Origin of the sequence: Nonomuraea solani (assembly GCF_900108335.1) — a bacterium.
In the GTDB taxonomy this organism is placed as follows: Bacteria; Actinomycetota; Actinomycetes; order Streptosporangiales; family Streptosporangiaceae; genus Nonomuraea; species Nonomuraea solani.
In genome coordinates, this window is the sequence record NZ_FNVT01000021.1 from 57,672 (window position 1) to 114,620 (window position 56,949).

At 71.2% G+C, this 56,949-nt stretch carries 49 protein-coding genes (2 of these 49 running past the window's edge); 32 read left to right on the forward strand and 17 right to left on the reverse strand.

What is annotated here, in order from left to right; translation table 11 throughout:
* The 5 genes from C4V41_RS47700 to C4V41_RS47720 form a co-directional block, all read left to right on the forward strand.
* Positions 1-930, forward strand: partial view of a hypothetical protein gene (locus C4V41_RS47700; RefSeq protein ID WP_103962687.1) — the 3' portion only. 486 nt of this gene lie to the left of the window's left edge; the window shows 930 of its 1,416 coding nt (coding positions 487-1,416); its start codon lies beyond the left edge, outside the window; its stop codon occupies positions 928-930.
* Positions 921-1,562 (forward strand): hypothetical protein, encoded by a 642-nt coding sequence (locus C4V41_RS47705; RefSeq protein WP_103962688.1) that lies wholly within the window; start codon positions 921-923, stop codon positions 1,560-1,562. Before C4V41_RS47700 ends, C4V41_RS47705 begins: the two co-directional genes overlap by 10 nt.
* 145 nt (positions 1,563-1,707) lie before the next feature.
* A complete protein-coding gene (locus tag C4V41_RS47710) occupies positions 1,708-3,264 on the forward strand; it encodes a pectate lyase family protein (protein WP_235030843.1) in 1,557 nt (518 codons plus the stop codon).
* Positions 3,265-3,335: 71 nt separating this feature from the next.
* Positions 3,336-3,953 (forward strand): DsbA family protein, encoded by a 618-nt coding sequence (locus tag C4V41_RS47715; RefSeq protein ID WP_200824742.1) that lies wholly within the window; start codon positions 3,336-3,338, stop codon positions 3,951-3,953.
* Complete coding sequence (locus tag C4V41_RS47720; RefSeq protein WP_103962689.1) at positions 3,950-5,242, forward strand: ArsB/NhaD family transporter; 1,293 nt, start codon at positions 3,950-3,952, stop codon at positions 5,240-5,242. Before C4V41_RS47715 ends, C4V41_RS47720 begins: the two co-directional genes overlap by 4 nt.
* On the opposite strand, the gene C4V41_RS47725 is transcribed toward C4V41_RS47720, so the two are convergent.
* On the reverse strand, positions 5,235-5,549 hold the full coding sequence (locus C4V41_RS47725; protein ID WP_103962690.1) for a DUF1348 family protein: 315 nt from the start codon (positions 5,547-5,549) through the stop codon (positions 5,235-5,237). The genes C4V41_RS47720 and C4V41_RS47725 overlap by 8 nt on opposite strands.
* Positions 5,550-5,623: 74 nt before the next feature.
* Here C4V41_RS47725 and C4V41_RS47730 point away from each other — a divergent pair, with 74 nt between their 5' ends.
* Positions 5,624-6,166 (forward strand): TetR/AcrR family transcriptional regulator, encoded by a 543-nt coding sequence (locus C4V41_RS47730; RefSeq protein WP_103962691.1) that lies wholly within the window; start codon positions 5,624-5,626, stop codon positions 6,164-6,166.
* Here the strand turns inward: C4V41_RS47730 and C4V41_RS47735 are convergent.
* From C4V41_RS47735 to C4V41_RS47745, 3 genes are read right to left on the reverse strand one after another with little or no spacing between them, the layout of a single operon-like run.
* A complete protein-coding gene (locus C4V41_RS47735) occupies positions 6,144-8,414 on the reverse strand; it encodes a xanthine dehydrogenase family protein molybdopterin-binding subunit (RefSeq protein ID WP_103962692.1) in 2,271 nt (756 codons plus the stop codon). The two genes, C4V41_RS47730 and C4V41_RS47735, sit on opposite strands and share 23 nt — an antisense overlap.
* Positions 8,411-9,394 (reverse strand): FAD binding domain-containing protein, encoded by a 984-nt coding sequence (locus C4V41_RS47740; protein ID WP_103962693.1) that lies wholly within the window; start codon positions 9,392-9,394, stop codon positions 8,411-8,413. The genes C4V41_RS47735 and C4V41_RS47740 overlap by 4 nt, the downstream gene beginning before the upstream one ends.
* Positions 9,391-9,867, reverse strand: a complete 477-nt coding sequence (locus C4V41_RS47745; RefSeq protein ID WP_200824753.1) for a (2Fe-2S)-binding protein — start codon at positions 9,865-9,867, stop codon at positions 9,391-9,393. Before C4V41_RS47745 ends, C4V41_RS47740 begins: the two co-directional genes overlap by 4 nt.
* Before the next feature lie 121 nt (positions 9,868-9,988).
* Between C4V41_RS47745 and C4V41_RS47750 the strand changes: the two genes are divergently transcribed.
* Both C4V41_RS47750 and C4V41_RS47755 read left to right on the forward strand, forming a co-directional pair.
* Positions 9,989-10,651, forward strand: coding sequence for a TetR/AcrR family transcriptional regulator (locus tag C4V41_RS47750; RefSeq protein WP_103962695.1), 663 nt, complete (start codon positions 9,989-9,991; stop codon positions 10,649-10,651).
* 122 nt (positions 10,652-10,773) lie between these two features.
* Positions 10,774-12,384, forward strand: a complete 1,611-nt coding sequence (locus C4V41_RS47755) for a cellulase family glycosylhydrolase (protein ID WP_103962696.1) — start codon at positions 10,774-10,776, stop codon at positions 12,382-12,384.
* Here C4V41_RS47755 and C4V41_RS47760 read toward each other — a convergent pair.
* The 6 genes from C4V41_RS47760 to C4V41_RS47785 form a co-directional block, all read right to left on the reverse strand.
* Positions 12,363-14,438 (reverse strand): sensor histidine kinase, encoded by a 2,076-nt coding sequence (locus C4V41_RS47760; protein WP_103962697.1) that lies wholly within the window; start codon positions 14,436-14,438, stop codon positions 12,363-12,365. The genes C4V41_RS47755 and C4V41_RS47760 overlap by 22 nt on opposite strands.
* 152 nt (positions 14,439-14,590) lie before the next feature.
* The gene (locus tag C4V41_RS47765; protein WP_103962698.1) at positions 14,591-18,502 is read right to left on the reverse strand and encodes an Ig-like domain-containing protein; all 3,912 of its coding nucleotides are present in this window, start codon (positions 18,500-18,502) and stop codon (positions 14,591-14,593) included.
* Between the two features lie 98 nt (positions 18,503-18,600).
* Positions 18,601-20,430, reverse strand: coding sequence for a glycoside hydrolase family 127 protein (locus C4V41_RS47770; RefSeq protein WP_103962699.1), 1,830 nt, complete (start codon positions 20,428-20,430; stop codon positions 18,601-18,603).
* A complete protein-coding gene (locus tag C4V41_RS47775; protein ID WP_103962700.1) occupies positions 20,423-21,187 on the reverse strand; it encodes a carbohydrate ABC transporter permease in 765 nt (254 codons plus the stop codon). The genes C4V41_RS47770 and C4V41_RS47775 overlap by 8 nt, the downstream gene beginning before the upstream one ends.
* Positions 21,184-21,978, reverse strand: a complete 795-nt coding sequence (locus C4V41_RS47780) for a carbohydrate ABC transporter permease (protein WP_235030844.1) — start codon at positions 21,976-21,978, stop codon at positions 21,184-21,186. The genes C4V41_RS47775 and C4V41_RS47780 overlap by 4 nt, the downstream gene beginning before the upstream one ends.
* Positions 21,979-22,157: 179 nt before the next feature.
* On the reverse strand, positions 22,158-23,429 hold the full coding sequence (locus C4V41_RS47785) for an ABC transporter substrate-binding protein (RefSeq protein WP_103962702.1): 1,272 nt from the start codon (positions 23,427-23,429) through the stop codon (positions 22,158-22,160).
* A 111-nt stretch (positions 23,430-23,540) separates the two neighbouring features.
* Here C4V41_RS47785 and C4V41_RS47790 point away from each other — a divergent pair, with 111 nt between their 5' ends.
* The 13 genes from C4V41_RS47790 to C4V41_RS47850 all read left to right on the forward strand — a co-directional run bounded on the left by C4V41_RS47790 (position 23,541) and on the right by C4V41_RS47850 (position 34,657).
* Positions 23,541-24,554, forward strand: a complete 1,014-nt coding sequence (locus C4V41_RS47790) for a LacI family DNA-binding transcriptional regulator (RefSeq protein WP_103962703.1) — start codon at positions 23,541-23,543, stop codon at positions 24,552-24,554.
* Between the two features lie 195 nt (positions 24,555-24,749).
* Positions 24,750-25,763: a LacI family DNA-binding transcriptional regulator gene (locus C4V41_RS47795; protein WP_103962704.1), complete on the forward strand. Its 1,014-nt coding sequence runs from the start codon at positions 24,750-24,752 to the stop codon at positions 25,761-25,763.
* A gap of 11 nt (positions 25,764-25,774) precedes the next feature.
* Complete coding sequence (locus tag C4V41_RS47800; protein ID WP_200824743.1) at positions 25,775-27,379, forward strand: FAD-dependent oxidoreductase; 1,605 nt, start codon at positions 25,775-25,777, stop codon at positions 27,377-27,379.
* Positions 27,380-27,403: 24 nt separating this feature from the next.
* Positions 27,404-28,642, forward strand: a complete 1,239-nt coding sequence (locus C4V41_RS47805; RefSeq protein WP_103962706.1) for an ABC transporter substrate-binding protein — start codon at positions 27,404-27,406, stop codon at positions 28,640-28,642.
* Positions 28,642-29,541, forward strand: a complete 900-nt coding sequence (locus C4V41_RS47810) for a carbohydrate ABC transporter permease (RefSeq protein WP_103962707.1) — start codon at positions 28,642-28,644, stop codon at positions 29,539-29,541. Before C4V41_RS47805 ends, C4V41_RS47810 begins: the two co-directional genes overlap by 1 nt.
* Entirely contained in the window at positions 29,531-30,355 is an 825-nt protein-coding gene (locus tag C4V41_RS47815; RefSeq protein ID WP_103962708.1) for a carbohydrate ABC transporter permease, read from the forward strand. The genes C4V41_RS47810 and C4V41_RS47815 overlap by 11 nt, the downstream gene beginning before the upstream one ends.
* Before the next feature lie 12 nt (positions 30,356-30,367).
* Positions 30,368-30,637, forward strand: coding sequence for a sulfurtransferase TusA family protein (locus C4V41_RS47820; protein ID WP_103962709.1), 270 nt, complete (start codon positions 30,368-30,370; stop codon positions 30,635-30,637).
* A 90-nt stretch (positions 30,638-30,727) separates the two neighbouring features.
* Positions 30,728-31,735 carry a LacI family DNA-binding transcriptional regulator gene (locus C4V41_RS47825; RefSeq protein WP_103962710.1) on the forward strand — a complete coding sequence of 336 codons (1,008 nt, stop codon included), beginning with the start codon at positions 30,728-30,730 and terminating at the stop codon, positions 31,733-31,735.
* A gap of 298 nt (positions 31,736-32,033) precedes the next feature.
* Positions 32,034-32,831 (forward strand): alpha/beta fold hydrolase, encoded by a 798-nt coding sequence (locus C4V41_RS47830; protein ID WP_103962711.1) that lies wholly within the window; start codon positions 32,034-32,036, stop codon positions 32,829-32,831.
* A complete protein-coding gene (locus tag C4V41_RS47835; protein WP_103962712.1) occupies positions 32,828-33,274 on the forward strand; it encodes a YdeI/OmpD-associated family protein in 447 nt (148 codons plus the stop codon). Before C4V41_RS47830 ends, C4V41_RS47835 begins: the two co-directional genes overlap by 4 nt.
* A gap of 446 nt (positions 33,275-33,720) precedes the next feature.
* Positions 33,721-34,053, forward strand: a complete 333-nt coding sequence (locus C4V41_RS47840) for a DUF3140 domain-containing protein (RefSeq protein ID WP_103962713.1) — start codon at positions 33,721-33,723, stop codon at positions 34,051-34,053.
* A gap of 3 nt (positions 34,054-34,056) precedes the next feature.
* Positions 34,057-34,407, forward strand: coding sequence for a nuclear transport factor 2 family protein (locus tag C4V41_RS47845; protein WP_103962714.1), 351 nt, complete (start codon positions 34,057-34,059; stop codon positions 34,405-34,407).
* Between the two features lie 37 nt (positions 34,408-34,444).
* On the forward strand, positions 34,445-34,657 hold the full coding sequence (locus C4V41_RS47850; protein ID WP_103962715.1) for a hypothetical protein: 213 nt from the start codon (positions 34,445-34,447) through the stop codon (positions 34,655-34,657).
* Here C4V41_RS47850 and C4V41_RS47855 read toward each other — a convergent pair.
* The gene (locus tag C4V41_RS47855) at positions 34,646-35,251 is read right to left on the reverse strand and encodes a TetR/AcrR family transcriptional regulator (RefSeq protein WP_103962716.1); all 606 of its coding nucleotides are present in this window, start codon (positions 35,249-35,251) and stop codon (positions 34,646-34,648) included. The two genes, C4V41_RS47850 and C4V41_RS47855, sit on opposite strands and share 12 nt — an antisense overlap.
* A 189-nt stretch (positions 35,252-35,440) precedes the next feature.
* Here C4V41_RS47855 and C4V41_RS47860 point away from each other — a divergent pair, with 189 nt between their 5' ends.
* Complete coding sequence (locus C4V41_RS47860) at positions 35,441-36,379, forward strand: beta-ketoacyl-ACP synthase III (RefSeq protein ID WP_103962717.1); 939 nt, start codon at positions 35,441-35,443, stop codon at positions 36,377-36,379.
* Between the two features lie 7 nt (positions 36,380-36,386).
* On the opposite strand, the gene C4V41_RS47865 is transcribed toward C4V41_RS47860, so the two are convergent.
* Entirely contained in the window at positions 36,387-36,980 is a 594-nt protein-coding gene (locus tag C4V41_RS47865) for a TetR/AcrR family transcriptional regulator (protein WP_200824744.1), read from the reverse strand.
* Between the two features lie 65 nt (positions 36,981-37,045).
* Here C4V41_RS47865 and C4V41_RS47870 point away from each other — a divergent pair, with 65 nt between their 5' ends.
* The 3 genes from C4V41_RS47870 (at position 37,046) to C4V41_RS47880 (ending at position 41,819) form a co-directional block, all read left to right on the forward strand.
* Positions 37,046-38,140 carry an FAD-dependent oxidoreductase gene (locus C4V41_RS47870; protein ID WP_103962719.1) on the forward strand — a complete coding sequence of 365 codons (1,095 nt, stop codon included), beginning with the start codon at positions 37,046-37,048 and terminating at the stop codon, positions 38,138-38,140.
* 45 nt (positions 38,141-38,185) lie between these two features.
* On the forward strand, positions 38,186-38,923 hold the full coding sequence (locus C4V41_RS47875; RefSeq protein ID WP_103962720.1) for a hypothetical protein: 738 nt from the start codon (positions 38,186-38,188) through the stop codon (positions 38,921-38,923).
* 64 nt (positions 38,924-38,987) lie between these two features.
* Positions 38,988-41,819, forward strand: a complete 2,832-nt coding sequence (locus C4V41_RS47880) for a BTAD domain-containing putative transcriptional regulator (RefSeq protein WP_103962721.1) — start codon at positions 38,988-38,990, stop codon at positions 41,817-41,819.
* Here the strand turns inward: C4V41_RS47880 and C4V41_RS47885 are convergent.
* The gene (locus C4V41_RS47885) at positions 41,796-42,680 is read right to left on the reverse strand and encodes a phosphotransferase enzyme family protein (protein WP_103962722.1); all 885 of its coding nucleotides are present in this window, start codon (positions 42,678-42,680) and stop codon (positions 41,796-41,798) included. The two genes, C4V41_RS47880 and C4V41_RS47885, sit on opposite strands and share 24 nt — an antisense overlap.
* A gap of 201 nt (positions 42,681-42,881) precedes the next feature.
* Between C4V41_RS47885 and C4V41_RS47890 the strand changes: the two genes are divergently transcribed.
* Complete coding sequence (locus C4V41_RS47890) at positions 42,882-43,784, forward strand: fatty acid desaturase family protein (RefSeq protein WP_103962723.1); 903 nt, start codon at positions 42,882-42,884, stop codon at positions 43,782-43,784.
* An 18-nt stretch (positions 43,785-43,802) separates the two neighbouring features.
* On the opposite strand, the gene C4V41_RS47895 is transcribed toward C4V41_RS47890, so the two are convergent.
* The gene (locus C4V41_RS47895; RefSeq protein ID WP_103962724.1) at positions 43,803-44,033 is read right to left on the reverse strand and encodes a hypothetical protein; all 231 of its coding nucleotides are present in this window, start codon (positions 44,031-44,033) and stop codon (positions 43,803-43,805) included.
* A gap of 69 nt (positions 44,034-44,102) precedes the next feature.
* On the opposite strand from C4V41_RS47895, the gene C4V41_RS47900 reads away from it, so the two are divergent.
* The 4 genes from C4V41_RS47900 (at position 44,103) to C4V41_RS47915 (ending at position 47,992) form a co-directional block, all read left to right on the forward strand.
* A complete protein-coding gene (locus tag C4V41_RS47900) occupies positions 44,103-45,227 on the forward strand; it encodes a sensor histidine kinase (protein WP_235030845.1) in 1,125 nt (374 codons plus the stop codon).
* Positions 45,224-45,892: a response regulator gene (locus tag C4V41_RS47905; protein WP_103962725.1), complete on the forward strand. Its 669-nt coding sequence runs from the start codon at positions 45,224-45,226 to the stop codon at positions 45,890-45,892. Before C4V41_RS47900 ends, C4V41_RS47905 begins: the two co-directional genes overlap by 4 nt.
* Before the next feature lie 98 nt (positions 45,893-45,990).
* Entirely contained in the window at positions 45,991-47,241 is a 1,251-nt protein-coding gene (locus tag C4V41_RS47910; RefSeq protein ID WP_103962726.1) for a cytochrome ubiquinol oxidase subunit I, read from the forward strand.
* A 10-nt stretch (positions 47,242-47,251) separates the two neighbouring features.
* Positions 47,252-47,992, forward strand: coding sequence for a cytochrome d ubiquinol oxidase subunit II (locus C4V41_RS47915; protein ID WP_103962727.1), 741 nt, complete (start codon positions 47,252-47,254; stop codon positions 47,990-47,992).
* Positions 47,993-48,003: 11 nt separating this feature from the next.
* On the opposite strand, the gene C4V41_RS47920 is transcribed toward C4V41_RS47915, so the two are convergent.
* Positions 48,004-48,786, reverse strand: a complete 783-nt coding sequence (locus tag C4V41_RS47920) for an alpha/beta fold hydrolase (protein ID WP_103962728.1) — start codon at positions 48,784-48,786, stop codon at positions 48,004-48,006.
* 64 nt (positions 48,787-48,850) lie between these two features.
* Here C4V41_RS47920 and C4V41_RS47925 point away from each other — a divergent pair, with 64 nt between their 5' ends.
* On the forward strand, positions 48,851-49,441 hold the full coding sequence (locus C4V41_RS47925) for a TetR/AcrR family transcriptional regulator (protein WP_103962729.1): 591 nt from the start codon (positions 48,851-48,853) through the stop codon (positions 49,439-49,441).
* Here C4V41_RS47925 and C4V41_RS47930 read toward each other — a convergent pair.
* Entirely contained in the window at positions 49,428-51,089 is a 1,662-nt protein-coding gene (locus C4V41_RS47930) for an alpha-amylase family protein (protein WP_103962730.1), read from the reverse strand. The two genes, C4V41_RS47925 and C4V41_RS47930, sit on opposite strands and share 14 nt — an antisense overlap.
* A 53-nt stretch (positions 51,090-51,142) precedes the next feature.
* Positions 51,143-52,174: an alpha/beta hydrolase gene (locus C4V41_RS47935; RefSeq protein ID WP_103962731.1), complete on the reverse strand. Its 1,032-nt coding sequence runs from the start codon at positions 52,172-52,174 to the stop codon at positions 51,143-51,145.
* A 219-nt stretch (positions 52,175-52,393) separates the two neighbouring features.
* On the opposite strand from C4V41_RS47935, the gene C4V41_RS47940 reads away from it, so the two are divergent.
* Positions 52,394-56,949, forward strand: the 5' portion of a protein-coding gene (locus C4V41_RS47940; RefSeq protein WP_103962732.1) for a type I polyketide synthase. Its footprint extends 916 nt past the window's final position; only the first 4,556 of its 5,472 coding nucleotides appear in the window; the start codon lies at positions 52,394-52,396; its stop codon lies off the right edge, out of view.

Below are 56,949 nucleotides of genomic sequence, written 5' to 3' on the forward strand. Positions count from 1 at the left end.
GCCGTGCTCGGCTACCTGATCTTCATGAACAACCAGTACGGCCGGTTCGCCTGGCTGCTGCCGGTCGTGCAGGACCACCACGCCGACTGGCCCGACCGCCCGTCCGCCGTCCACCTGCTGTACGTCCTCGCGCTCGCGACCTGCTGCGCCGCCCTCGCGCTCCTGCGCCACCGGCCTCGCCTGGCGCCCGCCGTGGCCGCGCTGGCTGCCCTGTCCGTCGCGGTGCCCACGGGGGCCATCGCGGCGGCGGAACCGCCGATCCGTCAGCAGACGTCGGGCCTGCTGACCTTGGCGAGCGTGGACCAGAGGGTGCGCGAGCGCTACTTCGGCCCGGACGCCCACACCTGCGCCGCCAGGAACGGCATCACTTACTGCGCCTACAAGGGCTACGAGTCCTGGATCCCCCTGTGGGACGAGGCCATCCGCCCGGCCGTACGGGCCCTGCCCGGGAAACTGCGGGTGCCCCACGTCGAGCAGACGTCCTCGACCTGGTTCTACGGCCGCGACCTGGACAAGACCATGATCCGGCCGCCGATGACGTGGGGCCACCGCGACCAGCGCGTCATCCTGGCCCATGACGTGGCGTTCTGGGCCACCGCCATACGCCCCCGGCCCGGCACGCGGGGATGCGACGCGCGGGGGCAGGCCCGCACGGTCGTGGCCCTCTGGATCATCGGCCAGGTCTCACCGCCAGAACCGCCACGGCTTTTCACGATCGACGACCGCCACGGCCGCAGGCACGCGCTCGACTGGGGACCGGCCGAGATCGGCTACGCCGAACGCCTGCTCGCCACCCCCGGCGCCCGCGAAAGAGTGCACGCCAACTGGGACACGCTCATGAAGCCCGGCACCACCATCGACCAGGCCCTGCCCCTGCTCGGCCTGGACCGCGCGTACGACACCCGCCCGGGAGGCACCCCATGCGTCTGACGCGGTGGCGCGCCGCCGTCCTGCTGGTCCGCCCGCTGGTCAGGGCCATCGACTGGGCCCCGCTCGCGGTGGTCACGGTGTTCGTCGCGGGCATTCTGGCGCTGGTGCGACCGGGCGAGGTGCTCGCCGGGGCCGACGCGTTGATCCTGATGCGGGTCGCGGGCACCCTGCTCGGCTCGGCCGCCGCCTTCGCGCTGGTCGACGCCATGGCCGCGGACCTCGGCCCGACGGCCGTCCCCCGCTGGGTACGCCAGGCGCTCCGCGCCCTGCTGGCCACCACCGTCGCGGTCGCCGTCTGGCTGGCGGCCTTCGGCCACACCCTGTCCCGGCTCCCGGACGACGCCCTGTTCCCGGTCGGCGACCTGCTGACCGAGATGCTCGTCTGCCTGGGCATCGCTCTGGCCGCCGCGTCCACCGCCGTCCGGCACGCCTCCGGCAGGCAGGCCGCCATGGCCGCCGTCGTGGTCCAGCTCGTGCTGGTGCTGGCCACGGTCCTGCTGCCCGACCAGTTCAGGCTCTGGCCGCCGACGTGCGGGTTCGGGTATTGGGACGAGGCGCACGGATACTGGCTGGCGATGGCGCCGCTGCCGTACCTGTGGGTGGCCTTCGTCCTGCGGGACCTGCGACGCTGAGCGGCAATCGCTTGCAGTAGATGCGCTCACATGCAACAAAACTGCACATCCTACGCATTGACGCGCCTAACAATCGGTTGCATAAAGGTGTGAAAGCTCACCCGGTCGCCATCACCACCGGAGGCTCACAGTGCGTAGAACCCGCTTGTCTTTCGCCGCTCTCGCGGCGGCCGCGCTGCTCGTCGCGGCGGCGCTGATGGGGATGCCGAGCGCGTCGGCGGCGACGCTGTTCGGCGACGACTTCGAGGACGGTGACGCGGCCGGCTGGTCGCGGTCGGGCGGGAGCTGGTCGGTGGTGACCGATGGCTCGCGGGCCTACCGGCAGTCGGGCACCAGCGCCGACGCGCGGGCGCTGGCCGGCGCCGGCTGGACGGACCAGGCGGTCCAGGCGCGGGTGAAGCCGATCGCGTTCAACGGCTCGGGCCGGCACGTCGCGGTGCTGGCCAGGGCGCAGAGCACCAGCAGCTACTACTTCCTCGGGCTGGGCAGCGGCGGCTCGGTCGTCCTGGGCAAGCGCACCGGCGGCGCACCGGTGACCCTGGCCGGCGCCTCGGTGGCCCCCGGCACCTGGCACTCCGTCCGGCTGGAGGCGTTCGGCACCACGCTGCGCGGCTTCGTGGACAACGTGCAGGTCGTCACGGCGACGGACGGCAGCCTGGCCTCCGGCCGGGCGGGGCTGGCGGGCTACTACGCCAGCGCCACGTTCGACGACGTGCTGGTCACCGACGTCGGCGGCCCGAGCCAGCCGCCGACCAGCCCCACGCCACCGCCCACCGGCACCTGCGTCTCGCCGGGCGGCCCGGCCGGGTTCGCCTCGGTCAACGCCCTCGGCCAGAACGGCACCACGGGCGGCGCGGGCGGCCCGGCGGTCGAGGTGGACACGGCGAGCGAGCTGATCTCCGCGATCGGACAGAGCGGCCCGCTGACGGTCTGCGTGCGCGGGCTGATCACGGTCCCGGCCGGCATGTACGACGTCGCCTCCGACAAGACGATCGTCGGCATCGGCTCGGGCTCCGGCATCAGCGGCGGCGGGCTCAACATCGGCCTGCCGGTGTCCGACGTGACGTCACCACCGGCCAACGCCGTGCACAACGTCATCGTCCGCAACCTGCTGTTCAGGAACGCCAGCGACGACTCGATCAACGTGCAGATGTTCAGCCACCACGTCTGGATCGACCACAACGACCTGGCCGCGGGCTACGACGGGCTGATCGACGTCAAACGCGGCTCCTCGTACGTCACCGTCTCCTGGAACCACACCCACGACCACACCAAGAACATGCTGCTCGGCCACGACGACGGCAACGGCGCGCAGGACGCCGGGCGGCTCAAGGTCACCTACCACCACAACTGGTTCGACCGCACGCCGCAGCGCAACCCGCGCGTGCGCTTCGGTGAGCCGGTGCACGTGTTCAACAACTACTACGTCTACAACACCGACATCGGCGTGGCCTGCCAGGCGAACGCGGGCTGCGTGGTCGAGGGCAACTACTTCGAGCGGGTCGAGGAGCCGGTGAGCAACTCCTACGCCGGGCCCTCGGGCCGGTGCGTGGCCAGGAACAACGTGTTCGCCGACGAGTCCGGCGCGCCCGTCTGCTCGGGAACCGTGCAGGAGCCGAGCACGTACTACGGCTACACCGTGGCGGACCCGAACTCGATACGAGCGGCGGTCATGGCCGGATCGGGCGTCGGAAAGATCTGACAGAGCCGACCACCGGGCCGCCGCCTGCCTTCGCACCCCAGGCGGCGGCCCTTCCTGGCAGGCTGAGCCGCATGAGCGACATCGCGGACTTCTGGTTCGATCCGTCCTGCCCGTACACGTGGCTGACGTCGAGGTGGCTGCTGGAGGTGCGGCAGGTGCGCCCGATCGAGGTGCGCTGGCACGTGATGAGCCTGTCGGTGCTCAACGAGGGACGTGACGACGATCCGGAAGGCGACCCCGAGGGCTATCTGTGGATCCCGGTCCGGGTGTGCGCGGCCGTCCAGGAGCGGTACGGGCAGGAGGCGCTCGGCCGGCTCTACACCGCGATGTGGACCACCGGCGACGGAGACTGGATCGGCGACCTGCGTACGGCGCTGGCGACGGCGGACCTGCCGGTCGAGCTGGCCGAGGCCGGGCTGTCGGGCGACCACGACGACGCGGTACGCGCCTCGCACGCCGAGGGCATGGCCCTGATCGGCGGCGACCACGTGGGCACCCCGATCGTGGCCGTCACACGCGGAGACGAGCGCGTGGTGTTCTTCGGGCCGGTCGTCTCCCGCGTGCCCACCGGCGAGCAGGCCGGCCTCCTGTGGGACGGGACGCTGCTCGTCGCGGGCACGCCCGGCTTCCACGAGCTGAAGGGCGGGCCGCACCGGGAGCCCGAGCTCGACGGGCCGCATCTGCCGTGACGGTCACGGCGTGGCTGGCGGTGGCCGCGTTCCTGACGGCGTACACGCTGATCGCCACCGAGCGGGTGCACCGGGTGGCGGCGGCGCTCGGCGGCGCGGGGATCATGCTGCTGGTCCACGCCACCGACGCCGGCGCGGCCTTCTTCGACCAGCACGCCGGGATCGACTGGAACGTCATCTTCCTGCTGCTCGGCATGATGGTCATCGTCGGGGTGCTAAAGCAGACGGGGGTCTTCGAATACCTGGCCATCTGGGCGGCCAAGCGGGCCAGGGGGCGGCCGTTCCGGCTGATGGCGCTGCTCATCCTGATCACGGCGTCCGCCTCGTCGCTGCTGGACAACGTGACCACCGTGCTGCTGATCGCGCCGGTGACGTTCCTGGTGTGCGAGCGGCTGGCGCTGCCGGTGGTGCCGTACCTGATCGCCGAGGCCATGGCCTCCAACGTCGGCGGCACCGCCACCCTGATCGGCGACCCGCCGAACATCATCATCGCCGGCCGGGGCGGGCTGACCTTCAACGACTTCCTCGTTCATCTGGCGCCGCTGATCGTCGTGCTGGTGGCGGTGTTCGTGGCGCTGTGCCGGTGGTTGTTCAGGAAATCGTTCACCTACGACCCTGAGCGGGCGGCCGAGATCATGGCGCTGAACGAGCGGGAGGCCCTCGCCGACCTGCGTCTCCTGTGGCAGTCGCTGGCCGTGCTGGCGCTGGTCCTGGTGGCGTTCGTGCTGCATCCCGTGCTGGGCTACGCGCCGTCGGTGGTCGCGCTGCTGGGCGCCGGGGTGCTGGTCGCGGCCACCAAGGTGACGACCGAGGACGCGATCGGCGAGGTCGAGTGGCCCACGCTGGTGTTCTTCGCCGGGCTGTTCGTCATGGTCGGGGCGCTGGTGGAGACCGGCGTCATCGGGCAGGTCTCCCGGGCCGTGGCCGACGCCACGGAGGGGCGGCTCGGGCTGACCACGATGGTGCTGCTGTGGGGCTCGACCGGACTGTCCGCCGTGATCGACAACATCCCGTACGTCGCCACCATGAGCCCCATCGTCGCCGACCTCGTCCAGGCCCACGGCGGCGGCGAGTCCGCGCGAGTGCTCTGGTGGGCCCTGGCGATCGGGGCCGACCTGGGCGGGAACGCCACGGCGGTGGGGGCGGCGGCCAACGTCGTGGTCATCGGCATCGCCGCCCGCCACGGCACCCCGATCAGCTTCTGGCAGTTCACCCGGTACGGGTTCGTCGTCACGTTCGTGACCGTGGCGCTGGCGACGCCGTACCTGTGGCTGCGCTATCTCACCTGAGCGGCAGCACGTCCACGCCGCGCTCCTCCGCGCTCCTGGGGCCGAAGACGCGGCGCTCGGACTCCGTGATGGCCACGTCGTTGATGCTCGCCTCCCTGCGCCGCGTCAGGCCGGACGCGTCGAACTCCCACTGCTCGTCGCCGTAGCCACGCCACCACCGGCCGGTGGCGTCGTTGCGCCAGACCGAGTCCTCCGTGTACGCGAGCGCGACCCGGTCGGGGTCACACGTGTTCCAGGCGTCCTCGGCGGCCTGCACCTTGACGCGGGCGCTCTCCTCGGTGAACGGCGGAACGGGCGGGCGGGACATGGGGCCTCCTTCAGAGAACGGTCGTTCTCCGCGATAGCCTAGAGAACGATGGTTCTCCCGACAAGCGAGGCAGCATGGAACACGCCGAACTCCTGGACACGGCCGGGCGGCTCTTCTACCGGCGCGGCGTGCGGGCGGTGGGCATGGACGACGTCAGGGCCGCGTCCGGCGTGTCGCTCAAGCGGCTCTACCAGTGCTTCCCGTCGAAGGAGGCCCTCGTCGTCGCCTACCTGGAGCGGCGCGACGAGCGCTGGATGTCCTCGCTGACCGGCCACGTCACGACCGCCGGAGGCGACCCCGTCGAGGCCGTGTTCGCCTGGCTGGAGCGGTGGTTCGGCGAGGACGACTTCCGTGGCTGCGGGTTCCTCAACGCCTACGGCGAGCTCGGCGCGAGCTCGGAGGCCGTGAGCGAGGTGGTCCGGCGGCACAAGGACCGGCTGCGCGCCTTCCTGCGCGGGCTCACCGCCGGCGCGCGGGACCCCGATCTGCTGGCCGAGCAGTTGCTCGTGCTGATCGACGGCGCCACGGTCACCGCGATGCTCAACCCGCCGGGCACCGAGGCGGCGCGGGCGGCCAGGGAGACCGCCCGCGTGCTCACAGCAGCTTGTCGAGCGTGATCGGCAGATCGACGACGCGCTTGCCGGTGGCGTGCCGCACGGCGTTGGCCACGGCGGCGGCGACCCCGGTGATCCCGACCTCGCCCACCCCGAGCAGGCCCAGCGGCATGGTCGGGTCGGGGTCGTCCAGGTAGCGCACGTCGATGCGCGGGATGTCGGCGTGCACGGGCACGTGATACTCGGCCAGGCTCGGGTTCATGATCCGGCCGGTCCGGGGGTCGACCAGCGTCTCCTCCTGCAGCGCCATGCCGATGCCCATGACGATGCCGCCACGGAGCTGGCTGTTCGCCGTCTTCTGGTTGATCACGGTGCCGACGTCGAAGACGCCGACCCAGCGTGAGACGCGTACCTCGCCGGTCTCGGGATCCACCCGCACCTCGCAGAACTGCGCCCCGGACGCCGCCTTCACGAACCGCCTGTTGTCGCGCAGCGTCCTGGCCACGAAGCCCAGCGCGCCGGACTTGTGCGACGCCTCCAGGTGGTCACGCCCGGCCCCGGCCAGGATCTCCGCGTACGTCTGCCCGGCCGCGCCGTGGAACAGCCCGCCATCACGGGCCTCCAGCTCCTCCAGCCGGCGGCCGCGCAGCGGCGAGGAGGGTGCGCGCCGCGCCAGGGCGAGCAGGGCCTTCTTCAGCTTCTCCGAGGCGGCCAGCACCCCCGCCGCCGCGCTCGCGGTCTGCGCCGAGCCGCCCGCGCCGGGCCCCGGCGGCAGCTCGGAGTCGCCGTACTCGACGCGCACGGCCTCCATCGGCACGCCCATCGCGTCGGCGGTGATCTGGGCCTGCGCGGTGGCCGTGCCCATGCCCATCTCGTGCATGCCGGAGCGCACCACGACCGTGCCGTCCGCGTTCAGCCGCAGGGTGACGCTGGCGGGCATCCGCCAGGCCGGATGGTAGGCCGTGGCCACGCCCATGCCGACCAGCCACCGCCCGTCCCGCATCGCCCCGGCCCTGGGGTCGCGCTCGCGCCAGCCGAAGTGCTGGGCCCCCAGCTCGTACGCCTCCCGCAACATCCGGTGCGTGAACCGCCTGCCGTGCAGCGGGTCGCGCTCGGGCTCGTTGCGCATGCGCAGCTCGATCGGGTCCATGCCGAGCGTCCAGGCCAGCTCGTCCACGGCCGACTCCAGGGCGAAGGTGCCGATGGACTCGCCGGGGGCCCGCATCGCGGTGTTGGCCAGCAGGTCGAGCTGGACCAGGTTCTGGCTCAGGTGCACGTTCTGGGCCGCGTACAGATGGCGGGAGCCCGAGGTGATCTGCTCGGGCATGCCGCCCACCCGCGACGTCCTGGACACGCTCGTGTGGATGAGCGCGGTCAGGTCGCCCTCGGCGGTCGCGCCCAGCGCGACCCGCTGCGTGCTCGGAGTGCGCCCGCCGACCGTGTGGTAGACGCCCTCACGGGTGAGCGCCAGCTTCACGGCCCGGCCGGTGGCCCGCGCGGCCAGCACGGCGAGCAGGGTGCCCGCCCAGACCGAGCCCTTGCCGCCGAACCCGCCGCCGACGAACGGCGACAGCACCCGGATGTTGCGCTCGGGCACCCCGAACCGCAGCGCGAGGTGTTTGCGCATCCACGGGATGTTCTGCGCGCCCTCGTGCAGGGTCAGGTTGTCGCCGTCCCAGACGGCGGTCGTCGCGTGCGGCTCCAGGGCGTTGTGGTGGTAGGGAGGCGTGCTGAACCGCAGGTCGACCGAGACCGGCGCGGCGGCCAGCGCGGCCTTCGCGTCGCCCTTGTCGGCCGAGGTCGGCAGGACCGGGTTGTTCCGCTGCCGGACCGCGTTCGGCTCCTCGGCCGCGAAGTCCGTCACGGCGGGCAGCTCCTCGTACGTGAGCCGCACCAGCGACGCCGCGTATCGTGCGGCCTCCGGCGTCTCGGCGACCACCACCGCCATCGGCTGGCCGCTCCAGTGCACCTCGTCGGTGGCCAGGTAGTTGACCGACGTCCCCGAGGCCATGGTGCTGAGGTCGAGCATGCTGAACTTGGGCGCCGGCTTCATGGGCGGGGTGTTCTCGTGGGTGAGCACCTCGATCACGCCCCGCACCGCGCGCGCCTCGACCGCGTCGATGGCCGTGACCCGCCCTCGGGCGATCGTGGCGTGCACGAGCGCGGCGTAGGCCAGGCCCGGGTAGCGGTGCTCGGCCGCGAAACGGGCCTCGCCGGTGGTCTTGGCCAGGCCGTCGAGCCGGTCTACGGGGCGGCCGACGTATTTGCCGCCGGTCGTGGTCTCGGTCGTCTCGGCGTATTTGGTGGTCATGCCGCCTCCAGCTCCCGCAGTACGGCCACGATGGTCGCGCGCGCCAGGTTGGCCTTGAACGCGTTGGCCGGGCGTACGGTGGCGGGGGCCAGCTCGGCCTCGGCCGCGCGGCGGAACTCGGCCTCGGTCGCGGGGGCGCCGAGCAGGGCGCGCTCCGCCTCCCAGGCCCGCCAGGGCTTCGAGGCCACGCCGCCGAGCGCCAGGCGCACCTCCGTCACGGTGCCGTCCCGCACCTCCAGCGCCGCCGCGACGGAGACCAGGGCGAACGCGTACGACGCCCGGTCGCGCACCTTGCGGTAGCGGGAGCGGGCCGCGACCGGAAGGGCCGGCAGCTCGACCGCCGTGATCAGCTCGTCGGGGGTGAGCGCGGTCTCGACCTCCGGGGTGTCGCCGGGCAGCAGGTGGAAGTCCGCCAGCGGGATCCGCCGGGTGCCGCGCACGCTCCTGGCCTCGACGACGGCGTCCAGGGCGGCCAGCGCCACGCACATGTCGGAAGGGTGGGTGGCGATGCAGCTCTCGCTCACGCCCAGGATCGCCGAGCCCCGGTTGAACCCGCCGAGCGCGTCGCAGCCGGCGCCGGGCTCGCGCTTGTTGCAGGCCGCCGCCGCGTCGTAGAAGTAGGGGCAGCGCGTACGCTGCAGCAGGTTGCCGCCCACCGTGGCCATGTTGCGTAGCTGGGCCGACGCGCCGGCGAGCAGCGCCTGCGACAGCAGCGGATAGCGGGCCAGCACGCGCCGGTCGGCGGCCAGCGCGCTGTTGCGCACGAGCGCGCCGATCCGCAGCCCGCCGTCGGGCAGCTCGTCCACCGTGTCGAGCGGCAGCGAGCTGACGTCCACGACGGTGTCGGGGCGCTCGATGCCCTCGCGCATCAGGTCGACGAGGTTGGTGCCGCCGCCGAGGAACTTGGCGCCCGGCTCGGTGGCGACCGCCTGAACGGCGGCGGCCACGTCGGCGGGCTTCACGTACGCGAACGGTCTCATCCGGATTCCTTCCCGGCGACGTCCATGATGGCGTCGACGATCCCGTTGTAGGCGCCGCAGCGGCACAGGTTGCCGCTCATGCGCTCCCTGACCTCGGCCTCGCTCAGCTCACCCGCGCCAGGCTCCGTGACGGCGCTCGGCATGCCGGCGGTGTGCTCGGCCAGCATCCCGATCGCCGAGCAGATCTGGCCCGAGGTGCAGTAGCCGCACTGGAAGCCGTCGTGGCGGACGAACGCCTCCTGCAGGGGATGGGCCACCCCCTCGATCGTGGTGATCTCCCTGCCGTCGTACTGGACGGCCAGTGCCAGGCAGGCGTTGATCCGCACGCCGTCGGCGAGGACCGTGCACGCGCCACAGGCGCCCTGGTCACAGCCCTTCTTGGGGCCGGTCAGCCCGAGTCGCTCGCGCAGCGCGTCGAGCAGGCTGACCCACGGCTCGACGTCGAGGGACTCGACGGCGCCGTTCACTTTCATCCGTATCTCGGTCACTCGATTCCTCCCGAAGGAACCCGGTTAGTCCGGACGCTAACAGAACACCGTTCACCTAACAAGTGAACGTTGTTCTTTTAAATCGCGCCAGTATGCTGGCATCGACATGACGCGGTCGGCATTCCTCCGGGCCAGGCGCCCTGAGCACAAGCAACAACGGCGCGAGGCGATCCTCGCCGCGGCGCGGGAACTCGCAGGTGCCTCCGGCGTGCGCAACGTCAGCCTGGGGGCGGTCGCTGAGGCCGTCGGCCTGGCGAAGTCCAACATCGTCCGCTACTTCGGCACCCGCGAGGAGATCTACCTCGACCTGGCCGCCGAGGAGTGGCGGCAGTGGGGCGAGGAGTGCGCCGGGCGGCTGCGCGCCGCCACGGGCCGCGACGACGCGGTCATGGCGCTGGCCGAGACGCTCGGCGCCCGGCGGCTCTTCCTCGACCTGCTCGGCCACACCGCCACGAGCCTGGAGCACAACGTGTCGGTCCCGGCGGCGCGGACGTTCAAGCGCGCCATTCACGCCGTGATCGACGACCTGGGCCCGCTGGTGGCCCGTCCCACCGGCCTGACGGACCTGGAGGGCAAAGAACTCGTCACCGCCGCCGCCGGCCTGGCGGGCATGCTCTACCCGGCCGCCAACCCGCCCCCGACCATCGTCGAGCTGTACGCCCAGGACCCCGATCTGGCCGCCGCCTGCCCGCAGCTCGTGCCCACGCTCACCCGCGCGCTGAAGGCGTTCGCCGCCGGCCTCCCCACGCTCAGAGAGCCGGCCGAGTGAAACTTTCACCCCGGTCCTGGCGTTCCTGACCCCACCGGCTCCCCTTCCTGTACATCGGGGCGGTTTCCACCGAGCATGTGGCCGTGAACCTAACCGGTTAACAGCAGAGAAGGGCACCCCCCATGACCAGACGACTCGGGCTCGCGGCGGCGGCGCTCCTGTCGCTCCTCGCCTCGATGCTGATCGCCCCGGCTCCCGCGCACGCCGCGGTCGGGCTCCGGGTCAGCGGCACCAGGATCGTGGAGGCCAACGGGAACGCGTTCGTCATGCGCGGCGCCAGCCACGCGCACACCTGGTTCACCAGTCAGACGAGCTCCTTCGCCAACATCAAGGCGCTGCGCGCCAACACGGTCCGCGTGGTGCTGAGCGGCGGCCGGTGGACTCCCAACAGCGCGTCCGACGTGGCCAACGTCGTCTCGCTCTGTCGGCAGAACCGGTTAATATGCGTGCTCGAAAACCACGACACCACGGGTTACGGCGAGCAGAGCGGGGCGTACACGCTCGACCAGGCGGTCACCTACTGGAGCGGCGTCAGGAGCGCGCTCACCGGCACAGAAGACTTCATCGTCATCAACATCGGCAACGAGCCCTACGGCAACAACAACGTCTCGGCCTGGACCAGCGCGACCACGAGCGCGATCGGCCGGATGCGCGGCCTGGGCTTCCAGCATCTGCTGATGGTGGACGCGCCCAACTGGGGCCAGGACTGGCAGTTCACCATGCGGGACAACGCGCAGGCGGTGTTCAACTCCGACGCGCAGCGCAACACGGTCTTCTCGGTCCACATGTACGGCGTCTTCGACACGGCCGCCGAGATCACCGCGTACCTGAACGCCTTCCAGACCGCCGGCCTGCCGCTGGTGATCGGCGAGTTCGGGCACAACCACTCCGACGGCAACCCCGACGAGGACACCATCATGGCCCAGGCCCAGCAGCGCGGCCTCGGCTACATCGGCTGGTCGTGGAGCGGCAACAGCGGCGGCGTCGAATACCTCGACATGGTCACCAACTTCAACCCGGCCGCCCTGACCTCGTGGGGCCAGCGGATCTTCAACGGCGCCAACGGCATCGGGCAGACCTCGCGCGAGGCCACGTTCTTCGGCGGCGGCGGCACCGACACCACCGCGCCGACGACGCCCGGCACGCCGTCGTCGTCCGGCGTGACCTCTACGGGAGCCACGCTGGCCTGGTCGGCCTCCACCGACGCGGGCGGCTCCGGGCTGGCGGGCTACAACGTCTATCGCGAGCAGGGCAGCACCGACCCGCTGCTCGGCCAGAGCGCGACCAACTCCATCACGCTGACCGGGCTGAGCCCCTCGACCCAATACCAGGTCTACGTGCGGGCCAGGGACGGCGCGAACAACCTGTCCGGCAACTCCGCCACCACGACGTTCACCACCACCTCGGGCGGCGGGACCGGCGGCGGCTGCACGGCCACCGGGACCGTGCAGGGCCAGTGGAGCGGCGGATACGTCGTGCAGCCGGTCACGGTCACCAACAGCGGTTCCGCCGCGATCACCGGCTGGACGGTCACGTTCACGCTGCCCGCGGGCCACAGCGTCACCGGCTCGTGGAACGCCGCGCTGACCACCAGCGGGCAGACCGTCACCGCCAGGAACGCCGGCCACAACGGCAACCTGGGCGCCGGCGGCTCGACCACCTTCGGCTTCCAGGTCGCCCGGCCCGGCGGCAACACGGCCACGGTGAGCTCCTACACCTGCGCGGCCTCCTGAGACGCGGTCGGCGCCGTCAGGAGCGGAAGCATGACCTCGACCCGGGTGCCCGCGCCCGGGTCGCCGGTCACGACGCAGATCCCGCCCAGCTCGGCGGCCCGCTCGCGCATCGAGCCGAGGCCCACGCCCGCGCGGTGCGCCTCGGGCAGGCCCCGGCCGTCGTCGGAGACCAGCACGCGCAGCATCGCCTGCTCCCGCTGGAGCACGATGGAGGCCCTGGACGCCTGGGCGTGCCGGCCGATGTTGGTGAGGGCCTCCTGGACGATCCGGTAGACCGCCACCTCGACGGCCGCCGGCAGGTCCGACAGCCCACCCTCGACGGCCACCTCGACCTCGGTGTCCGGTGACGAGCGGGCGGCCAGGTCCCGCACCGCGCGGGCCAGGCCGAGGTCGTCGAGGGCGGGCGGGCGCAGGCCGTACACGAGTTCGCGGATGTCGTTCGTGACCGCGCCCATGCCCGCGTGCAGCTCGCGCAGCAGTTCGTCGGCCGCGTCGGGGGAGTTCTTCAGGGTCAGGCGGGCCATGTTGATGGTCATCGCCATGGCCGAGAGGGTCTGGCCGAGGCCGTCGTGCAGGTCGCGGCGCAGGCGGCGGCGCTCCTCCTCCCTGGTCGTCAGGATGCGCTCTCTCGAACGCTGCAGGTCCGCCGCCATCCGCACCGCGTGCGCCACGTCCGCCGCGTACGGCGTCAGCGTGGCCAGCACCCGCTCGTTGTGCGCGGCGGGAAAGCGGCGCTGGCCCGGCGGCCCGACGAGCAGCCGCCCGACCCGCGCCCCGTGCCAGACCAGCGGCACCTCGCGGGGTTCGTCGCCCACCCGGCCACTTTCGACGTAGCGGGGCTCGCCGTCGCTCACCTCCACGGCCACGCCCTCGACCGCCAGGCCGTCGCGCAGCACGTTCACCACCGAGGTCAGCGCCTTGGCCGGGTCGCCGCGTCGGACGGCCTGAGTCAGGCGCTCGGCGAGCACGCCGGGGTCGCCGACGGCGCCGTACAGGAGCCGGTCCACGGCCCGCTGGAGCGCCCGCCGCAGCGGCTGGAAGAAGCCGCCCGCGAACAGCGCGGCGGCGACCCCGGCCACCTGGTCGTAGCCGGAGACCAGCAGGCTCGACAGCGTGCCCGCGCCGAAGTAGACGGCGCTGACCACGACCACCACGCCGACGGCCACGAAGGCGCGGCTGATGACCGTGTCGATCCCGTAGAGCCGGTACCGCATGACGGAGAACGCGATCGCGAACGGGATGACGGCCGCCCAGATCATGGCCATCCACAGGACGCCGGGCCAGATCGCGGCGGCGACCAGGAACACGATGTATCCGGCGAACGCGAACAGCGGCCACCCGATCTGCCGCCGCCCGGCCGGGTCGGCCCGCCGCATCCGCACCGTCAGCGACACCGCCGCCAGCGCCATCGCACTGTAGATGCCGGCCCAGCTCACGACCCACAGCGCGTCCATGTACGGGCTCAGCGCCTGGACCCCCAGCGGGCTGGGGATGACGACCGGGTACGGGTAACCGAGCGGCGAAGGGACCCTGAGCAGGCTCCGCACCGCCCCCGCCGTGATCGCCGCGCAGCCCAGCCACAGCGCCGGCCGCCAGCGCTTGGAGGGCAGCCGCCCGTCGGGCGAGTACAACGGCAGCACCATCGTCAGCGCCAGCCCGCACACCGCCCACCCGAGCTGCGTCGGCACCCGCAGCCACCCGGCGACGGCGAGCTCCCCGTCGGCCGCGGCGCGGAACATCAGCGCGCCGGCGAAGTCGCTCACCCCGGCGGCCAGCCCGCCCGCGCACATGAGCCAGGCCATGTTCAGGCGCGGCCGGTAGTAGATGAGGAACGCGCCGACGGCGGGAAAGGTGATGATGACGGCGGACTGCGGGCTCACGGTCCGCTCGGGCGTCCACTCCGGCGGCAGCCCGGCCCACACCAGGATCGCGGCCAGGCCCAGGATCGGCGACGCCACGGCCATGACGACCGCGAGGATGAGCGGGCCCGTCACGCGGGGGGCGGCCGGCTCCCGCGCCACGGCGTCACCAGAGATCTCGGCGAATCCGCCCATCGTGCCAGTCCGCCTCTCGATCCCAGGCCACGCCTCCTGCTGAAGAGGATTATGACCCTTAATCGGGATAAATCCCCCAGGCGTTTCCGGCCCGTTATCGCCGGCCTCCCGCCCTGACCCCGCGTCGCCGCGGAGTCAGGACAGGATAGGCGCTACTCGACGGTGACCGTGGCCGTCGCCGCGACGGTCGTGCCCGCCACCTGACCGGTCACGGTGAACGTGCCGGGCTGGGCGTATTGAGCGGGATCGACGGCCGCCCACGTGACGGCCACCGAGCCGTCCTTCGACCCGTCGTTGTACGTCGCCACGACGGTCTTGGGCAACGACGGCGCGACCCCGGCCCGGGTCCTGACCGCCTCCTCGGCTATCGAGGTGATCGCCACCGCCGACGTCGTGCGGACGTACACGGTGGCCTGGGCGGGCTGGCGCACGCCCTCGGCCAGGCCGATGACGGTGAAGCTGGTGCCACCGGTCTTGACCTGCTCGGGCGTGACCTGCTGCCAGGTGACGGCGGCCTGGCCACGGGCGCCGTCCGCGTAGGCGGTCTCCACGGTGGCGGGCAGCTTCGGCAGCGTACCGGCCAAGGTGGGTACGTGGACCGGCCGCACCGAGTCCGGCGGCACCTCGTACACCTTGGTCTCCAGCAGTCCCACCGACGCCCCGCCGGCCTCAAGCTGGACGCGCAGCCGCGAGGTCGTGACCGTGTCGAAGGAGACGGTGTTGTAGGCGTCGATCGCCTTCGGATAGGAGGCGACGCCGGTGACGTCCTCGAAGGAGTCGCCGTCCCACTGCTGGATCTTCCACGAGGCCGGCACGCGCACGCCGCCGCCGTCGTCGAAGAAGTAGACGTCGGCCTTGTTCACCCGCACGGGCTCGGGCCATTCGAGCTGGACCCACTGCGTGCCCTGCTGCGGCCAGGTGCCCCAGCGCGGGTTGGCCCCGTCGTTGGAGCGCGGCGGGTCGATGCCGTCGTTGATCGCCGCGATCCGCTCCCATGGCGAGGTGTAGGACGCGGTGGGCGTGGCCTTGGACGCCACGTTCACCTGCGTTGCCTGGGGCGTGGCCGTGACGGTCACGGTCGCGGACGTGCTCTTCTGGCCGTCGGCCGCGTCCAGCCTCAGCCGGTACGTCCCCGGCTCGGAGAACGCGGCCACCGTGGTCGTGCCGGTCGGGTCGGTGAAGAACGCCTCACCGGGCCCGTCGACCTTGGTCCACTGTGTGGTCAGCTCGCCCTTCGGCAGGCCGTCGTCCTTGACCACGGCCTCGATCCTGACCTGCCCGGGACGGCTGAAGGTGGGGTCGACCACGGTCACCACCGACGGAGCCCGGTTGCTCACCGAGCCGCCGCCCGCGCCCGTCCAGTACGCCTGGACCTCCTTCAGCCCCGTGGCGAAGCCGGGCCGGTGGGTGACCAGGACGCGCAGCTTCTGCGCGGTGAGCGCCGGGAAGCGCACCTCGTTGAGGTTCGCCCGCGGGTAGACCGGCCTCCTGTCCAGTCGCGGCACGTCCTTCCACGTGCCGCCGTCCTGGTACTGCACCGAGTAGAAGGCGGGCTCGCTGTAGCCGGCCGCCTTGCGGTCGTTGAAGAAGTACAGCTTGAGCCGGTCGACCTTCTGGGCCGGCCCGAGGTCCACCTCCAGCCAGTCCTGCGGCTTGCCCGAGCCCTTGCTTCCCCAGTAGGGCTCGTTGATCGTGAACCCGTCCACGGCCCCGGCCGGGTCGCCGTGCGAAGCGGTGGCCGTCTTGACCAGGTTCTGGCGGTCGCCGCGCAGGTCCACGCCGGCCTTCTGGAAAAGGTCCTCGACGCGGTCGCCGGCCAGCTCGACCTGGGCCGGGGTCCTCATGGCCGGCGCCTTCTCGGCGTGCACGACCGTGCCGCCCTCGACCTTGCCGGTCCTGGGGTCCCAGACGGCGTGTTCGAGGCCGGACAGCGTGACCTTGCGCTTGCCGTCGATCAGGATCGAGTAGCCCTCGGGCACGCCCGGGTAGTGCTTCGTGCCGTCGCCCGGCTTGTCCCAGACGATGGTCAGGTCGCTGCCCCGGTAGTTGACGCCGTTGACGCTGAAGTGGTCCCAGCCGATGTCCACCGGCCACAGCTCGACCTTGCCGTCCGAGCGCGGGCGCAGGCCCATGACGTCCTCGATGACGGTCCAGTTGCTGCTGCCGAGGATCGTGTGGTGGATCCAGGAGCGGTAGTCGATGGTCTTGGTGGCGGGGTTCCAGTTGGCCCAGAACTCGTTGGCGTCGGGGTAGCGGGTGTCGCCGCCGACGTACTGTGACCAGGCGTTCCAGTAGAGGAGCTGCTTGTACTGCCCGGCCGTGATGTACGGGGAGGCGTACTGGCGCAGCGCCTTGGAGAACAGGGAGAAGTTCCGGGTCGAGTTGATCTGGGAGAAGTTGTTGGAGCCGGGGTTGCCGGCGGCCGCGGCCTCGGCCTTGTCCTTCTGGTTGGCGGTGTACGCCGGAAATATCGGATATTCCGCAGGGTCAGCCCACAACCGCAGCGCCTCCCGATATTTCGGGTCATCGGTGGGGACCAGCCCTGTCGCGTACGGGATGTAGTTGTTGGACTCCTTCCACGGGATCAGGTTGCCCGTCTGCAGGTCGCGGTGCTTGAACAGCTTGTTCTGCTCGTCCCACAGCAGGGTGAGGATGCCGTTCTTGACCTTGTCGGCCACGCCGCGCATCTCGGTGGCCTTGGCCTGGTCGCCGGCCAGCTCGTACGCCTGCGCCGCCGCCATCGCGTTGCTGTAGACGTAGGCGCCTTCGAGCCGCTCGTTCGCCCGCTCGTAGTAGTGGAACGACACCGCGTCGGCGTCGTTCCCGGTCATCGCCTCGCGCTCGTACTCGATGACCCCGTTGCCGTTGGAGTCGTACGCGGCGAGCTGGCCGTAGACGTCCTTCTCGGCGTAGCGGGCGAGGTTGCGCAGGATCGACGGCTGCCCGCCGTGGATCTGGTAGCTCTCCAGGGCCGAGGCCGAGATGTACTGCGTGTAGCTGTTCGACCAGTTCTCCGGGTCACCCGGGTTATCCGTATATTTCGAGTTACGGGAGACCTCGCCCGCCGACACCCACGGCCCGTACGAGTAGATCGGGTCCCGCAGATACTTCAGGTCCTGCACGAACATCGGCACGGTCAGCACGATCGCGTTGTTGTAGCCCAGCGCCCCCTCCACCGACGTCGGGAACTGGAAGTCGTTCCCGGGGATGTCGGCGTCGAGGAAGTTGAAGCGCATCAGCCACCAGCGGTAGTAGACCGACTTCTTGATGTTCTCGTCGGGCACGTCGATGTAGGGCAGGTTCTCGGCCCACCAGGCGTTGTAGTCCTGGAGCTGGCGCCGCACCGCCTGCTCGGGCGAGCGGCCCTTGTAACCGTCATACTCCGAGCGCGACTTCGCCAGCTCGTCGGTGACGAAGCCCATCTGCACCTTGGTCCGCACGGTCTTGCCGGGACCGACGGTCACCGCGCCCTTCAGCGTGCCCTCGGAGACCTTCAGGCCGTCGCCACTGAGCCTCGGGAAGAGCGTCGTCAGCTTGTTCTTGGTCCAGACGGTGCCGGTCAGCTCCCGGTCGCCGTCGGCCGTCTTCGTGTAGGGCGAGGTCACGGTGATGGGCACCGACCGCGACGCCGAGCCCGTGTTGGTGATCTCCAGGGTGGTCACGGCCACGTTCTCGTGGGTGATGAACTTCTTCACCCCGACCGACAGCCCGTCGCCGCCATAGTGGCCGGTCCAGTGGCTGGGCATCTGCAGCCGCTTCGACACGTCCTCGGTCAGCTCGGAGCCGAGCGAGATCTCGTACGCGCCCCGGTTGTCGATGCTCTCCCAGTACGCGACGAACCCGCCGAACCCGATCTTGCGCGGATCGTGCTCCTTCATGAACAGCGCCCGCCCGCGCGACATCATCCACGTGCCCGCCGGATCGTCACCGGGCCTGGAGAGCATGCGGTCGATCCAGTACGAGTCGCCGCCCTTCTCCTTCTTGTAGATCTCCTCCATCATCTTGCGCGGGTGATAGCGCACCGGCTCGGCCGGCACGGGATCGGCACCGGTGAACACCGGCATGCCAAGGTCGTCTTGAGCCGCAAGAGAAGGGGCCGCGCCCAACGACGCCGTGAGCGCTAACAAGGCTAAGCACACCAACGGTTTACGCACGTCAACTCCTAGATCGGTAGCCAGACCCGCATGGTGGCGGGGCCACGGTTGCCCCACCGGTGGTACGGCACCAGCCGCAGCCCGACGTCCGCGCCACCCCCGTGCGCGCCCGCCTCCCCGTACGGCCAGCCCCCGTTGGCACCGGCGCCCAGCGACGCGGCCACCTCCAGCTCCACGGCCCCGTCCACCTCGTGCTCGACCGGCGGATCGACGCGCGCCGTCAGATCGCCGAGCGGCGGCTCGTCGGCCACCGACTCCGCGCAGTAGACGAGCGGTCCCCGCTCCACCGCCGCACTCCCCCGCAGCGCGTCGATCCGCCGGTCGGGATAGGTCCACCTGGCCCGCATCGGCAGCTCCAGGCGGATCTCGTCGCCGGCCCGCCACGGGCCGTCGACGTAGGCGTACCCCGGGCCCACCGGCCGGATGACGGGCCCGTCGGGCAGCGGCGCGTCCGGGGACGACACCGGGACGTGCGCGAGCGTCGCGTCCGAGGCCCACGCGGGCACCCGCAGGCCGATGCGCCCCTCGCCGTCCTCCAGCACGCGCACGCTCACCGAGCCGGTCCACGGGTAACCGGTCTCCACCCGCACCGCCAGCCGCTCGTGGCGGATCTCCGACGGCGTGAAGTGGTGCACCAGGATCCCGTCGCCGGCGGCCGCGGCCACGTAGGCGGGCAGGGAGGCCATCGTCCTGGCGATGTTGTTCGGACAGCACGACACGTCGAACCAGGGCGAGCGCAGCCCGCCCTCGGCGGCGTGGTTGACGCCGTTCAGCGGCACCGCCGGCACGCGTACCTGTAGCGGGTTGGCGTAGAAGAACGAGCGGCCGTCCAGCGCGACGCCCGTGGCGAGCATGTTGTAGAGCGTGCGCTCGACCAGGTCGGCGTAGCGCACGTCGCCGGTGGCCAGCAGCAGCCGGTGTGACAGCATGACGGAGGCGATGCTCGCGCAGGTCTCGTTGTACGCCCGGTCCGGCGGCAGCTCGTAGTCGTCACCGTACGACTCGTCGATGTGCCGCGAGCCCATGCCCCCGGTCAGATGGGTACGCCGCGCGACCGTCCGCTCCCACTGCGACTCGACCGCCTTCAGCAGCTCCTGGTCCCCGGTCTCGACCGCCACGTCGACCACCCCGGAGGCCAGGTACAGCGCGCGCACCACATGCCCGCGGAACACCTGCGCCTGCCTGACCGGCACGTCGTCCTGGAAGTAGCCACGGCCGAACGGGATGTCACCGAGCGCCGGCAGGCCCCGCCGCTCGACGAAGCGCCGGGCCATCTCCAGGTAGCGCTCGGTGCCGGTGGCGCGGTAGAGCTCGACCAGCGCCATCTCGATCACGGGGTGCCCGCAGGTCTGCGTGCCGTCCATGAAACGGCGGCACACGTGGTCGGCGGCCCTGATCGCGACCTCGGTGAGCCGGTCCTCGCCGTGCGTGCGCAGCCGGGCGACCCCGGCCTGGATCAGGTGGCCGTAGCAGTAGAGCTCGTGCCCCCACTCGAAGTCGGTGTAGCGGCTGCCGGTCCAGCGGGTGTTGAGGTAGCCGTCGCCCTCCTGAGCCTGGGCGACGATCTCGGCCAGCGCGGGCAGCGCGGGGTGGTCGGCCCAGGCCATGGCCTCCAGCAGTTTGTAGATCTCCGAGTCGCTGAACTCCCGCCCCCTGCGCGGCCGCTCGCCGCGGAAGTTCCCGATCCAGCCTTCCTTCTCCTCCCATTCCTGGCAGTGGGCGATCGTGACCTCGCGGTTCAGCGCCATCCGATCCCCCCAGAAACCGGGAGACAGCCGTACCGCGTCGAGGCCGAGGGGAGACAGGACGCCCGATGAGGGCAGGACAGGATTAGCCACGCAGAGCTCCTGACATGAATCCGCGCACGTAGTGGCGCTGCAGAACGATGAAGAGAATGAGACAGGGAATGGCCATGACCATGACGCCGGCCTGGAGCATGCCGTAGTCGATCGCGCCGAAGGTGTGCTGCGTCATGCTGACCACGGCCACCGGCAGCGTGAACGACGCGCCGTCGTTGAGCAGGATGAGCGGGGCGAAGAAGTCGTTCCACGAGGCCAGGAAGGCGAACAGGCCGACCGTGATCAGCGCGGGCCGCACGGCGTGCAGCAGGATCCTGGAGAAGGCCCTGAACGTGCCGCAGCCGTCCACCAGCGCCGCCTCCTCCAGCTCGCGCGGCACCGCCTCGAACGCGTTGCGCATCATGAACAGCGCGAACGGGAGCTGGAACATCACGAACACCAGCGACAGCCCGACCAGGGAGTTCTGCAGGCCGAGATAGCCGAGCAGCACGTAGAGCGGGATCAGGATCGTCGCGTACGGCACCATCAGGATCGCCAGCGTGGCCAGGAACAGCACGTTCTTGCCCGGGAAGTCGAAGCGGGCGAACCCGTAGCCGCCGAGCGCCGAGACGACCAGCGTGCCACCCACGGTCATCACGGAGACCAGGACGCTGTTGGTCGCGTACGTGCCGACGCCCTCCCCGAACTGCGCCATCTCCAGGTAGTTCGACGGCTCCTCCAGCGAGGCGTAACCGCTCCACACCAGCGGGAACAGGAACAGCACCGCCAGCGCGGAGAGCGTCAGATAGCGGCTCATCGCAGCCTCCGCATCATGAGCGTGTTCAGGCCGACGAGGGCCACCAGCAGCACGACCGAGAGCGCCGCGGCGCCGCCGAGGTCGAAGCGGAAGAAGGCGTCCCGGTAGACGACCATGACCATCGAGACGGTGGAGTTGTCGGGGCCGCCGTTGGTGAAGACGAAGAACTGGTCGAAGGCCAGCAGCGAGCCCGTGACGCTGAGGATCAGCATCAGCGCCAGCGTCGGGCGCAGCAGCGGCAGCGTGATCTTGGTGAAGATCTGCCACCGGTTCGCGCCGTCGCTCCTGGCGGCCTCGTAGACCTCGGTCGGGATCGCCTGCAGGCCGGTCAGCAGGATGAGCATGTTGAACCCGGCGAAGCGCCAGAGCACCAGCGCGATCGTGGAGAACAGCGCCATGTTGGGCGTGCCGATCCACTTGACCGGTTCGCTGGTGACGCCGAGCGCCTGCAGCATGGGGTCGATCGGGCCGAAGTCGTTGTTCAGCATGCCGTAGAACAGCAGCCCGGCGGCGGCGAAGCCGACGGCGCCCGGCAGGAAGAACGCGGTCCTGAAGAAGGCGATGCCCGGCCTGCGCTCCTGCACCAGCAGGGCCAGGCCGAGCGCCACGCCCGACAGCAGGACGGTGGTGATGGCCGTGTACTTGAGCGTGAAGAAGATCGCGTCCACGAAGAGCGGGTTGTCGGCGATCTTCAGGTAGTTGGCGGGGGCGTTGAACGTGGCCTGTCCGAGCAGGGGCCAGCGGTTGAGCGACATCCAGACGACCAGCACCAGGGGCGCGATGAACAGCACGCCCACGATGACGGCGGTCGGCGCCGCGTACAGCCAGCCCTGAACCTTCCTGCTCCGCCACCTGGCGGCCGGCGCGGAATGCGCCGGTCGCCAGGATGGAGGTCGCGCCGGCGACGAAGTCGGCAGCCTCAAGAGCGACCGGCTCGCCTCACGGAGTGAGGCCATGCGCGGGGTCGAACTCATTGCTGCAGAGACTTCGTTACTTCGGTGTTGAGCTGAGCCACCTTGGCCGCGTCACCGAACACGGCCTCACGCGCCAGGCGCAGCCACGGGCCCTGCGGGTCGTTGAAGGTCTGGCCGAAGCGCAGCGCGAACGGGGTCTGGCCCTTGGCCACCAGCGAGTTGATCAGCACCACGCGGGGGTCCTCGGAAGAGTACTTGTTACTGGCCAGGTCGGTACGCGCCAGCACGTCCTTGTTCTTGGCCATGACCTCGACCTGGGCGTCGTCGGAGACCGTCCAGGACAGGAACTCCCAGGCCGCGTCGGCGTTCTTGGACGTGGCCGAGATGCCGACCGAGTCGCCGCCCACGAACGTGGACTCGCCGCCGTCGGGACCGGCGATCGGGGTGACGCCGATCTTCATCTCCGCGGGCATGAGGCCGAGCGTGGTGGAGGGCATCGGCATGACGCCGATCTCACCCTTGGGGAAGAAGCCGGTCCAGGTCGGGCCCTGCTCCTCCTTGGCCGTCGGGCCGGTGGCCTTCTTCTCGTACAGGTCGCGGTAGATCTTGAAGACGTCGGTCATGGCGGCCTGGTCGTTGAGCGAGGTCGTGCCCTCGGGGTTCATGACCTGCGCGCCGGCCGCCCACACCGACGGCCAGAAGGTGAACACGTAGCAGCCGCCGCAGTTTCCGCCGAAGAAGGTGCCGTGCACCTTGCCGTCCTTGCCGAGCTTCTCCTGGATCGTGGTGGCCTGCTCGGCGAACTCCTTCAGCGTCTTCGGCCCCTTCTCGGGGTCGAGGCCGGCCTTCTCGTACAGGTCCTTGTTCCAGAACCAGACCGACAGGTCGAGCGTGTGCGGGAGCGTGTACTGCCGGTTGTCCAGCGTGCCCAGCTTCATGTGCGAGGGGGCGAGCTTGTCCTTGTACGGCAGGGCGGCGATCCTGTCGGTGACGTCCATGAACAGGCCCTGGGAGGTGTAGTTCGGGACGAAGATGACGTCTGCCGCGAACACGTCGGGCAACTGCTTGGCGCCGGCCGCGGCGGCGATGCGGGGCTGGTAGTTGTCGGTCGGGATGACGGTGAGCTTGACCTGGTTCTTGTGACTGCTGTTGTAGGCCTTCACCAGACGTTCGCTCTGCGCCTGGGTGGCCGCGCGGGTCCACATGGTGATCGTCACGGGAGTGTCCGCCGCCTGCGTCGCGCCGCCACCACCGCCGCCGCTGCCGCAGGCCGCTGCTGTGAGCGCTAACACACCGAGAAGGGAGATCCCGGCCAGCCTTCGTCTCATGATGTGCTCCTGGACTTAAAGGTTTTCGGAAACGTAGAAGAAACATGAGCCCATGTCAATGGGTGCTAGGGTGCTAAGCAGTTCACAATTCACCGAAAAGGGTTTCGAAGTATGGCGAGTAAGCGGGCGACCATCAACGATGTGGCCTCGCTGGCGGGGGTTTCGATCGCCACGGCGTCCAAGGCTCTGAACGGGCGCCAGGATGTGCGGGCCGCGACGCGTGAGCGGGTGCTCGCCGCCGCGGCGGAGCTCTCCTTCCAGCCGAACGCCCTGGCCAGGGGGCTGCTGTCCGGGCAGACGCGCACGGTGGGGCTGCTGACGTCCGACAGCGTCGGGCGGTTCGGCATCCCGGTGCTGCTGGGCGCGGAGGACGCGTTCGGGGCCGGGGAGATGGCCGTGCTGCTCTGTGACGCGCGGGGCGACGCCATCAGGGAGCAGCACCACCTGCGGGCGCTGCTGTCGCGGCGGGTGGACGGGCTGATCGTGGTGGGCGAGAGCACCAACCCGCGGCCTTCGGTGAGCAAGGACCTGCCGGTGCCGGTCGTGTACGCGTACGCGGCGTCGCAGGACCCCGAGGACGTCTCGTTCGTGCCGGACGACGTCGGGTCGGCGATGATGGCCGTCAACCACCTGCTGGCCCTGGGCCGGCGGCGGATCGCGCACATCACCGGGCCCACGCACTACAAGGCCGCCCAGGACCGCGCGGAGGGCTTCCGCCTGGCCCTCGCGGAGGCGGGGGTCGAGCAGGCCGGGCAGACGCTGTCCGGGGTGTGGTCGCAGCGCTGGGGGCGGCACGCGGCCGAGATGCTGCTGATGGCCGAGCCCGAGATCGACGCGGTGTTCTGCGGCAGCGACCAGATCGCGGCCGGCTTCGTGGAGGCGGCCAGGGAACGCGGGCGGCGGGTGCCCGACGACATCGCGGTGGTGGGTTACGACAACTGGGAGGTCCTCTCGACGGAGACCCGCCCGGCTTTGACGACGGTCGACATGAACCTCGAACTTCTTGGCAGAACGGCCGCCCAGCACCTCTTCGCCGCCATAGACGGCAGGGCCACCCCCGGCGTCCACAAGATGCCCTGCCACCTCGTCATCCGCGACTCCACCTCCCCACCCGGCGTCTCCTGACCCCGGCCCGCCCGAGGCACAGGCGTGAAAGCGCCGTGCCCCCCACGACGGCGGGGAAGACGCGTACGGCGGGAACCCCGTACGAGCGGCTGGTAATCCGGATTAGCACTGCGGAAACCCTTGACACCGCACGACCGCGCGGCGAACAATCGCAGGCATCGCCACGCGCTAATGCGCATTAGCTGAGGAACCGCAATGCCTCCCGACCCATCCCGCCGCCTGACCCAGCGCGACATCGCCCGGCTGGCCGGTGTCAGCCAGACGACCGTCTCCCTGGTGCTCAACAACCGGGCCGACGCCGAGTCCCGCATCCCCGCGGAAACCAGGGACCGCGTGCTCCGCGTGATCAGGGAGACCGGCTACGTCGCCGATCCCGCCGCCCGCAGGCTGGCCGCCGGCCGCAACCGCATCCTCGGTGTGTTCACCTACGAGCCGGTCTTCCCGAGCGCGACCGGCGACTTCTTCCACCCGTTCCTGGTCGGCATCGAGGAGTGCGCCGAGCGCTGCGGCTGCGACCTGCTGCTGTTCACCAGCGCCCCCACCGTGGCCGGCCGCAAGCGGGTCTACCACCAGGACCACCGGCTCAGGCTGGCCGACGGCTGCGTGCTGCTGGGCCGCGAGCTGGACAGGGAGGACCTGTCCAGGCTGGTCGCCGAGGGCTACCCGTTCGTGTCGGTCGGCCGCCGCGACGACGCCGGCGGCACGGTGCCCTACGTCGGCGCCGACTACCCGGCCGCCGTCAAGGAGTTGGTCGCCCGGATCAGGGCGATGGGCCACGAGCGCATCGCGTACCTGGGCCACGGCCAGGGCCCCGAGTCCTACGCCGACCGCTTCCGCGGCTTCGCCGAGGCCGTACCGGACGCGCCGCTCCTGGCCCCCGGCGAGCCCGCCGCCATGGTGGCGCGGGTGCTGGTCGCCGGTGTGACGGCGGTGCTGGCCGAGGAATACGCCGACGCCGTCGCCCTGACCGACCTGCTCGGCAAGCGCGGCATCTCCGTACCCGGCGACCTGTCGGTCGTCACGCTGGGCGACCCCACGCGGCCCGCCCCCACCGACATCGACTTCACCGGCTTCCGCATCCCGCGCAGGGAGATGGGCCGGCTGGCGGTCGAGGACCTCACCGAACTGATCGAGGGCGGCTCGCCCGCGCAGCGCCTGCTGCCCTGCGAGTTCGCCGAAGGCGCCACCCTGGCGCCCGCACGCACATGAAGGGACCGGACTTGCGCGAGTCGAGCACCGAGGTACTGATCGTCGGGGGCGGCCTCGGAGGCGTGGCGGCCGCGCTGGCGGCCCTGCGGGCGGGCCGGAGGGTGGTGCTGACCGAGGAGTACGACTGGCTCGGTGGCCAGCTCACCAGCCAGGCGGTCCCGCCCGACGAGCACACGTGGGTCGAACGGTTCGGCGTCACGGCGAGCTACCGGGAGCTGCGTGACGGCATCAGGGACTACTACCGCCGCCACTACCCGCTGACCGAGGGCGCCCGCGCCTGGCGGGAGCTCAACCCGGGCGCGGGCCACGTCAGCCCGCTGTGCCACGAGCCCAGGGTCGCGGTCGCGGTGATCGACGCCCTGCTGGCCCCCTACCGGGGCGGCGGGCTGCTGACCGTGCTGCAGCCGTACCGGCCGGTCGCGGCCGAGGTGGACGGCGACCGGGTGAGCGCCGTGAAGCTCGCGCACCGCGACGGCGGCGACGACCTCTGGATCAGCGCCCCCTACATCCTGGACGCCACCGAGACGGGCGAACTGCTGCCGCTCACCGGCACCGAATACGTCACCGGCTTCGAGTCCCAGGCCGACACCGGCGAGCCCAGCGCGCCGGCCACCGCGCAGCCGCACAACATGCAGGCCGTCTCGGTGTGCTTCGCGATCGACCACGTGGACGGCGACCACACGATCGAGCGGCCGGAGCGCTACGACTTCTGGCGGGCGTACCAGCCGGAGTTCTGGGGCGGGCCGATGCTCGGCTGGCGCACCCCCAACCCGCGCACGCTGGAGATCTCCGAGCGCTCGTTCACCCCCAACCCCGGCGACGACCCGCTTCAGGTCCGCGCCGACCAGCGGCGCAACCCCGGCGACGGGAACCTGTGGACCTTCCGCAGGATCGCCGCCCGCGACCTGTTCACGCCCGGCGCGTACGCCAGCGACATCACGCTGGTGAACTGGCCGATGATCGACTACCTGGAGGGCGCGATCATCGACGTGCCCGACGCGGATGAGCACCTCCGCCGGGCCCGAGAGCTGTCCAAGTCGGTCCTGTACTGGATGCAGACCGAGGCGCCGCGTCCCGACGGCGGCACCGGCTGGCCGGGGCTGCGGCTGCGCGGCGACGTCACGGGCTCGGCCGACGGCCTGGCGCAGGCACCCTACGTACGGGAGTCGCGCCGGATCCTGGGCGAGTACACGATCGTCGAGCAGGACCTGTCCATGGCCGTACGCGGCGACAAGGGCGCGGCCCGCTACACCGACTCGGCCGGCATCGGCATGTACCGCATCGACCTGCACCCGTCCACGGGCGGCGACAACTACCTGGACGTCCCGAGCAGCCCGTTCGAGCTACCGCTCGGTGCGCTGCTGCCCCGCCGCGTGACCAACCTGCTCCCGGCGGGCAAGAACCTGGCCACCACCCACATCACCAACGGCTGCTACCGCCTGCACCCGGTCGAATGGAACATCGGGGAGGCCGCCGGCGCGCTGGCCGCGTTCTGCCTCGACCGGGCCGCCTCGCCGCACGCCGTACGCAACGATCCCGGCCTGCTCGCCGACTTCCAGGCGCGCCTGGAGGAGCAGGGCGTCGAACTCCACTGGCCGGACGTGTCCGGCTACTGATCTCCCCCCATTTTAGGAGCGCCGATGCGCATCACCATGGCCGCCGCCGGCCTCGCGGGCCTGCTCACCCTGACCGCCTGCGGTTCGGGCGCGGACACCGCCGCGAGCGGGCCCGCCTCCCTGCGGATGACGATCTGGACCGGCAACGCCGAGCACCTGAGCCTGCTGAACGGGATCGCCGACGAATATCGCAAGACCCACAAGGACGTGGCGGCGATCAAGTTCGACACGCTGCCGATCGAGAACTACACCACCACGCTGACCACCCAGATCGCCGGCGGGAACGCTCCCGACATGGCCTGGGTCCTGGAGAACTCCGCGCCCGACTTCGTCGGCTCCGGCGCGCTCGCACCGCTGACCAACCTGGTCAAGCCGGAGGAGCTGGCGCCCTCCACCACGAAGTTGTGGCAGCGCGACGGCAAGCTGTACGCCTACCCGTTCTCCAACTCGCCCTTCGGCGTGTTCGTGAACCGCGACCTGCTGAAGGAGGCCGGGCAGAAGGCGCCCAAGGCGGGCTGGACGTGGGAGCAGGCCGTCGCGATGGCCGCCGCCGTGAACAAGAAGACCGGCAAGGCCGGCCTGGTGGTGCGCGACTTCGACTACAAGGGCTGGGACAACCTGGCGACCGTCTGGGGTGGCTGGGGCGCGGAGGCGTGGAGCGAGGACGGCAAGACCTGCGGTTTCGCGAAGCCGGAGATGGTCGAGGCGATGACCTTCCTCCATAAGTCGATATTTCAGGACAAGGCGTTGCCTGCTCCGGGCACCACCGCCGACTTCTTCGCCGGCGAGGCCGGAATGACGGTCACCCAGATCTCGCGGGCGTCCCTCCTCAAAGACGCCACCTTCGAGTGGGACCTGATCCCGCTGCCCACCGGCCCGAAGGGCGCCTACAGCGTCATCGGCCAGGCGGGCATCGGCGTCATCAAGAAGAGCCCGAACGCCGCCAAGGCCGCCGACTTCCTGTCCTTCCTCACCAACCCGGAGAACTCCGCCAAGCTCGGCCAGTACTTCCCGCCGCCGCGTACCCAGCTCCTCACCGCCGAGAGCCTCGGCAAGAGCAACCCGCTGCTCAAGCCCGAGCAGCTCCAGCAGGTCGTGATCGACGGCATCGCGAACGGCCGGGTCAAGCCCAGCCACTCCGGCCAGGCCGAGCTGGCCCAGACCGTGCGGGCCGGCCTCGACCCCCTCTGGCAGCCGAACGCCGACGTGGCCGCGACGCTGACCGGGGTGTGCTCCGCCATCCAGCCGATGCTGGCCAAGTAATGCCGATTCGTTCGACGTGGTGGACAGCGAGCCGCCGGGACCACCTGATCGGGTACGCCTTCGTGGCCCCGCAGTTGGCCGGCAGCCTGCTGTTCGTGTTCCTCCCGCTCGGCCTGGTCGTCTACTACAGCCTGCACGAATGGAACGTGCTCGCCGACACCTTCGACTTCGTCGGCGGCGACAACTACCGTCAGCTCCTCGCCGACCCGAACGTCCCCAAGGTCCTGACCGCCACCGCGCTGTTCTCGATCGGTCTCGTGGTCTTCAACCTCTCGCTGGCCATGCTGCTCGCCGTGCTGCTCAACCAGCGGCTGCGCGGCACGGTGGTGTTCAGGACGCTGTTCTTCTCGCCGGTGGTCGTCTCGCTGGTCGCCTGGACGATCGTGTGGGGCTTCCTGCTCCAGTCGAACGGCGGCGTCAACGCCCTGCTCCAGACCGTCGGCATCGAGGGCCCCAACTGGCTGCGGACCGGCACGGGCGCGATGGTGTCGGTGGTCGCCGTCCAGGTCTTCAAGAACGTCGGGCTCAACATGGTGCTGTTCCTCGCCGCCCTGCAGGGTGTGCCGAAGGAGCTGTACGAGGCCGCCAGGATCGACGGAGCGGGGGCGTGGACCAGGTTCGCCAGGATCACGCTGCCGATGATCAGCCCCACCGTGCTGCTCACCTCGATCATCACGATCGCCGGGTCGCTGCAGGTGTTCGCGCAGATCGCGGTGCTCACCCAGGGCGGCCCCGGCACCTCGACGACGGTGCTCGTCTACTACCTCTACCAGCAGGCCTTCCAGTTCCACCACTTCGGCTACGGCGCCACGCTGTCGGTGCTGCTCTTCGTGATCGTGCTCGCCCTCACCGTGCTGCAGTGGCGGATGCGCAGGAGGTGGGTGTTCCATGAGGCGTAAGACCCTCCTGTACGGCGTGCTCTGCGTGCTGTGCGTGCCCTTCGTCTTCCCGACCTGGTGGATGGTCACCTCCTCGCTGAAGCCGGTGAGCGAGATCTTCGCCTTCCCGCCGACGCTGCTGCCCGGGCAGCCCCGGCTGGAGGCGTACCGTCAGGTGTTCGAGCTGCAGCCGTTCGCGCAGCAGTACTGGAACAGCCTCTACATCGCCGCCGTCGTCACCGTGGGCACCCTCGCGGTGTCGGCGCTGGCGGGCTGGGCGTTCGCGCGCATCCGCTTCCGCGGCTCGAACGCGCTGTTCCTGGTCATCCTCGTCGGCCTGCTGATCCCCAGCGAGGTCACGATCGTGCCGTTGTTCCGGCTCTTCCACTCGGCCGGGCTGACCGACACGCACTGGCCGCTCATCCTCATCCCGATCCTGGGCGCGCCGAGCGTGCTGGCCACGTTCATCATGCGGCAGTTCTTCATCGCGCTGCCCAAGGAGCTCGACGAGGCCGCGGCGGTCGACGGGCTGGGCCGGCTGGCCACGTTCTGGCGGATCGGGCTGCCGCTGGCCAGGCCCGCCGTCGGCGCGGTGGCGATCTTCACGTTCCTGCACAGCTGGAACCTCTACCTCGAACCGATCGTGTTCCTCAGCACGCCGGAGCGGTTCACGCTGCCGCAGGCGCTCACCCAGTTCGTGGACGCCTACGGCGGGCCCATGTGGAACGTGCAGCTCGCGGCCGCGTCGCTGACCGCGCTGCCGGTGCTCGTGGTGTTCGTGCTGGCGCAGAAGCAGTTCGTCGAGGGTCTGGCGCACACGGGTCTCAAGGGATGATTTCCTGTACGCATGCCTGATCTCGTGGTGGACGGCGGCGACAAGCTGTGCGTTCAGTTGCTCATCGAGCTGCGCGCTCACGTGCGCGCGGCCGGTCCCGGCGCCGTGATCCACCTGATCGCCGCCGATCCCGCCGCGCCCGTCGACCTGCCGGCGTGGTGCCACCTGACCGGGCACACCTACCTGGGGCCCGTCGAGGGGGCCGAGCGGGCGACGTACGCGCTGCGGGTGGCGGGGGCCGCCAAGGAGACCGCGGACACCCGGCCCTGGCACCCGGCTTAAGCGGTTAACATCCTCACCGGACGGGCACCATGCCCTTGGACCGCGGGGGTCCTAGAGTATGGGGGGTTATCCGGTTCAGAGAGGGAGTCCGTGAAGCGACCGACGATCGCCGACATCGCCAGCCGGGCGGGAGTGTCCAAGGTGGCGGTCTCCTACGCGCTCAACGGGCAACCGGGGGTGTCCGAGGCGACGCGGGCCCGGATCATCGCCATCGCCGACGAGATCGGCTGGCGGCCCAACAGCGCGGCGCGGGCGCTCAACGGCGCCAGGGCCAACTGCGTCGGGCTCGCGCTCTGCCGGCCCGCGCGCATCCTGGGCGTCGAACCGTTCTTCATGGAGCTGATCAGCGGCATCGAGGGCGTGCTCGCCGACCGCTCCTACGCCCTGCTGCTCCAGGTGGTCACCAGCCACCAGCAGGAGAGCGAGGTCTACCGGCACTGGTGGGGCGAGAGCCGCATCGACGGCGTGTTCCTCGTCGACCTGCACTACTCCGACTCGCGCGTGAGCGAGCTCGAACGGCTCGGCATGCCCGCCGTGGTCATCGGCCATCCCTCCGAGTCGGGGTCGCTGTCGGCCATCTGGTCCGAGGAGGGCGACGCCGTCCGCGAGACCGTCGGCTACCTGGTGGCGCTGGGCCACCGCCGCCTCGCGCGGGTGGCCGGGCTGCCCGAACTGGTCCACACGACCGTCCGCGACCAGGCGTTCGCCCAGGCGTGCGAAGGGGTGGCCGAGCACGTCACGGTGCACACCGACTACACCGGCGAGGAGGGCGCCCGGGCCACCAGACGGCTCCTCAGCTCACCCGACCGGCCGACCGCCATCGTGTACGACAACGACATCATGGCCGTGGCCGGGCTGTCCGTGGCGCAGGAGATGCGGGTGGAGGTGCCGCGCGACCTGTCGATCGTGGCCTGGGACGACTCGCCGCTGGCCCAGGTCGTCCGGCCGCCGCTGACCGCGCTCACCCGTGACATTCCGGCGTACGGGGCGCACGCGGCGCAGAAGTTGCTGGCCCTGATCGCGGGTGAGAGCGTGCCGCCCTACCAGGACCAGGCCGCCATCCTCACCCCGCGCGGCAGCACCGGCCCCGCCCACTGAGGCTTTTTCCGCTTTTTCGGCTTTTCGGGCCCATGGCACGTGCCACAGGTCCGACGTACGGCTGGCAGACCGTCCGTCCTGACCTGTGGCACGTGCCATCCCCTCCTCGCGGCGTGCCCTTGGGGAGCCGTCCCCGCATCCCCCGGCCGAGACGGCTCCAGTTTGTTGGAGCGCCTGGAGCAATGCCTGAGTACCTCCCTGCTCAAACGAGATCGGAAAGTGACCTTTGGTCCCGATAGAGGCTTGACAAATTTTTTTGTCGGCTACTACTCTCATCACACGGACAACGGAGGTCAGCATGAGCAACGTCACCTCAGCGGACGGCACCCCCATCGCCTTCACCCGCGTGGGCCAGGGCCCGGCGGTCATCCTCGTGGACGGGGCGCTCAGCCACCGGGCGCAGAGCATCAACGCCGACCTGGCCACGGCGCTGGCCGGGCGGGGGTTCACCGTCTACACCTACGACCGGCGCGGGCGGGGCGAGAGCGGCGACACCGCCCCCTACGCCCCTGAGCGCGAGGTCGAGGACCTGGCCGCGATCGCCTCTGTGGCGGACGGCCCCATCCGGCTCTACGGCACGTCGTCGGGCGCCGCCGTCGCCCTTGCGGCCGCGGAGAGCGAGGTGCCGATCGAGCGGCTGGCCCTCTACGAGCCGCCGTTCATCGTGGACGACACGCGGCCCGCCATCCCGGCCGACTACGTACGGACCCTGAACGAACTGACTGCCGCCGACCGGCGCGCCGAGGCGGTGCGCTACTTCATGCGCCGGGGTGTCGGGCTGCCGGGCGCGGTCGTGGCCATGATGCGCTTCATGCCCGCCTGGCCCAAGCTCAAGGCGGTGGCGCACACGCTGCCGTACGACGTGGCGTTCGTGTCTCCTTACGAGCACGGCAAGCCCTACCCCGCCGGCACCTGGGGCTCGGTCAAGGTGCCCACGCTGGTCATGGACGGGGGCAAGAGCCCGGCGTGGATCCGTAACGCCGCCAGGTCACTGGCCGAGCTGCTGCCCACGGCCGAGCACCGGACACTCGAAGGTCAGACTCATATCGTCAAGGCGGCCGCGCTGGCGCCCGTACTGGAGGGGTTCTTCCGATGAGATTTCGCACCACGGTCGAGCTGGGCGGCAAGACCGCCACGGGTATCGCGGTTCCCGACGAGGTCGTCGAGGAGCTCGGCAGCGGCAAGCGGCCCGCCGTGACCGTCACCATCAACTCCCACACCTACCGCAGCACCGTGGCCACCATGGGGGGCCGGTTCATGCTGCCGCTCAGCGCCGAGAACCGGCAGGGGGCCGGGGTGGCGGCGGGTGACGAGGCCGAGGTGGAGGTCACGCTCGACACCGCGCCCCGGGAGATCAGCGTGCCCGACGACCTGGCGGCGGCGCTGGCGGACGCACCCGAGGCCAAGGCGTTCTTCGAGAGCCTGTCGTACTCGCGGCAGCGGCGGTGGGTGCTGCAGATCGAGGCCGCCAAGAAGCCGGAGACCCGGCAGCGGCGCGTCGCCGACACGGTCGCCAAACTCGCCGCCGGCGTCGCCTGACCCACAGAGCGAAGCCCGACTGTATGGCGTGATCTGACGACACGGCCCGACCACGACGCCCAAGCCTGGCCGCAAGGCGGGCCGGGGATGGCGGACCGATGGACGGCGGAGCGGCGGGCGGCGGACGGGGAGATGGCAGAGCAGCCGATGCCGAGCCGGCCGATGCCGAGCCGCAGGACGGCAGGCCCGCGGCGGCAGGCCAAGGGACGGTAGACGGGCCGATGGCGGGACCAGGGGATGCTGATGCGCAGGACGGTGGGCCGGGGTCGGTGAGCTGTGGTTGCGGGGGTCTGGGATGGCGAGCTGTAGGTGCGGGAAACCGGGATGGCGGGCCGTTGGGGCGGGGGCCGGGGGTCGCGTGGCTGCTCACCATGACCGTGGGTGGGCCGGTGTTCCCGGTGCGGGGGTGGGGGCGTAACGGCAGGTCTGGCGGGTAGACGGGCGATATGACTGAGGCGTTCGACACCGAAGACCTTGATATCGACACGCTGTGGGAAGAGTTCCACCGGGCGGTCAACATGAACTCCGCGGAGCTGCGCTCCTTCCTGCTCGCCGACGCCTCCCACGAAGAGGGCTTCCCACCCGACCCGGACATGGGCATCGACGAGCTGGGCCGGGGCGTGCTGCACGTCCTGAACAAGCGCAAGCACGATCTCACCAACGAGGACGTCGAGGTGATGCGCCAGATCGTGGACTTCGTCGGGACCATGGGCGACAAGACGGACGACGACTCGCGGCGGGTGCTCATGCTCGTGGGCCACGATCCGCTGAAAGGATGACCCATGGTCGAGCCGCGCCCGTGGATCGAGGGGTACGTACGCGCCTGGAACAGCAACGATCCCGACGACATCGCCGCCCTGTTCACCGAGAACGCGGTCTACTACACCGAGCCGTACAGCTCACCGTGGCAGGGGCGCGACGAGATCGTCTCGCAGTGGCTGGGGAGGGCCGACAAGCCTGGTGAGGCATCGTTCGAGTGGCATCCGGTGAGCGTGACGGAGGACGTCGGCGTCATTCAGTGTGTCACGACATATCCCGACAAAACGTACAGCAATCTGTGGGTGATACGGTTCGTTCCCGACGGGCGATGCCGGGAATTCACTGAATGGTGGATGCGGCACGATGCCAAATGATGCAATGGGCCGAGCCGTCTTCACCCGAGGAGATCCGTTGAGAGACAACCTCGACCTCGCCGCGAGCGCCCAGGAACTGGCCGACGCCGCCCCGACGGGATCGATCGACCGTGCCGCCGCCACCTCCGTGGCCATCACCCTGGCCACCACGCGCGACATCACCGACGCCAGAAAGACGCTCGACGGTCTCTCCCCGGCAGAGGTCCGCCAAGCGGCCCTGGACCTCTTCGACCGGCTCTCAACAGGCTGATCCCAGGCGGGCCCGTACGCCGCGACGGGCGTAGGTGGCGGCCCGGTTGTCACGGTGGAGCTGGAGGGCGTGGTTGAGCGCCATGACGAGCCCGAGCAGTTCGAACACGAGCTGACCGGGCTCCGTGCCCTCCGGCAGGTCACCGGCGTCCACGGCACGCCCGGCCTCCTTGTCGAGCCGCGCCCGCCAGGCGTCGAACCTGGCCGCCACCGCGTCCCTGACCGGCCCCGGCCGGCCGTCGAACTCGTGCGCCGCCGCCACGAAGAAGCAGCCGCCGGGGAACACCCCGCGTTCCAGGTAGGAGATCCACGCTTCGCACAACACCCGCAGCCGGGCCAGCCCCGGTGCGGCGGGCAGCGCGGGCTCCCACACCTCGGTACGGAAGATCTGGCCGGCGCGGTCGAGCACGGCGAGCTGAAGGGCCTCCTTGGAGCCGAAGTGCCCGAGGACGCCCGATTTGCTCATGCCCAGCTCGGTGGCGAGCCGCCCGATGGTGAGCCCTTCCAGCCCTTCCAGTGAGGCGATGCCCACCGAGCGGTCGAGAATGGCCGCACGGGTGCCGAGAGCTTCGGCGGCGGACCTGCGCGGGCTCACCGGGCCACTCGCTGATCGGCGGACGTGCGCGGGCTGCTCATCAGGCCTCCATCTGGTCGGCGGACTCACGCGGGCCCATCTTGAGCCGCTCTCCGGTCAGCGGGCTCACGGAGGCTCGTCGGGCCGCTCTGATCGGGGTGCGTGGGGTTCAGATTAGCGTCCGAACGTTCGGTTGCTATAGTCCGGCCCATGAATGGATCACGACTTGTCTCCGCAGGCCACTACCAGCCCGCCAAAGTCCTGACAAATGATGATCTGGCGGCGATGGTGGATACCAGCGACGAGTGGATCACCCAGCGGGTCGGGATCCGTACCAGACATGTGGCCGAACCCGGCGAGACCGTGGCGGACGTGGCGACGCACGCCGCCGCCAAGGCTCTGGCGGGCAGCGGGCTGGACGCGTCCGATATCGACCTCGTCCTGATCGCCACCTGCACGCAGACCGAGCGCGCCCCCAACGTCGCCTCCCGGGTGGCGGCCCGGCTCGGCGTGCCGGGGGCCGCCCTCATGGACGTCGGCGTCTCGTGCTCCGGCTTCACCCACGCCCTGGCCCAGGCCGACCACGCGATCCGCGCGGGCGCCGCCACGAACGCCCTGGTCGTGGGGGCGGACCTGATGACCACGGTGACCGACTGGACCGACCGCACCACGTGCGTGCTAACGGGCGACGGGGCGGGGGCGGTCGTGATCAGCGCTTCCGCGGAGGCCGGGATCGGGCCCGTCGTGTGGGGGTCGGCGCCGGAGCTGGGCAGCGCCGTACGGATCGAGGGCACCCCCACCCGCTTCGCCCAGGACGGCCAGAGCGTCTACCGCTGGGCGACCACGCAACTGCCCGGCATCGCCCGCCGGGCCTGCGAGCGGGGCGGCGTACGGCCGGAGGAACTGGCGGCGGTGGTGCTGCACCAGGCGAACCTGCGCATCATCGAGCCCATCGCCAAGAAGCTCGGCGCGGTCAACGCGATCATCGCGCGGGACGTGGTGGAGTCGGGCAACACCTCGGCCGCGAGCGTGCCCCTGGCCCTGTCGAAACTGCTGGAAGGTGGCGAGGTGCCGCAGGGGGCGCCGATGCTGCTGTTCGGGTTTGGCGGCAACCTGTCCTACGCGGGGATGGTCGTCCGCCACCCCTGACGCGGTCCTACGAGCCGCGTAGGTGGTCGACCAGTTTCTTGATTTCGCGGGCGTAGTGCTCGCCGAACTCCGGTGAGGCCGCGTCCTGGCCCCAGACGGCTCGGATGAGCTGGGGGTAGGCGATGCCCGCCGCTGTCAAGGAGAACAGCGCCACCAGGACCGCGCCCGGGTCGAGGTCGGCGGGGAACTCGCCCGCCTCCTGACGTCGCCGCAGGTGTTCGAGGTCGCGGCGCACGTCCGCCACGAACGCCGGGTCGGCCGGCCCCTCGTCGGTGAGGCCCTGCCAGAGCAGGAGCCGGCCGAAGTCGCGGTGTGAGACGTTGGCGCGCACGTAGGTGGCGGCCAGGTCGCCGAGCGAGGCCGAGGGGTCGGCGAAGGTGCTCTCCTCGGCCTGCCAGCGGGTGGTCAGCGCCTGGAAAAGGCCCTCTTTGCCACCGAAATAGTAAGAGATGAGCTGCTTGTTCACCCCGGCCCTGGCGGCGATCTCACCGACCCGCGCGCCGGCGAATCCCTTGGCCGCGAACTCCTCCAACGCCGCCTGCAGAATGCGGGCCTTCGTGCGCTCCGGGTCGCGCTGCTTCTCCTCCGGTGCTCGTCTCATGGGCCGAACCTTATCATCCATACGGATGGTTGACAGAATCATCCATACGGTTGATAGTCGGAGACATGACACAGGACATCGCGATCATCGGTGGCGGGATCGGCGGGCTCTGCCTGGCCCAGGGGCTGCGCGAGGCGGGCCTCGACGTGACCGTCTACGAGCGGGACGTGACCCCGGCCGACCGGCTGCAGGGCTACCGCGTGCACATCGATCCGCACGGCGCCCGCGCGCTGCACGACTGCCTGCCCGCGCACCTGTGGCGGGCCTTCCTGGACACCACCGGGCGGGGCGACCAGGACTTCGCCTTCCTGACCGAGCGGTTGCGGCTGCTCGCCGTGATCGACACGCCCAAGGTGGCCGACCCCGCCGACGACCATCACTCGGTCAGCCGCATCATGCTCCGGCAGGTGCTGCTGTCCGGGCTCGGGGACACCGTACGGTTCGGGAAGACGTACGAGCGGTATGAACGGCTGCCCGACGGGCGGGTCGAACTGTTCTTCGCCGACGGGACAAGCGCGACGGCCGGGATCGTGGTCGCCGCGGACGGCGGGAACTCGCGGGTGCGCGCGCCGCACGACCTGAGCGAACCAACGGCGAACGGTGGGATCGGGGTGACGGAGCAGGAAGGGGCGCTCATGGACAACACCAGCAGCTATGTGTTGTGGGCGCTCGGCGCGGCTGCGGGGCGGTTTCCGAGTGATATTTCGGAAATGTCGGGTGAGCAGCTCAAGGCCACCGTGGCGCGCATGGTCAGCACCTGGCACCCCGGCCTGCGGACGCTGATCGACCGTTCGCACCCGGACACGGTCAGCCTGCTGCCCATCCGTACCTCGATCCCGATCGACCCCTGGCCGGCCACGAACATCACCCTGCTCGGCGACGCCATCCACAGCATGACCCCGATGGGCGGCATCGGCGCGAACACCGCGCTGCGCGACGCCCGCCTCCTCCGCGCCGCCCTCACCGGCGGCGGCGATCCGGTGCAGGCCATCGCGAGCTACGAGGCCCAGATGCGCGAGTACGGCTTCGCCGCCGTACGCGGCTCGCATCGCCTGGCCGAGCAGTTCGTGGGAAACAGCCGGGTGGCGCGGGCGGGGTTCAAGACCTTCCTGCGCGTGGTCCAGCGCCTCCCCCGGCTGAAGGCCAAGGTGTTCTCCTGACCAAGCCCTGTTGCGCGGGAGGATCAGGACGAAGAGGGTGGAGTCATGCCAGGCATCGACACGCTGGACGGCCTGCTCCAGGCCGTCGAAGAGTTCGATACGGACGGATACGAGTTGCCGGTGGAGGCGGCCGCCCTCGACCGGGCCAGAGGGTCGATCGAGGAGTCGGGGCTGCTGCTGCTCGGCGAGATCCACGGGGTCAAGGAGAACCCGCTCGTCATCCTCGGGCTCATGCGCCTCCTCGGGCTGACCCACCTGGCCCTCGAATGGTCGGAGAACCTGAAACCGCAGCTCGACCGCTACCTGACCGACGGAACGGGGCTCGACCATCCGCTGTGGTGGCTCGGCGACGGGCGCGTCACGGCGGGGCACTTCGCGATGCTGCGCGCGATTCCGGGGCTGACGGTCACGCTGTTCGACGGGGGAATGAACACCGGCGACTGGTCGCAGCGGGACGCCCTGATGGCGGAGCGGGTGCTGGCGGCGGCCGGCGAGCCCATGCTCGTCGTGGCGGGCAACGCTCACACGCTGACTTCGCCCACCGAGCTGGGGCTGCCGATGGGGGCCTGCCTGGCCAGCGCGCGGCCGTCGCTGGCCAGCGTACGGATCGACTACGGCAGGGGCGACTTCTACAACATCGAGCCACGGCAGATCAGGCAGCACTCGGTGGTGGCGGGGCTGCGGGCGACGGACGACGGGCTGGTCGTGGGACTGCCCGAGTTCGGCGAGGCCATGGTGCCGCACCTGCCGGTCGAGCTGCTGCAGGAACGGCTCAACCTCTGACCTCCGATCGGGGCGGGGCAAGCAGTGCGTACTGTGGACTCGGCTTCGCGGGTGTGGAGGGTGGATGCGGGTCGGGATTCTGGGGCCGCTGCGGGTGGCCGGTGGCGAGGTCGGCGGGGCTCGGGTGCGGGCCCTGCTCGTACGGCTCGCGCTCGACCCCGGCCGGGTGGTGACCGCCGATCGCCTGATCGAGGACCTGTGGCCCGGTGAGACGCCCGCGCATCCCACGGCGGCGCTGCAGTCGCTGGTGTCCAGGGCGCGCAGGGAGGCGCCCGGCCTGATCTCCTCCCATCCCGCCGGTTACCTGCTCGACGTGGCGCCGTCGGAGGTGGACGCGCAGCGGTTCGAACGGCTGGCGCGAGACGGCGACGCGCGGGCGGCGCTGGCGCTCTGGCGGGGCGCGGCCCTGGCGGACGCGGCCGAGCTGCCCTTCGCCACCGGGCCCGCCGCCCGCCTTGAGGAGCTGCGCCTCACCACGCTGGCCGAACGCATAGCGGCCGACCTCGATCAGGGCCCCGAGCAGGGTCTGGTGGCGGAGCTGGAGGAGCTGGTGGCCGTGCACCGGCTGCGGGAGCCGTTCCACGCGCTGCTCATGCGAGCTCTGGTCGCCAGGGGGCGGCGGGCGGAGGCGCTGACGGTCTTCGAGGGGATCAGGACGGATCTGGCGTCGGAGCTGGGCGTCGATCCGGGGCCCGAGCTGCGGGAGGCGCACCTGGCGGCGCTGCGCGACGCGGAGCCCGTACGGAAGAGCAATCTGCCCGCGCGGCTGACCAGGTTCGTGGGGCGCGAAGAGGACGTCTCCCGCCTCCGGCACCTCCTCGAAGAGGCCAGGCTGGTGACGCTGGCCGGGCCCGGCGGGGCCGGGAAGACGCGGCTGGCGGTGGAGGTGGCGGCGGAGCTCGACGTGCCCGACGGTGTGTGGCTGGTCGAGCTGGCCTCCGCCGCCGGGGTCCAGGCGGCGGTGGAGGGGGTGCTCAAGGTCACCGACCTGGTACGCGCGCTGCGCGGCACCGCGCCCCTGATCGTGCTGGACAACTGCGAGCACGTGATCGAGGAGGCCGCCCGGGTGGCGGCGTGGCTGCTGGCCGAGGTGCCGGGGCTGCGGATCATGGCCACCAGCAGGGAGCCGCTCGACATCCCCGGCGAACGCCTGCACCAGGTGCTTCCGCTGCCGGAAGGACCGGCCACCGAGCTGTTCGGCGACCGGGCCGCCGCCGCGCGCCCTGACCTGGTCGTCGATCCCGCGCAGCAGGCGCGCATCTGCCGGGAGCTCGACGGGATCCCGCTGGCCATCGAGCTGGCGGCGGCGCGGCTGCGTACGATGCCGGTGTCCGTGCTGGTCGAGCAGCTCGGCGACCGCCTGGCCTTCCGTGGCGGCCGTACGGCCGAGCCGCGCCACCGCACGCTGCGCGCCGTCATCGACTGGAGCTGGAACCTGCTGTCGGAACGCGAGCGCGAGCTGCTGCGCGGCCTGACGGTCTTCTCCGGCGGCGCCACGTACGACGCCATCGCGCGGGTGTGCGGCGGCGACCCGGAGTCGCTCTCCTCGCTGGTGGACAAGTCGCTCATCTCGGTCGCCGGTGACCGCTACACGATGCTGGAGACGATCAGGCAGTACGCCGCCGCCGACCTCCCCGAGCTGCGCCAGGCCCACGCCCGTTACTACACGGAGCTGGCCGAGGAGGCGGAGCCGTACCTGCGGACGGGCGCGCAGCTCGGCCGGCTGGCGGTGCTGGACGCCGAGCGGGGGAACCTGGACACGGCGCTGCGGCACTCCGACGACCCGCTCCGGCTCATGCTGGCGCGCCTCCTGCCCTGGATCATGCGCGGGCGGCAGCGGGAGATGGCCGCGCAGGCCGCGGCGGTGCTGGCCAGGGTCGGCCCGGTGGCGCCGCGGGGGCGGGAGCTGGCGCACGGGCTGTGCGTGGTGATGTCCGGAGGTGAGCCCACCGAGGCGGTGCTGGAGTCCGACCATCTGGCCGCGATGTACGCCTGGCTGATGGCGCCGTCCGGCGACGTGGCGGCCAGGGCGGAGCGGGGCGTGGCGCGGCTGCGCGACCATCCCGACCTCTGGACCAGGTCGTCGGCGCTGGTGGTCGGGGGGATCGTGCGGTTCGAGTACGGGGCCGTGGCGGGGGCCGAGGATCTGCTGGAGCCGGCGCTGGCCGGGTTCCGGGCCCTCGGTGACCGGTGGGGGCAGTGGGCGGCGCTCTACTGGCTGTCGCTGGTGGCCGAGAACCGGGGCGACTTCGCGGCGGCCGTGACACTGGCCGAGGAGCCGGAGCGGCTCGCCGCCGAGCTGGCCGGGCTCGGCGCCTCCATGGGGCCGATGAGCTTCCTGCTGCGCCTCGGGCAGCTCAAGGCGCGGGCCGGCGACCACGCGGGCGCCGCGGCGGCGCTGGAGCGGGCGTGGGAGGCGGCGGAGCGCTCGGAGGACCTGGAGCTGATCGCCCGGGTCCTGCACGGCCGGGCCGAGCTGGCCCGGCGCACCGGTGACCCGGGCGCGGCGGCCCGCCTGCTGAAGGAGGCGCTGACGCTCGACGTCGAGAGCCCCGCGCAGTTCCGGGCGTTCATGAACGTCGAGCTGGCCCGGGTGACCCCCGACCCGGCCGGGCCGCTGCGCCTGGCGCTGGAGCTGATGGACGGCTGCTCCGACAGGACCGCGCGGGCGGCCGTGCTGGAGGGCGTGGCCGAGCACCTGGAGCCGGCGCGGGCGGCCGAGCTGCTCGGGGCCGCGCGGGCGCTGCGCGGGATCGCCGAGTCGGCCGATCCCCACGTCGGCGCGCTGGCGGCGCGGTGTGCGGCCGCGCTGGGTGCGGACGGCTTCCGTCAGGCGCTGGCCAGGGGCGCGGCGCTGCCGAATCCCGAGAGGTCAGGGGCGCAGCTGGTGAAATAGGGCGACCCGGGTGTGGTGGTATTCGAGGTCCTCCGCGTCGTGGGCCACTCCCGCGGCCACGGCCTTGTGGAAGTAGGCGTACTCCCTGCGCAGCTTGTGCCGTACGAGCTGGGCCAGCGACTCCTCGTCGAGGCGCGCCGCCGTGCCGCCGGCCTCGTGATAGGCGGCCACGAACTCCTCGCTCGGCCCGTTGACGTCGTCGCCCCATTCGAGGGCGGCGGCGGCCAGTTCGAGCTCGGGGGCGCCGACGAAGGTCTCGTCCCAGTCGAGCACCGCCACGATCTCGTCGTCCCTGGCCAGGGTGTTGCCGGTGTAGAAATCACCGTGCAGGGGATGGCGTAGCGGATGTGTGACATGGAAGGCGGCCAGCCAGCGGTCGAGCGCGGGGTCGTCGAGCCCGGCGGCGTCCGGCGGCGGGTCGCCGTACAGGCCGGACTCCTGGAAGGCGGGTGCGGGGCGTGGTCCCGGGCGGCAGTCGGCCAGGGATTCGTGCAGCCTGGCCAGCAGCCGGGCGCCCGCCACACGCTGCGCGGGGACGCCGGAGTCGGGCCAGGAGCCCGTCACGTACGGCCAGCAGGAGATCGGCCGGCCGGCCACCATGATGACCGTCGTCCCGTCGGGAGCCGGCAGGGGCGCGACGGCCTCCGGGAGGGTGGCGGCGGCGTGCCGGGCGATCGCGTGGCACCACTCGGATTCGGCGGCGGCGCGCCACGCCGGGCCGACACGGATGACGTGATCGCCGAGACGGTGGGCCGCGGACTCCTCGCCCCCGTGCAGGCGTTCGGCTTCGCCCGTGACGCCCCAGGCCAGGGTCGCCGCGGCACGGATCTCAGGGGTCAGGGGCGTCTCGACGTAGAGCATCCGTCCAGCGTACGGTCGAGATCGTGCTTCCGGTTTGGCGGCGCATGCGCCAAGGTGGGGGCAACTTGCAACCGTGAGGTAAGGAGACCTGTGGCCAGTCCCGGCACGATCGATACTCGAGGCAGCGACTTCGCCCGACTAGCCCGTCGCATCTCCGACGCCGGTCTTCTCGACCGGCGTCCCTTTTATTACGCCGTGAGAATGATCATCGCCGCCGTGGCCTACGCCGGTTGCTGGGCGGCGTTCGTCTGGGTCGGCGACTCCTGGTGGCAACTGCTCGTCGCGGTCGCGATGGCCGTGCTGTTCACGCAGCTCGGGTTCCTCGCCCACGACCTCGGGCACCGTCAGGTCTTCAGGACGCGGCGGCCCAGCGACATCGCCGGCCTGATCATCGGCAACCTCGGCGTGGGCCTCGGCTGGGGCTGGTGGAACACCAAGCACAACCGCCACCACGCCAACCCCAACCACGAGGACCACGACCCCGACGTCTCACCGGCGGTGATCGTCTGGTCCGAAGATCAGGTCGAAAAAAGCACCGGTATCCCACGATTTTTCGCCAAATATCAGGCGTTCTGGTTCTTTCCGCTGCTCACCCTCGAAGCGTGGCACCTCCACATCGCCAGCTTCAAGGCGCTGTTCGAGCCCGCGGCCAAGCGGCGCTACGTGGAGCTGACCCTGCTCATCACGCACGTCGTCCTCTACCTCGGCCTGGTCTTCACCATGTTGCCGGTCGGCAAGGCGCTGCTGTTCCTGGTCGTGCACCAGGGGCTGTTCGGCCTCTACCTCGGCTGTACGTTCGCGCCCAACCACAAGGGCATGCCCGTACTGACCAAGGAGGACAAGCTCGACTTTCTCCGCAAGCAGGTGCTGACCTCGCGCAACGTACGCGGCGGCTGGTTCACCGACGTGGCGCTCGGCCAGCTCAACTACCAGATCGAGCACCACCTGTTCCCCCACATGCCGGCGCCGAACCTGCGCAAGGCCCAGCCGATCGTCGAGCGCTACTGCGCCGAGATCAACGTCGACTATCTGCAGACCGGCCTGGTCGAGTCGTACGGCCAGGCGCTCCGGCACCTCCACGACGTGGGTGCCGCCCTGCGCTGAACCCCCGCGGGCGCCCTGTCACGGGGCGCCCTTGCCCTTCTCCCCCTCAAGCTGTTCGAGCAGCCGGTCACGGTGACGTTCGAGGCCGGCGATCAGCTGGACCGTCTCGTCCGCCTGACTGATCATCGCCGAGATCTCGACCTGATCGGTCGCGCCCATCTCGCCGATCTGCTGGCGCGTCTCGCGCTCCTCGGCCCGTAGCCGGGTCAGGTCCGCCTCGACGTCCTGGAGCTCATCCTTAATGCTCATGGACGGGCTCTACCCAGATGTGCTCCGCCGATTACCCCGCCGGGTGCGCGGACGTACAGAATGGGGGGCATGCGCAGGCCCTCGACGAGCACGATCGTGTCCGTCGTGACGATCGTGCTCGTGCTGTCCGGCACCGTGCTCGCCTACTTCTTCGGCGGCACCCGCCAGACCAACGCGCTCGACTTCGTGCTGCCGGTCATCGCCTCCGGCGCGCTGCTGCTGCGCGAGCGCTTTCCGGTCGTGGCGCTGATCGTGGTCGCCATGTCGGTCGCCGGCTACTACCCGTGGGCCAGGCTCGACGGGCCGCTCATCGTCCTGACGTTCCTGGTCTTCTACACCGCCGCCGACCGGGGGCACCTCACCGCGGCCATCGCCACGGCGTCGGCCTCGCTGCTGGCCATGGGGCTCGGCGAGACCGGCGGGGTCAGGCACGTGGAAGACAGCGTGTTCATCACGATCGCGGGCTGGATCGTCGCGTCCATCGCGTTCGGCGGCGTCGCCCGCAACCGCCGCGCCTATCTCCATGAAGCCCGGCAGCACGCGCTCGACGCGCTGCGCAACCAGGAGGAAGAGGCCAGGCGGCGGGCCAGCGAAGAGCGGCTGCGCATCGCCAGAGAGCTGCACGACGTGCTCGGGCACAACATCTCCATGATCAACGTGCAGGCGTCGGCGGCGCTGCACGGGCTGAAGAAGCGGCCGGAAGACGCCGAGGCGGCGCTGCGGACCATCAAGGACACCAGCAAGGAGACACTGCGCGAGCTGCGGACCACGCTGGGCGTGCTGCGCCAGGTCGACGAGGACGCGCCGACCGCGCCCGCCGACAGCCTGGCCCGGGTGGGCGCGCTGGTCGCGGCGTCGGGGCTGGAGGTGCGCACCGAGCTGTCGGGGCCGCTGGACGCGCTGCCGACCGAGGTCGACCTGGCCGCCGCCCGCATCGTCAGGGAAGCGCTGACGAACGTCTCCCGTCACTCGGGCTCGGCCGAGGCCACGCTGGCGATCACCAACACCGCCGACGACCTCGTCATCCGGGTCGCCGACGACGGCCCCGGCACCACGTACGACGGAGGCAGCGGCTTCGGCCTGCAGGGCATGCGCGAGCGGGCCACCGCGCTCGGCGGCACCCTGGAGGCGGGCCCGCGCCCCGAGGGCGGCTTCCGTGTCGTCGCCCGCCTGCCTCTGAAGGGAACTCGATGATCCGCGTCCTGCTCGCCGACGACCAGACCCTGGTGCGCGCCGGGTTCCGATCCATCCTCAGCGACGAGGACGACATCGAGGTGGTGGCGGAGGCCGCCAACGGCGTGCAGGCCGTGTCGCTGGCCCGCGAGCACCGGCCCGACGTCGTGCTCATGGACATCCGCATGCCCGAGCTCGACGGCCTGGAGGCCACCGGGCGCATCGCCCGCGACTCCGCGCTCGACGGCGTCAAGGTGATCATCCTGACCACGTTCGACCTCGACGACTACATCTACGGCGCGCTGCGGGCCGGCGCCGGCGGCTTCCTGGTCAAGGACACCGAGCCGGCCGAGCTGATCCACGCGGTCCGGGTCGTGGCCAGGGGCGACGCGCTGATCGCCCCCTCGATCACCCGGCGGCTGATCGCCGAGTTCGCCGGCCGCGTCAAGCGCCCCGACCCGGGCCCGCGGCTCAACGCGCTGACCGAGCGCGAGCGGGAGGTCATGACGCTGGTGGCCGGGGGCCTGTCCAACGACGAGATCGCGGCCCGGCTCGTGCTGAGCCCCGCCACGGCGAAGACGCACGTCAGCCGCATCATGACCAAGCTGTCGGTGCGCGACAGGGCCCAGCTCGTGGTCATGGCGTACGAGGCCGGCATGATCACCCCGGGCTGGCTTACCCCCTGAGTCGTACGCCGGGCGCCGCCCTGTCCACCCAGGATGTACGCCAGGTGCCCGCCCGGGCATGACGCGGCGGCCCGAACCGTGCCTGGAGGCTCGGTTCCATGGAAACCGTGGAACTCGCCCGCCTGCAGTTCGCGCTCACCGCGGGCGCGCACTTCCTGTTCGTGGCGCTGACGCTCGGCCTGGCGACGCTGGTGGCCGTCATCCAGACCAGGGCGACGCTCGGCGGCAACCCCGTGCACCAGCGGATGACCCGGTTCTGGGGCCAGCTCTACATCATCAACTACGCGATGGGCATCGTCACCGGGCTCGTGATGGAGTTCCAGCTCGGGCTGTCGTGGAGCGGGCTGACCGAGTACGCGGGCAACGTCTTCGGCTCGGCGCTGGCGATCGAGACGCTGGTGGCGTTCTTCATCGAGTCCACCTTCCTGGGGCTGTGGATCTTCGGCTGGAACAAGCTGAACCGGTGGGTGCACCTGGCGCTGATCTGGGTGGTGACGCTCACGGCGTACGCGTCGGCGTTCTGGATCATGGTCGCCAACGGTTTCCTGCAGAACCCGGTCGGCCACGTGCTGGAGGGCGGCCACCTGCGGCTGGCCGACTTCGGGGCGATGGTGGCCAACCCGGCGGCGCAGGTGGCGTTCTGGCACATCATCAGCGGCGCGATGGTCGTCGGCGGGTTCTTCATGGCCGGGGTGAGCGCGTACCACCTGCGCAGGCGCACCACTGAGCAGGACTTCTTCCGCAAGTCGCTGCGGATCGGGCTCGGCGTGGCGCTGCCGGCCGTCATCTTCACGGCGACGTTCGGCGGGCTCTCGTTCGAGACCCTGCAGCCCACCAAGGTCGCGGCCTACTCGGGGTCGGCGGAGCGGATGGCCGAGGCGCAGGCCCAGATGGTGGCCGCGCACGGGCCCGGTGACTATCTGCCGCCGGTGGCCTGGGTGCAGACGGCCGGCACCACCATGATGATCCTGTTCGCGCTGATGCTGTTCTTCTCGGCGGTGAGCGTGCTGCTGATGTTCGTCCGGCCGATCGTGCGCGGGTTCAGGCTCTGGCACTGGCTGCTGACGCTGATGATCCCGGTGCCGTTCGCGACCATGCTGGCCGGCTGGATCTTCCGGGAGATGGGCCGCCAGCCCTGGGCCGTGTACGGGCTGCTCAAGACGTCGGAGGCGATGTCACCGGTCTCGGCGGCGGAGATGTGCTTCTCGCTGACCGCGTTCGTGACGGTGTTCGCGGTGCTGATCGCCGTCAACTACTGGCTGCTGGCCCGGCACGCCCGGCGCGGGCCCGGCGAGGTGGCGCTCGGCGACCGGCCGATCGAGGCCCCCGTTCCCGTCCCTTCCTTCTGAGGAGCCGTTCATGGAGATCTTCATCCTGGCCTTCTTCGCGCTCGGCTACCTCGTGCTGGCCGGGGCCGACATCGGGGTGGGCATGGCACTGCCGTACCTGGGGCGCTCCGGGGCCGAGCGGCGCGAGGTGATCGCCGCGATCGCGCCCTTCTTCCTGGGCAACGAGGTGTGGCTGGTGGCGACGGCGGGCGTGCTGGCCGGGCTGTTCCCCGAGCTGGAGGGGCACCTGCTGACCGGCAACTATTCGCTGGTCGTGAGCCTGGTCCTGGCGTGGGTGGTCCGCGACATGGGCCTGTGGCTGCGCGGGCGCGTGCCGGGGCCGCGCTGGCGGGCGCTCTGGGACGGCGCGATCGTGGCCGGGAGCTGGGGGCTGGCACTGAGCTGGGGGCTGCTGCTCGGCCACGTGCTGCTCGGCATCGAGGGGCCGCTCGCGCTGCTGCCCGCGCTGGTCGTGGCCGCGCTGTTCCTCACGCACGGCCTGACGTTCGCGGCGCTGCGGCTGCGCGGGACGTTGCGCTCACGGGCCGCCGTGCTGGCCGGCGGCGCCGGGGAGGCCCGCACGTACGCGCTGACCTCGGCGGCGCTGATGGTGGTCGGGGTGCTGGCCGGGCTCCGGCTGCCGCTGGAGCCCGGCACGTCAGGGTCGCTGCTGGTGCCGGTCGTCCTGGCCCTGATCCCGCTGCTGGTGGCCGCACAGGGGCTGGTGTGGTGGACGTTCAGGCACCGGGTGACCGGCCCTTCCTACCTATGAAGTCCCGGATCCTATGAAGTCCCGGACCCGATGAGATCCCGGACCCCTATGAAGTCCCGGATCAGTGCCGTGATCTCGGCCGGGCGCTCGTGCAGGACCACGTGGCCGCTGTCCAGCTCGGCGTACTCACTGCCGGGCAGCGCCGCGTGCAGCGCGCGGGCGTGCTCGACCGGGATCAGGTAGTCCCGGGTGCTGCCGACGACCAGCGTGGGCGCGGTGATCTTCGGGAGCAGTTCCCTGAGGTCGACGCGGAGGTCCAGCTCGATCTGGCGCAGCGTGCCCTTCGGGGGCTCGCCGACCATCAGCGTGTCCGCGCCGGCGGCGCTCACGAACTCCGGGCCGAACGCCATGAGCGGCCCGTAGGCGGCGAAGCTCTCCGGGTCGGTCGCGGCGAGCCGGGCCCAGGTGCGCAGGCCCAGTTCGAGCCGGGAGTCCGCCAGGTGGGTCCAGCCGGCGATCAGCACCAGTCGCCTGACCAGCTCGGGGCGCTCGGCGGCCACCTTCGCCGCCACGGCCGCGCCGAGCGAGAACCCGACCAGGTCGGACGGCTCCTCGAACGCGGCGGCGACCTGGCCGGCGAGCAGGTCGAGGGTGAGGTCGCCGCCCGGGTCGGCGGTCAGGCCGCTGCCGGCGTAGTCGGGGGTGATGACCGTGCGGACGTCGGCGAGGCCGGGCACGAGGTGGGCGTAGTTGCTGACGGCGTCGCCACCGGTGCCGTGCACCATGACCAGGCCGGGGCCGGCGCCCTCCTTCCGGTAGTGGACGGGGCCCGAGCCGTGGAGGGTCGTGGGCATGTCGCGCTCCTTTCTATAGCGATCGCTAAAAAACATAACATAGCGATCGCTATAGAATGGGCACATGGCCAGACAGCGGGCATTCGACCGGGAGGCGGCGCTGGAGATCGCGCTGCGCGAATTCTGGCGGCACGGCTACGAGGCGACCTCGATCGCCGAGCTCACGGCCGCGATGGGGATCAGGCCACCCAGCCTGTACGCGGCATTCGGCGACAAGCGGCGGCTGTTCGAGGAGGCGGTCCGGCGTTACCAGGAGACCTACGGCGCGTTCACGACCAGGGCGCTGGCGGAGGAACCGACCGGCCGCGGGGCCATCGAGCGGGTGCTGCGCGAGGCCGCCGCCGAATACGCCAGCCCGGAGCACCCCACCGGCTGCCTGGTCATCACGGCGGCGGTCAACTGCGGGCCCGAGTCGGCTGAGGTGGAGGAGTTGCTGCGCGGTTTCAGGGAGGAGGCCAAGGCGGCGATCAGGCGGCGGATCGACGGGGACGTGGCGGCCGGGCGGCTGCCGGCGGACACGGACACGGCGGGGCTGGCCACGTTCTACGCGGCGGTGATCCAGGGCATGTCCACGCAGTCGCGTGACGGCGCCTGCCATGCCGACCTGCTGCGCGTGGCCACCCTCGCCATGTCCGCCTGGCCTAGTGAGATTTGACCGAGGCGTCCTCCGGGGCGATCTTCGGGGGTGAGGCGCGTAGCCAGCGGGTGCCGTGCGGGTCCAGCGGCAGCCGTACCGTGCCCTTCTCCGGCACCTCCACCGCGCCGTCCACCAGCAGGTCCGTGAGCTGATAGCCCTCCAGCCCGGTCAGCGTGAGCTCCACGTCCCGCGCGGTGTCGCAGAGGTTGTGCGCGACCACGACCGTGGCGCCGTCGGCGTCGCAGCGGTGCGCCAGCACGGCCGGATGCCCGGCGTCCAGCACCGTGCACTCGCCCCACGCCAGCTCCGGGCACTCCCGATAACGCTCGATCAGCAACTGGAACCAGCGCAGCAGCGAGTGCGTGTCCCGCTTCTGGTCGGCCGCGTTCACGCGGTCGGGGGCGAAGGAGCCCTCCGGGATCTCGCGTACCGGCTCGGCCCGGCTGAAGCCCCCGTCCGAAGTCCACTGCATCGGTACGCGGACCGCCATCCGGCCCTCCTCGTCCAGGTTCTCCCCCATCCCGATCTCCTCGCCATAGAAGATCACGGGCGTGCCCGGCAGCGAGAACAGCAGGCTGTAGGCCATCTTGATCCGGCGCAGGTCACCGCCGAGCATGGTCGGCAGGCGGCGGCGCAGCCCGCGGCCGAAGATCTGCATGTCCTCGCTCGGCCCGAACGCGTCGAAGACCTCCTGCCGCTCCTCGTCGGTGAGCTTGTCCAAGGTCAGCTCGTCGTGGTTGCGCAGGAACACGGCCCACTGGCAGTCCTTGGGCGGCGCCGGGCGCTCGCGCAGGGCGTCGGCGAGCGGGGTGGCGTCGTTGCGGGCCATCGACAGCCACGCCTTCTGCATGCCGATGAAGTCGAAGCACATGGTGATCTGGTCGCCCAGCCCGTCGCCGAAGAACTTGACGAGCTCCTCGTAGGGGACGTTGACCTCGCCGAGCAGGATCGCCCCGCCCATGCGCCGCGTCATGAACGCCCGCAGGTCCGCCAGGAACTCGTGCGGCTCGGCCAGCTTCGGGTTGACGTTCTCGATCAGGAACGGCACGGCGTCGACCCGGAAGCCCGACAGCCCCAGCTCCATCCAGAAGCCCAGGATGCGCGTGATCTCGTCCCTGACCTCGGGGTTGCCCACGTTCAGGTCGGGCTGGTGCCGATAGAAGCTGTGCAGGTAGTACTGGCCCGAACCCTCGTCGTACTCCCAGATGCTGTCCTCTTTGTCGGGGAAGACGATCTGCTTGGGGTCGTCGGGCTCCGGGGTGTCGGACCAGACGTACCAGTCGCGACGGGGCGAGTCCTTGCCCGATCGCGCCTCCTTGAACCAGGGATGCTGGTCGGAGGTGTGGTTGACGACCAGGTCCGCGATCACGCGCAGGCCGCGGTCGTGGGCGGTACGCATGAACTCCACGAAGTCGCCCAGCGTCCCCAGCCGGGGGTCGATGGTGTAAAAGTCGGTGATGTCGTAACCGTCGTCGCGGTTCGGGGTCGGGAAGAACGGCATGAGCCACAGGCACGTCACGCCGAGTCCCGCGAGATAGTCGATCTGCTGCGTCAGGCCGCGGAAGTCGCCCACGCCGTCGTCGTTGCCGTCCTTGAACGTCTCCACGTCCAGGCAGTAGACGACCGCGTTCTTCCACCAGACATCAGAGGTATACGTCAGCCGCACTCCTCGCACCTCCCTTTTCGGGCAAAGGGATGCGCTACCCCGAGCGGCGCGGGTCACTCCAGTGCTTGGCGGATCATCGGGAAGGAGCGCTTGAACTCGCGGATCCAGTACGGCCAGGTATGGGTGCCGTTGCCGTACAGGTGGAGGGTGTGCGGGATGCCGAGGCTCTTGAGCCGGGCGCTCAGGGCCTTGCCGGTGTAGGCGGAGATGGGCTCGCCCAGATGCGCCGGGTGCCACGGGGAGCCGGGCGGGTCCAGGTCGCCGAGGAAGCTGTTGGTGCCGCTGGAGAGGTAGAGGCGCACGCCTCTGAGGTTCGGGGCGAGGGTCATGGGGTCGTTGGCCGCCCAGACCCGTTTGTCGCGCTTGGGGTGGCCCCAGAGGGCCAGGGGGTCCTGTTTCTCGCTGGCCTGGGCGTTCATGATGAGCCCGGGGATGCCGGGGAGCCGGGTGGCCAGGATGCCGCTGTAGGCGCCGGCGAAGCGGAACATGCCGCGGTTGGCGGCGGCGTACTTGACGGCTCCGTACGCGCCCATCGACAGGCCCGCGATGGCCCGGCGGGTGCCGGCGCGGTAGCCGACCTCCAGCAGGCGGCGCACCTCGTAGGTGTGGAACGTGGCCCAGGCCGGTGGGCCGCCCTTGCCGCCGTTGTACCAGTTCGAGTAGTTACCGGCGCGGCCCGCCTCCGGCATGACGACGATGGCGTCGAGGTCCTCGGTGTACGCCTCGATGTCGGTCATGCGGGTCCACGAGGTGTAGTCGTCGGCGCCGCCGTGCAGCAGGTAGAGCACCGGCCACGTCCGTTTCGCGCTTCTCGACCAGCCCTTGGGGAGGAGCAGGCGGACCGGCAGCAGGCGGCCCACGGAGGGTGAGCTGACGAGCAGGTCCAGGGTGCGGGCGTCGATCTGCCGCTCGCGCACGACGCGGGCGGTGCCCGGCAGGGCCGGCTGCCAGGGAAGGTAACCGGTGTCCCTGGGTTCGGGCTCCTTGTCGGGGGCGAGTGACCAGTCGGGGTCGGCGTGGGCGGGGGTGGCGCCCGTACCGGCGACGAGCAGCAGCGTCGTCGCCAGAGCCAGCAAGCCGCGCATGAGGGAAACCCTTCGCCGTGGGTGCAGGCGAGGCTAGGCGGTGCGGTGGCGGGGCGGCTATGAGCGCGGGCAACGAAATCGCCGTGCGGTTGCGCGGTGCCGGATAAATCATCACCGCCGTGACAAATCGCGCCCGAGGAATGTTCCGTTCGGGCCTGCCTCTCGCCCCGGACACCTGGATAGGTTGGCCGATCACCCCGAAGGCATGGGAGTGTTCCGATGGACGTACCCGGCGAAGGTGAGATCCGCCGCTTCCTGCTCGACCGGCTCGGCGCGCACGTGGACCCCGACCGGCCGCTCGGCGAGTACGGCCTCTCCTCGCGCGAGGCGGTGTCCGTGGCGGGCGAGCTGGCCGAACTGCTGGGCCGGGAGCTGAGCCCGACGCTCGTGTGGGAGCACCCGACGATCAACCGCCTGTCCCGGGTGCTGTCCTCCCCCGGCGTTCCGGTACGCGCCCCGCTCGCCCCCGGTGAGCCGGTCGCCGTGGTCGGGCTCGGCTGCCGGTTCCCCGGCGCGCACGGGCCCGCCGCGTACTGGGAGCTGCTGCTGGCGGGGCGCGACGCGGTCGGCGAGGTGCCGGACGGGCGGTGGGAGGCGTTCGACGACGGGTCGGCGCGGACCGGGGCGGTGCTGGCGGGCACGACCAGGCACGGCGGGTTCCTGGACGACGTGGCCGGGTTCGACGCGGAGTTCTTCGGCATCGCGCCGGGCGAGGCGGCGGCCATGGACCCGCAGCAGCGGCTGCTCCTGGAGACGGCCTGGGAGGCGCTCGAACACGGCGGCATCGCGCCCAGGTCGCTGGCCGGGACGCGGACCGGGGTGTTCACCGGCCTGTCCGGCACTGAATACGCCCACCTGACCGCCTCCGACCTCGCCTCCGTGGACGCCTGGACGGCCACCGGGGGCGCGCTCAGCATCGCCGCCAACCGCCTGTCGTACCTGCTCGACCTGCGCGGCCCCTCCCTGGCCGTGGACACCGCCTGCTCCTCCTCGCTCGTCGCCACCCACCTGGCGGCCTCCAGCCTGCGGGCGGGCGAGTGCGACCTGGCGCTGGCCGCCGGGGTCAACGTGCTGCTGTCCCCCGTGGTCACCGTGGCCTTCGACCGGGGCGGCGGTACGGCGGCCGACGGACGCTGCAAGGCGTTCGACGCCTCGGCGGACGGGATGGTGCGGGCCGAGGGCTGCGGGGTGGTGGTGCTCAAGCGGCTGGCGGACGCCGTACGGGACGGCGACCGGGTGCTCGCGCTCATCGGCCCGACCGCCGTCAACCAGGACGGCCGCTCGAACGGCCTGGTCGCGCCCAGCCCCGAGGCTCAGGAGTCGCTGCTGCGCGAGGTGTACGGAGATCGCGGGCCCGACTACATCGAGGCCCACGGGACGGGGACCTTCCTCGGGGACCCGATCGAGGCCCGCGCCATCGCCGCCGCCATCGGCACCCCGGTGCTGCTCGGCTCGGTGAAGACGAACCTCGGCCACCTGGAGGCCGCCGCCGGGGTGGCCGGGCTCATCAAGACCGTCCTCGCCCTGCACCACGGGGTGATCCCGGCCAGTCTGCACTTCCGCGAACCGAACCCGCACATCCCCTGGGACACACTGGAGGTCGTCACCGCGCCCCGGCCCTGGCCTCGGGCCGACGCGCGGGCGGGGGTGTCGGCGTTCGGGTTCGGCGGCACGAACGCCCACGTGGTCGTGGACGCCTATCGGGCGGCGCCCCGGGAGCCCGCCGGCGGTCCGCACGTCTTCCTGCTCACCGACACCACCGCCGAACGCGTCCGCCACCACGCCAGGACCCTGGCCGCCTGGCGCCCCGACGGCGACCTCGGGGACGTCGCCCACACCCTGGCCAGGCGGGCCGGGCGCGGACGGGTGGCGGCGGCCGTGGTGGCGGGCAACGCGGACGAGCTGGCCTCACGGCTGCGCGACGTGCGACCCGCCGCGGCGCACGCCAAAGGTCCCGTGTGGGTCTTCGGCGGCTACACCCCGCAGCCCATTTTCGACCTGTACGACACCGAACCCGCCTACCGCCGCACCATCGACGCGCTGGCCCCGCTGCTGGCCGAAGAGGGCATCGACGTGCGCGACCCGGCCCCGTCGGGCGTGGCGACCGTCCAGCCGCTCATCTTCGCCGCCCAGCTCGCCCTGGCCGACCTGTGGCGCTCCTACGGCTTCGCCCCGGCGGCGGTGATCGGGCACTCCATGGGCGAGGTGGCGGCGGCCGTGGTCGCGGGCGGGCTCCCAGTGAAGGACGCCGTCCGGGTCATCTGCGTACGGGCCCGGCTGCTCGGCGGGCTGGGCGGGGGCGGGGCGATGGCCGTCGTCGGGGTGGGAGCGGCGGAGGTGCCCGAGGACCTGCACGTGGCGGTGTTCTCCGCGCCCGGTCAGTGCGTGGTCACGGGGCCGGCGGAACGGGTGGCGTCGTTCGCGGCCTCGGTTTCGGCGCGCGGGTCGATCGCCAGGACGCTCACGGCCGAAGGGGCCGGGCATTCGCCGCAGGTGGCGCCGCTGGTGCCGGTGCTCAGGGACGAGCTGGGGGCGGTGGCCGGGGGGAAGCCGGTGGTGCCCTACTACTCGGGGGTGTTCGAGGATCCTCGTGAGGTGCCGGTGTTCGAGGCCGCGTACTGGGCCGCCGGGGTGCGCCGTCCCGTACGGCTCATGCAGGCCGTCCAGGCGGCGGCCGAGGACGGGCACACGGTCTTCACCGAACTGAGCCCCCGCCCGCTGCTCACCGGCGCACTCCGCGCCATTCTGCCCGCCGGCTCGCTGATCACCACCGGCGACTTCCCCGCTCAGGTCGCCGCCGCCGCGACCGCCGTCACCCCGCGCACCCATGGGCGCGTCGTGGACGTCCCCCTCTCCCCCTGGCACCACACCCGGCACTGGGCCCGGCCAAGGCGCCTGACCCACGTGGAAACCCCGGCCGGCCATTCCTGGTCGACCATGGCCGAGGGCCCCGAACCGGTGCTCCGGGTGACGGCCCTGGCCGAGCTGCTCCGGTCGGTGGCCGGCGACATCGAGCTGCACGACGTCACGCTCCACGCCCTGCTGCCACTGCCCGCCCAGGTCACGATCACCCTGACCGGCGACACCGCCGAGGTGTCGGCCAAGAACGCGGCCGGGGTCTGGCACCGCTACGGCACGGCCGCGCTCTCCCCTGGTGTGTCGGAGACCGGCGGGCTGGAGCGGATCCGGCACGTGGCCGTGGACGGGACCCGTTCCGGCACGGAGATCGCCGAACTGGACCCGGCTTCGACCCCTGCCAGGCTGGACGCCAAACTGGTCGTACGCACCTGGACTCCCGCGCCACCCCGGGAGGCGGGCCCGCCCCGCGCATGGCTCATCCTTGCCGATGAGGGGGATGCGCGGGCGGCCCGCCTCCAATCCCTGCTCGGCACGACCGACGCGGCGGGCTCGGTTCTCGTGCTGCCGCCCCGTCACCTCGATCCGATGGCGGCGCAGGGGGTCCTGCTGCGGGTGGCGGCCCTGGTCGCCCGGGGTTCCAGGGTCACGATCGCGACCGAGCGGGCCCAGGCCGTCCTGGACGGTGAGGCGCCTGATCCGGGCCCGGCCGCGCTGCGGGGGCTGGTCAGAGTCCTCGCCCTCGAACACCCCGAGGCCCGCGCCCGGCTCGTGGACTTCGACGACCTCGGCGACCTGGCCGGAGAACTGGCCCTCGACGCACCCGAGGACGAGGTGGCCTGGCGCGCCGGAACCCGCTACGCGGCCCGCTTGAGCCGCACGACCGTGGCTTCGGTCGCTCGGCCCGTGGTGGAGCCAGGGGCGTACGTGATCACCGGTGGCTACGGCCGGCTCGGCCGGATCGCCGCCCGATGGCTGGCCGATCGCGGTGCAGACCGGATCGTGGTGAACGGCCGCTCCCCCGGTCCCGGCGTGGTGGCGGGTGATCTGGCCGCGCCCGGGACGGCGGAGCGGCTGGTGGAGGCGGCGACCGCCGGTGGGATGCGGTTGCGGGGGGTGATCCACGCGGCCGGTGTCCTCGACGACCGTCTGGTCGCCGATCTGGATCCGGGCAGCGTCGAGCGGGTATGGGCGGCCAAGGTCATCGGCGGGCTGCGCCTGCACGAGGTCACCAAAGAGCTCGATCTGGACTGGTGGGTGGCGTTCTCGTCGGCCGCCGGGCTGCTCGGCTCCCCCGGTCAGGCGGCCTACGCCACGGCGAACGCCTGGCTGGACGCGCTGTGCGAGCGACGCAGAGCGGAAGGGCGGCCGGGGATCAGCATCGGCTGGGGTCCATGGGAGGGTACGGCCACCGCCCTGCCCGCCGTGGACCCGCTGACCACCGAGGAGGGCGTCGAGGCTCTGGAGGCGCTGATCCAGCGGAACCTTTCGGCCGGGGTGGCCAAGGTCGACGTCGGCCGAGCGGTCACGATATTTCCCTCGATAGCCCGCATACCGTATTTCTCCGACTTCGCCGACGTCCCCGTCCGACAAGGGACTCCGGGGGATGTGCCCGCCGAGGTCAAGAGGCGGGTGGCGGTCGTGCTGGGGGTGGAGGCGGGACGGCTGGGCGAGGAGACGGTGCTGACCGATCTGGGCCTGGACTCGCTGGCCGCGACCCGGTTGCGCGGGCTGATCGAGCACGACTTCGGCGTCACGATCCCCACGGCACCGCTGCTCGCGGGCGGCACCCTGGGCACCCTCATCCAGGCGGTCACCCCCCGGACGACGGAGGTCAGGGCTGTGGGGGCGAGGGACGCGGCGGAGCGGCAGGTGGTGCGGGTGCTCGGCGGTCTGCTCGGCCGTGAGCCCTCCGTCGC

Excerpts from the sequence above, each read along its gene's own strand:
- C4V41_RS47705 (WP_103962688.1), top strand. The coding sequence starts at position 921 with ATGCGTCTGACGCGGTGGCGCGCCGCCGTCCTGCTGGTCCGCCCGCTG.
- C4V41_RS47715 (WP_200824742.1), top strand. The coding sequence starts at position 3,336 with ATGAGCGACATCGCGGACTTCTGGTTCGATCCGTCCTGCCCGTACACG.
- C4V41_RS47725 (WP_103962690.1), bottom strand. The coding sequence starts at position 5,549 with ATGTCCCGCCCGCCCGTTCCGCCGTTCACCGAGGAGAGCGCCCGCGTC.
- C4V41_RS47730 (WP_103962691.1), top strand. The coding sequence starts at position 5,624 with ATGGAACACGCCGAACTCCTGGACACGGCCGGGCGGCTCTTCTACCGG.
- C4V41_RS47735 (WP_103962692.1), bottom strand. The coding sequence starts at position 8,414 with ATGACCACCAAATACGCCGAGACGACCGAGACCACGACCGGCGGCAAA.
- C4V41_RS47740 (WP_103962693.1), bottom strand. The coding sequence starts at position 9,394 with ATGAGACCGTTCGCGTACGTGAAGCCCGCCGACGTGGCCGCCGCCGTT.
- C4V41_RS47745 (WP_200824753.1), bottom strand. The coding sequence starts at position 9,867 with ATGAAAGTGAACGGCGCCGTCGAGTCCCTCGACGTCGAGCCGTGGGTC.
- C4V41_RS47750 (WP_103962695.1), top strand. The coding sequence starts at position 9,989 with ATGACGCGGTCGGCATTCCTCCGGGCCAGGCGCCCTGAGCACAAGCAA.
- C4V41_RS47755 (WP_103962696.1), top strand. The coding sequence starts at position 10,774 with ATGACCAGACGACTCGGGCTCGCGGCGGCGGCGCTCCTGTCGCTCCTC.
- C4V41_RS47760 (WP_103962697.1), bottom strand. The coding sequence starts at position 14,438 with ATGGGCGGATTCGCCGAGATCTCTGGTGACGCCGTGGCGCGGGAGCCG.
- C4V41_RS47765 (WP_103962698.1), bottom strand. The coding sequence starts at position 18,502 with ATGCCGGTGTTCACCGGTGCCGATCCCGTGCCGGCCGAGCCGGTGCGC.
- C4V41_RS47775 (WP_103962700.1), bottom strand. The coding sequence starts at position 21,187 with ATGAGCCGCTATCTGACGCTCTCCGCGCTGGCGGTGCTGTTCCTGTTC.
- C4V41_RS47785 (WP_103962702.1), bottom strand. The coding sequence starts at position 23,429 with ATGAGACGAAGGCTGGCCGGGATCTCCCTTCTCGGTGTGTTAGCGCTC.
- C4V41_RS47790 (WP_103962703.1), top strand. The coding sequence starts at position 23,541 with ATGGCGAGTAAGCGGGCGACCATCAACGATGTGGCCTCGCTGGCGGGG.
- C4V41_RS47795 (WP_103962704.1), top strand. The coding sequence starts at position 24,750 with ATGCCTCCCGACCCATCCCGCCGCCTGACCCAGCGCGACATCGCCCGG.
- C4V41_RS47805 (WP_103962706.1), top strand. The coding sequence starts at position 27,404 with ATGCGCATCACCATGGCCGCCGCCGGCCTCGCGGGCCTGCTCACCCTG.
- C4V41_RS47810 (WP_103962707.1), top strand. The coding sequence starts at position 28,642 with ATGCCGATTCGTTCGACGTGGTGGACAGCGAGCCGCCGGGACCACCTG.
- C4V41_RS47815 (WP_103962708.1), top strand. The coding sequence starts at position 29,531 with ATGAGGCGTAAGACCCTCCTGTACGGCGTGCTCTGCGTGCTGTGCGTG.
- C4V41_RS47820 (WP_103962709.1), top strand. The coding sequence starts at position 30,368 with ATGCCTGATCTCGTGGTGGACGGCGGCGACAAGCTGTGCGTTCAGTTG.
- C4V41_RS47830 (WP_103962711.1), top strand. The coding sequence starts at position 32,034 with ATGAGCAACGTCACCTCAGCGGACGGCACCCCCATCGCCTTCACCCGC.
- C4V41_RS47835 (WP_103962712.1), top strand. The coding sequence starts at position 32,828 with ATGAGATTTCGCACCACGGTCGAGCTGGGCGGCAAGACCGCCACGGGT.
- C4V41_RS47840 (WP_103962713.1), top strand. The coding sequence starts at position 33,721 with ATGACTGAGGCGTTCGACACCGAAGACCTTGATATCGACACGCTGTGG.
- C4V41_RS47845 (WP_103962714.1), top strand. The coding sequence starts at position 34,057 with ATGGTCGAGCCGCGCCCGTGGATCGAGGGGTACGTACGCGCCTGGAAC.
- C4V41_RS47860 (WP_103962717.1), top strand. The coding sequence starts at position 35,441 with ATGAATGGATCACGACTTGTCTCCGCAGGCCACTACCAGCCCGCCAAA.
- C4V41_RS47865 (WP_200824744.1), bottom strand. The coding sequence starts at position 36,980 with ATGAGACGAGCACCGGAGGAGAAGCAGCGCGACCCGGAGCGCACGAAG.
- C4V41_RS47870 (WP_103962719.1), top strand. The coding sequence starts at position 37,046 with ATGACACAGGACATCGCGATCATCGGTGGCGGGATCGGCGGGCTCTGC.
- C4V41_RS47875 (WP_103962720.1), top strand. The coding sequence starts at position 38,186 with ATGCCAGGCATCGACACGCTGGACGGCCTGCTCCAGGCCGTCGAAGAG.
- C4V41_RS47880 (WP_103962721.1), top strand. The coding sequence starts at position 38,988 with ATGCGGGTCGGGATTCTGGGGCCGCTGCGGGTGGCCGGTGGCGAGGTC.
- C4V41_RS47885 (WP_103962722.1), bottom strand. The coding sequence starts at position 42,680 with ATGCTCTACGTCGAGACGCCCCTGACCCCTGAGATCCGTGCCGCGGCG.
- C4V41_RS47890 (WP_103962723.1), top strand. The coding sequence starts at position 42,882 with ATGATCATCGCCGCCGTGGCCTACGCCGGTTGCTGGGCGGCGTTCGTC.
- C4V41_RS47895 (WP_103962724.1), bottom strand. The coding sequence starts at position 44,033 with ATGAGCATTAAGGATGAGCTCCAGGACGTCGAGGCGGACCTGACCCGG.
- C4V41_RS47900 (WP_235030845.1), top strand. The coding sequence starts at position 44,103 with ATGCGCAGGCCCTCGACGAGCACGATCGTGTCCGTCGTGACGATCGTG.
- C4V41_RS47905 (WP_103962725.1), top strand. The coding sequence starts at position 45,224 with ATGATCCGCGTCCTGCTCGCCGACGACCAGACCCTGGTGCGCGCCGGG.
- C4V41_RS47910 (WP_103962726.1), top strand. The coding sequence starts at position 45,991 with ATGGAAACCGTGGAACTCGCCCGCCTGCAGTTCGCGCTCACCGCGGGC.
- C4V41_RS47915 (WP_103962727.1), top strand. The coding sequence starts at position 47,252 with ATGGAGATCTTCATCCTGGCCTTCTTCGCGCTCGGCTACCTCGTGCTG.
- C4V41_RS47920 (WP_103962728.1), bottom strand. The coding sequence starts at position 48,786 with ATGCCCACGACCCTCCACGGCTCGGGCCCCGTCCACTACCGGAAGGAG.
- C4V41_RS47925 (WP_103962729.1), top strand. The coding sequence starts at position 48,851 with ATGGCCAGACAGCGGGCATTCGACCGGGAGGCGGCGCTGGAGATCGCG.
- C4V41_RS47935 (WP_103962731.1), bottom strand. The coding sequence starts at position 52,174 with ATGCGCGGCTTGCTGGCTCTGGCGACGACGCTGCTGCTCGTCGCCGGT.